The organism is Agreia sp. PsM10 (assembly GCF_030433855.1).
Classification (GTDB): Bacteria; Actinomycetota; Actinomycetes; order Actinomycetales; family Microbacteriaceae; genus Agreia.
In genome coordinates this window covers 53,094-109,274 of sequence record NZ_JARUXC010000009.1, presented here as the reverse complement: position 1 = coordinate 109,274, position 56,181 = coordinate 53,094, and the positions used below count along the sequence as shown (strand labels likewise).

57 protein-coding genes (1 of these 57 cut by a window edge) are annotated in these 56,181 nt (G+C 68.2%); 31 read left to right on the top strand and 26 right to left on the bottom strand.

Annotated features, from left to right (window positions below; all coding sequences use genetic code 11):
- Both QCD70_RS12735 and QCD70_RS12730 read right to left on the bottom strand, forming a co-directional pair.
- Window positions 1-374 carry the beginning of a hypothetical protein gene (locus QCD70_RS12735; RefSeq protein WP_301216784.1) on the bottom strand. Its footprint begins 2,035 nt before the window's first position, so 374 of the gene's 2,409 nt are visible here — the first part of the coding sequence; it begins with the start codon at window positions 372-374; its stop codon lies off the left edge, out of view.
- Window positions 375-489: 115 nt separating this feature from the next.
- Entirely contained in the window at window positions 490-1,194 is a 705-nt protein-coding gene (locus QCD70_RS12730; RefSeq protein WP_301216782.1) for a BRCT domain-containing protein, read from the bottom strand.
- Between the two features lie 316 nt (window positions 1,195-1,510).
- Between QCD70_RS12730 and QCD70_RS12725 the strand changes: the two genes are divergently transcribed.
- On the top strand, window positions 1,511-1,945 hold the full coding sequence (locus QCD70_RS12725; RefSeq protein ID WP_301216780.1) for a bleomycin resistance protein: 435 nt from the start codon (window positions 1,511-1,513) through the stop codon (window positions 1,943-1,945).
- Window positions 1,946-2,569: 624 nt separating this feature from the next.
- Window positions 2,570-3,793: an amidohydrolase gene (locus QCD70_RS12720; protein ID WP_301216778.1), complete on the top strand. Its 1,224-nt coding sequence runs from the start codon at window positions 2,570-2,572 to the stop codon at window positions 3,791-3,793.
- A gap of 5 nt (window positions 3,794-3,798) precedes the next feature.
- Here the strand turns inward: QCD70_RS12720 and QCD70_RS12715 are convergent, their stop codons facing one another.
- Window positions 3,799-4,608: a hypothetical protein gene (locus QCD70_RS12715; protein WP_301216776.1), complete on the bottom strand. Its 810-nt coding sequence runs from the start codon at window positions 4,606-4,608 to the stop codon at window positions 3,799-3,801.
- Between the two features lie 293 nt (window positions 4,609-4,901).
- Between QCD70_RS12715 and QCD70_RS12710 the strand changes: the two genes are divergently transcribed.
- Complete coding sequence (locus tag QCD70_RS12710; protein ID WP_301216775.1) at window positions 4,902-6,740, top strand: S53 family peptidase; 1,839 nt, start codon at window positions 4,902-4,904, stop codon at window positions 6,738-6,740.
- On the top strand, window positions 6,737-8,857 hold the full coding sequence (locus tag QCD70_RS12705) for a hypothetical protein (protein WP_301216773.1): 2,121 nt from the start codon (window positions 6,737-6,739) through the stop codon (window positions 8,855-8,857). The genes QCD70_RS12710 and QCD70_RS12705 overlap by 4 nt, the downstream gene beginning before the upstream one ends.
- 191 nt (window positions 8,858-9,048) lie before the next feature.
- Here the strand turns inward: QCD70_RS12705 and QCD70_RS12700 are convergent, their stop codons facing one another.
- The 12 genes from QCD70_RS12700 to QCD70_RS12645 form a co-directional block, all read right to left on the bottom strand.
- Entirely contained in the window at window positions 9,049-9,939 is an 891-nt protein-coding gene (locus tag QCD70_RS12700; RefSeq protein ID WP_301216771.1) for a siderophore-interacting protein, read from the bottom strand.
- Window positions 9,936-11,720 carry an ABC transporter ATP-binding protein gene (locus tag QCD70_RS12695; protein ID WP_301216769.1) on the bottom strand — a complete coding sequence of 595 codons (1,785 nt, stop codon included), beginning with the start codon at window positions 11,718-11,720 and terminating at the stop codon, window positions 9,936-9,938. The genes QCD70_RS12700 and QCD70_RS12695 overlap by 4 nt, the downstream gene beginning before the upstream one ends.
- A complete protein-coding gene (locus tag QCD70_RS12690; protein WP_301216767.1) occupies window positions 11,713-13,419 on the bottom strand; it encodes an ABC transporter transmembrane domain-containing protein in 1,707 nt (568 codons plus the stop codon). The genes QCD70_RS12695 and QCD70_RS12690 overlap by 8 nt, the downstream gene beginning before the upstream one ends.
- The gene (locus tag QCD70_RS12685; protein ID WP_301216765.1) at window positions 13,416-14,204 is read right to left on the bottom strand and encodes an ABC transporter ATP-binding protein; all 789 of its coding nucleotides are present in this window, start codon (window positions 14,202-14,204) and stop codon (window positions 13,416-13,418) included. Before QCD70_RS12685 ends, QCD70_RS12690 begins: the two co-directional genes overlap by 4 nt.
- A 24-nt stretch (window positions 14,205-14,228) precedes the next feature.
- Window positions 14,229-15,311: a FecCD family ABC transporter permease gene (locus tag QCD70_RS12680; RefSeq protein WP_301216763.1), complete on the bottom strand. Its 1,083-nt coding sequence runs from the start codon at window positions 15,309-15,311 to the stop codon at window positions 14,229-14,231.
- The gene (locus tag QCD70_RS12675) at window positions 15,308-16,378 is read right to left on the bottom strand and encodes a FecCD family ABC transporter permease (RefSeq protein ID WP_301216761.1); all 1,071 of its coding nucleotides are present in this window, start codon (window positions 16,376-16,378) and stop codon (window positions 15,308-15,310) included. Before QCD70_RS12675 ends, QCD70_RS12680 begins: the two co-directional genes overlap by 4 nt.
- On the bottom strand, window positions 16,375-17,448 hold the full coding sequence (locus QCD70_RS12670; RefSeq protein ID WP_301216759.1) for an ABC transporter substrate-binding protein: 1,074 nt from the start codon (window positions 17,446-17,448) through the stop codon (window positions 16,375-16,377). Before QCD70_RS12670 ends, QCD70_RS12675 begins: the two co-directional genes overlap by 4 nt.
- Before the next feature lie 237 nt (window positions 17,449-17,685).
- Window positions 17,686-18,525, bottom strand: a complete 840-nt coding sequence (locus tag QCD70_RS12665) for a helix-turn-helix transcriptional regulator (RefSeq protein WP_301216757.1) — start codon at window positions 18,523-18,525, stop codon at window positions 17,686-17,688.
- 128 nt (window positions 18,526-18,653) lie between these two features.
- The gene (locus QCD70_RS12660; protein WP_301216755.1) at window positions 18,654-19,808 is read right to left on the bottom strand and encodes a CU044_5270 family protein; all 1,155 of its coding nucleotides are present in this window, start codon (window positions 19,806-19,808) and stop codon (window positions 18,654-18,656) included.
- Window positions 19,771-20,367 (bottom strand): RNA polymerase sigma factor, encoded by a 597-nt coding sequence (locus tag QCD70_RS12655; protein ID WP_301216753.1) that lies wholly within the window; start codon window positions 20,365-20,367, stop codon window positions 19,771-19,773. Before QCD70_RS12655 ends, QCD70_RS12660 begins: the two co-directional genes overlap by 38 nt.
- Window positions 20,368-20,617: 250 nt before the next feature.
- Window positions 20,618-20,863 carry a hypothetical protein gene (locus QCD70_RS12650; RefSeq protein ID WP_301216751.1) on the bottom strand — a complete coding sequence of 82 codons (246 nt, stop codon included), beginning with the start codon at window positions 20,861-20,863 and terminating at the stop codon, window positions 20,618-20,620.
- Window positions 20,860-21,201, bottom strand: a complete 342-nt coding sequence (locus QCD70_RS12645) for a hypothetical protein (RefSeq protein ID WP_301216749.1) — start codon at window positions 21,199-21,201, stop codon at window positions 20,860-20,862. Before QCD70_RS12645 ends, QCD70_RS12650 begins: the two co-directional genes overlap by 4 nt.
- Before the next feature lie 110 nt (window positions 21,202-21,311).
- On the opposite strand from QCD70_RS12645, the gene QCD70_RS12640 reads away from it, so the two are divergent.
- Together QCD70_RS12640 and QCD70_RS12635 are read left to right on the top strand one after the other, a co-directional pair.
- A complete protein-coding gene (locus QCD70_RS12640) occupies window positions 21,312-21,794 on the top strand; it encodes a hypothetical protein (RefSeq protein WP_301216747.1) in 483 nt (160 codons plus the stop codon).
- 104 nt (window positions 21,795-21,898) lie between these two features.
- Complete coding sequence (locus QCD70_RS12635; RefSeq protein WP_301216745.1) at window positions 21,899-22,402, top strand: hypothetical protein; 504 nt, start codon at window positions 21,899-21,901, stop codon at window positions 22,400-22,402.
- Window positions 22,403-22,450: 48 nt separating this feature from the next.
- Here the strand turns inward: QCD70_RS12635 and QCD70_RS12630 are convergent, their stop codons facing one another.
- Window positions 22,451-23,119: a TetR/AcrR family transcriptional regulator gene (locus tag QCD70_RS12630; protein ID WP_301216743.1), complete on the bottom strand. Its 669-nt coding sequence runs from the start codon at window positions 23,117-23,119 to the stop codon at window positions 22,451-22,453.
- A gap of 97 nt (window positions 23,120-23,216) precedes the next feature.
- Between QCD70_RS12630 and QCD70_RS12625 the strand changes: the two genes are divergently transcribed.
- Entirely contained in the window at window positions 23,217-24,140 is a 924-nt protein-coding gene (locus tag QCD70_RS12625; protein WP_301216741.1) for an SDR family NAD(P)-dependent oxidoreductase, read from the top strand.
- A gap of 91 nt (window positions 24,141-24,231) precedes the next feature.
- Here the strand turns inward: QCD70_RS12625 and QCD70_RS12620 are convergent, their stop codons facing one another.
- The 3 genes from QCD70_RS12620 to QCD70_RS12610 form a co-directional block, all read right to left on the bottom strand.
- A complete protein-coding gene (locus tag QCD70_RS12620) occupies window positions 24,232-25,590 on the bottom strand; it encodes an amidase (RefSeq protein ID WP_301216740.1) in 1,359 nt (452 codons plus the stop codon).
- Window positions 25,587-26,588, bottom strand: coding sequence for an NAD-dependent epimerase/dehydratase family protein (locus QCD70_RS12615; protein ID WP_301216738.1), 1,002 nt, complete (start codon window positions 26,586-26,588; stop codon window positions 25,587-25,589). The genes QCD70_RS12620 and QCD70_RS12615 overlap by 4 nt, the downstream gene beginning before the upstream one ends.
- 130 nt (window positions 26,589-26,718) lie before the next feature.
- Window positions 26,719-26,880 carry a hypothetical protein gene (locus QCD70_RS12610; RefSeq protein ID WP_301216736.1) on the bottom strand — a complete coding sequence of 54 codons (162 nt, stop codon included), beginning with the start codon at window positions 26,878-26,880 and terminating at the stop codon, window positions 26,719-26,721.
- A 141-nt stretch (window positions 26,881-27,021) separates the two neighbouring features.
- Here QCD70_RS12610 and QCD70_RS12605 point away from each other — a divergent pair, with 141 nt between their 5' ends.
- The 3 genes from QCD70_RS12605 to QCD70_RS12595 all read left to right on the top strand — a co-directional run bounded on the left by QCD70_RS12605 (window position 27,022) and on the right by QCD70_RS12595 (window position 28,682).
- A complete protein-coding gene (locus tag QCD70_RS12605; RefSeq protein ID WP_301216734.1) occupies window positions 27,022-27,144 on the top strand; it encodes a hypothetical protein in 123 nt (40 codons plus the stop codon).
- Window positions 27,145-27,317: 173 nt separating this feature from the next.
- On the top strand, window positions 27,318-27,893 hold the full coding sequence (locus QCD70_RS12600; RefSeq protein WP_301216732.1) for a hypothetical protein: 576 nt from the start codon (window positions 27,318-27,320) through the stop codon (window positions 27,891-27,893).
- A gap of 150 nt (window positions 27,894-28,043) precedes the next feature.
- On the top strand, window positions 28,044-28,682 hold the full coding sequence (locus QCD70_RS12595) for a hypothetical protein (protein WP_301216730.1): 639 nt from the start codon (window positions 28,044-28,046) through the stop codon (window positions 28,680-28,682).
- 4 nt (window positions 28,683-28,686) lie between these two features.
- Here QCD70_RS12595 and QCD70_RS12590 read toward each other — a convergent pair whose 3' ends face one another.
- A complete protein-coding gene (locus QCD70_RS12590; protein WP_301216728.1) occupies window positions 28,687-30,918 on the bottom strand; it encodes an LLM class flavin-dependent oxidoreductase in 2,232 nt (743 codons plus the stop codon).
- 4 nt (window positions 30,919-30,922) lie between these two features.
- Complete coding sequence (locus tag QCD70_RS12585; RefSeq protein WP_301216726.1) at window positions 30,923-31,306, bottom strand: winged helix-turn-helix transcriptional regulator; 384 nt, start codon at window positions 31,304-31,306, stop codon at window positions 30,923-30,925.
- Between the two features lie 248 nt (window positions 31,307-31,554).
- Between QCD70_RS12585 and QCD70_RS12580 the strand changes: the two genes are divergently transcribed.
- The 8 genes from QCD70_RS12580 (at window position 31,555) to QCD70_RS12545 (ending at window position 43,110) form a co-directional block, all read left to right on the top strand.
- The gene (locus tag QCD70_RS12580) at window positions 31,555-32,145 is read left to right on the top strand and encodes a class I SAM-dependent methyltransferase (protein ID WP_301216724.1); all 591 of its coding nucleotides are present in this window, start codon (window positions 31,555-31,557) and stop codon (window positions 32,143-32,145) included.
- Between the two features lie 128 nt (window positions 32,146-32,273).
- A complete protein-coding gene (locus QCD70_RS12575; RefSeq protein ID WP_301216722.1) occupies window positions 32,274-33,503 on the top strand; it encodes an aminotransferase-like domain-containing protein in 1,230 nt (409 codons plus the stop codon).
- Between the two features lie 222 nt (window positions 33,504-33,725).
- Window positions 33,726-35,315: an APC family permease gene (locus QCD70_RS12570; RefSeq protein ID WP_301216720.1), complete on the top strand. Its 1,590-nt coding sequence runs from the start codon at window positions 33,726-33,728 to the stop codon at window positions 35,313-35,315.
- A 54-nt stretch (window positions 35,316-35,369) separates the two neighbouring features.
- Complete coding sequence (locus QCD70_RS12565; protein WP_301216718.1) at window positions 35,370-36,218, top strand: urea amidolyase associated protein UAAP1; 849 nt, start codon at window positions 35,370-35,372, stop codon at window positions 36,216-36,218.
- 65 nt (window positions 36,219-36,283) lie between these two features.
- The gene (locus QCD70_RS12560; protein WP_441004942.1) at window positions 36,284-36,979 is read left to right on the top strand and encodes an urea amidolyase associated protein UAAP2; all 696 of its coding nucleotides are present in this window, start codon (window positions 36,284-36,286) and stop codon (window positions 36,977-36,979) included.
- Complete coding sequence (uca, locus tag QCD70_RS12555) at window positions 36,976-40,629, top strand: urea carboxylase (protein ID WP_301216716.1); 3,654 nt, start codon at window positions 36,976-36,978, stop codon at window positions 40,627-40,629. The genes QCD70_RS12560 and uca overlap by 4 nt, the downstream gene beginning before the upstream one ends.
- Window positions 40,626-42,335: an allophanate hydrolase gene (locus tag QCD70_RS12550; RefSeq protein WP_301216714.1), complete on the top strand. Its 1,710-nt coding sequence runs from the start codon at window positions 40,626-40,628 to the stop codon at window positions 42,333-42,335. Before uca ends, QCD70_RS12550 begins: the two co-directional genes overlap by 4 nt.
- A 13-nt stretch (window positions 42,336-42,348) precedes the next feature.
- Window positions 42,349-43,110, top strand: coding sequence for a TetR/AcrR family transcriptional regulator (locus QCD70_RS12545; protein WP_301216712.1), 762 nt, complete (start codon window positions 42,349-42,351; stop codon window positions 43,108-43,110).
- A gap of 232 nt (window positions 43,111-43,342) precedes the next feature.
- On the opposite strand, the gene QCD70_RS12540 is transcribed toward QCD70_RS12545, so the two are convergent.
- On the bottom strand, window positions 43,343-44,500 hold the full coding sequence (locus QCD70_RS12540) for a sensor histidine kinase (protein ID WP_301216710.1): 1,158 nt from the start codon (window positions 44,498-44,500) through the stop codon (window positions 43,343-43,345).
- 171 nt (window positions 44,501-44,671) lie between these two features.
- Here QCD70_RS12540 and QCD70_RS12535 point away from each other — a divergent pair, with 171 nt between their 5' ends.
- The 7 genes from QCD70_RS12535 (at window position 44,672) to QCD70_RS12505 (ending at window position 48,860) form a co-directional block, all read left to right on the top strand.
- Window positions 44,672-45,103, top strand: a complete 432-nt coding sequence (locus QCD70_RS12535; protein ID WP_301216708.1) for a chemotaxis protein CheY — start codon at window positions 44,672-44,674, stop codon at window positions 45,101-45,103.
- Window positions 45,100-45,408 carry a winged helix-turn-helix domain-containing protein gene (locus QCD70_RS12530; protein WP_301216706.1) on the top strand — a complete coding sequence of 103 codons (309 nt, stop codon included), beginning with the start codon at window positions 45,100-45,102 and terminating at the stop codon, window positions 45,406-45,408. The genes QCD70_RS12535 and QCD70_RS12530 overlap by 4 nt, the downstream gene beginning before the upstream one ends.
- A 75-nt stretch (window positions 45,409-45,483) precedes the next feature.
- The gene (locus tag QCD70_RS12525; protein ID WP_301216705.1) at window positions 45,484-45,732 is read left to right on the top strand and encodes a type II toxin-antitoxin system Phd/YefM family antitoxin; all 249 of its coding nucleotides are present in this window, start codon (window positions 45,484-45,486) and stop codon (window positions 45,730-45,732) included.
- Complete coding sequence (locus QCD70_RS12520) at window positions 45,729-45,986, top strand: type II toxin-antitoxin system RelE family toxin (protein WP_301216703.1); 258 nt, start codon at window positions 45,729-45,731, stop codon at window positions 45,984-45,986. The genes QCD70_RS12525 and QCD70_RS12520 overlap by 4 nt, the downstream gene beginning before the upstream one ends.
- A 54-nt stretch (window positions 45,987-46,040) precedes the next feature.
- The gene (locus QCD70_RS12515; RefSeq protein WP_301216701.1) at window positions 46,041-46,865 is read left to right on the top strand and encodes an SDR family oxidoreductase; all 825 of its coding nucleotides are present in this window, start codon (window positions 46,041-46,043) and stop codon (window positions 46,863-46,865) included.
- A 109-nt stretch (window positions 46,866-46,974) separates the two neighbouring features.
- Complete coding sequence (locus QCD70_RS12510; protein ID WP_301216699.1) at window positions 46,975-47,562, top strand: winged helix-turn-helix domain-containing protein; 588 nt, start codon at window positions 46,975-46,977, stop codon at window positions 47,560-47,562.
- Window positions 47,559-48,860: an MFS transporter gene (locus QCD70_RS12505; protein WP_301216697.1), complete on the top strand. Its 1,302-nt coding sequence runs from the start codon at window positions 47,559-47,561 to the stop codon at window positions 48,858-48,860. Before QCD70_RS12510 ends, QCD70_RS12505 begins: the two co-directional genes overlap by 4 nt.
- On the opposite strand, the gene QCD70_RS12500 is transcribed toward QCD70_RS12505, so the two are convergent.
- Window positions 48,823-49,806: a nuclear transport factor 2 family protein gene (locus QCD70_RS12500; RefSeq protein ID WP_301216695.1), complete on the bottom strand. Its 984-nt coding sequence runs from the start codon at window positions 49,804-49,806 to the stop codon at window positions 48,823-48,825. The two genes, QCD70_RS12505 and QCD70_RS12500, sit on opposite strands and share 38 nt — an antisense overlap.
- 145 nt (window positions 49,807-49,951) lie before the next feature.
- On the opposite strand from QCD70_RS12500, the gene QCD70_RS12495 reads away from it, so the two are divergent.
- The 5 genes from QCD70_RS12495 (at window position 49,952) to QCD70_RS12475 (ending at window position 53,454) form a co-directional block, all read left to right on the top strand.
- Window positions 49,952-50,491, top strand: coding sequence for a cysteine hydrolase family protein (locus tag QCD70_RS12495; RefSeq protein WP_301216693.1), 540 nt, complete (start codon window positions 49,952-49,954; stop codon window positions 50,489-50,491).
- A gap of 103 nt (window positions 50,492-50,594) precedes the next feature.
- Window positions 50,595-51,581 (top strand): dioxygenase family protein, encoded by a 987-nt coding sequence (locus QCD70_RS12490; RefSeq protein ID WP_301216691.1) that lies wholly within the window; start codon window positions 50,595-50,597, stop codon window positions 51,579-51,581.
- 115 nt (window positions 51,582-51,696) lie between these two features.
- Window positions 51,697-51,909, top strand: a complete 213-nt coding sequence (locus tag QCD70_RS12485) for a twin-arginine translocase TatA/TatE family subunit (RefSeq protein ID WP_301216841.1) — start codon at window positions 51,697-51,699, stop codon at window positions 51,907-51,909.
- Window positions 51,910-51,977: 68 nt separating this feature from the next.
- On the top strand, window positions 51,978-52,784 hold the full coding sequence (gene tatC / locus QCD70_RS12480; protein ID WP_301216689.1) for a twin-arginine translocase subunit TatC: 807 nt from the start codon (window positions 51,978-51,980) through the stop codon (window positions 52,782-52,784).
- A 94-nt stretch (window positions 52,785-52,878) separates the two neighbouring features.
- Complete coding sequence (locus QCD70_RS12475) at window positions 52,879-53,454, top strand: hypothetical protein (protein ID WP_301216687.1); 576 nt, start codon at window positions 52,879-52,881, stop codon at window positions 53,452-53,454.
- Here the strand turns inward: QCD70_RS12475 and QCD70_RS12470 are convergent.
- The gene (locus QCD70_RS12470; RefSeq protein WP_301216685.1) at window positions 53,403-54,296 is read right to left on the bottom strand and encodes an SDR family oxidoreductase; all 894 of its coding nucleotides are present in this window, start codon (window positions 54,294-54,296) and stop codon (window positions 53,403-53,405) included. The two genes, QCD70_RS12475 and QCD70_RS12470, sit on opposite strands and share 52 nt — an antisense overlap.
- 172 nt (window positions 54,297-54,468) lie before the next feature.
- On the opposite strand from QCD70_RS12470, the gene QCD70_RS12465 reads away from it, so the two are divergent.
- Window positions 54,469-54,780 carry a hypothetical protein gene (locus QCD70_RS12465; protein ID WP_301216683.1) on the top strand — a complete coding sequence of 104 codons (312 nt, stop codon included), beginning with the start codon at window positions 54,469-54,471 and terminating at the stop codon, window positions 54,778-54,780.
- A gap of 41 nt (window positions 54,781-54,821) precedes the next feature.
- Here QCD70_RS12465 and QCD70_RS12460 read toward each other — a convergent pair whose 3' ends face one another.
- Together QCD70_RS12460 and QCD70_RS12455 are read right to left on the bottom strand one after the other, a co-directional pair.
- Window positions 54,822-55,625 carry an anti-sigma factor gene (locus QCD70_RS12460; RefSeq protein ID WP_301216681.1) on the bottom strand — a complete coding sequence of 268 codons (804 nt, stop codon included), beginning with the start codon at window positions 55,623-55,625 and terminating at the stop codon, window positions 54,822-54,824.
- Window positions 55,612-56,166 carry an RNA polymerase sigma factor gene (locus tag QCD70_RS12455; protein WP_301216680.1) on the bottom strand — a complete coding sequence of 185 codons (555 nt, stop codon included), beginning with the start codon at window positions 56,164-56,166 and terminating at the stop codon, window positions 55,612-55,614. Before QCD70_RS12455 ends, QCD70_RS12460 begins: the two co-directional genes overlap by 14 nt.
- Window positions 56,167-56,181 lie beyond the last annotated feature (15 nt).

Genomic DNA, 56,181 nt, shown 5'->3' with positions numbered 1-56,181 from the left:
GCATCATAAAATTCTCGACCGTACCGAAGCGGGAATCTGATTCTGAGAGCGAGGAGCTCTCTACCGATGACCTCTTGAAGCTTCTGAACGTCCGTCCCTTCGACGTCTACGAACAGTTCGGTGTGACCAATAGTAAGCGCGCACATCAAATGAGCTTCTTTGCCCGGGACCGAGTCCTTCCTTATCAGCCGGCCTTTCAGGTTGGCTCCAGCTTCAGTAAGGCCTATGGCGCCGTTTAGCTCATCGGGAATTGAGTAATCATTGGCGATAATGCAGTCCGATAAAATTTCGAAGAGATCACATATGTCTAGAAATTTTCTTTGCCAGACCACGTCGGGGTGCAGCTCGATTAGCTCGTTACTCGACAGTCCCACTGAGGCGCCTCCTGTTGGTGTCTAACGAAGCTACTACGCGCAGTAGCGTCCGCGTCAGCCCTCCAACAGGTCACAATTGGCCCTGCGCGAATAAGATTCTCTGGCCAACAACGGCCTACATTTGAAGCAGTTCCAGGAACGTCTGCTCGGTGACGATCTCGATGCGTTGGCCATTCGTGGCGAGGTCCATTGCTCGCTCCACCTTCGAACTCAGGGATGCGCCAGCCTTCAGCGTTCGAGGATCAAAGCCTCCCATCACAACAAGCGAGGTCTTCTTGGTGACGTTGGACGACACTGACGCCCCGAATCCAGCCACGACCTTCTGGGCCTCGCTGCGTGTGTGGGAACCGAGGTCTCCCGAGAAGCAGACAACTTCGCCGAATAACGGATGCCCGGGGTCTGCTTCAATGTTGGCGCCGGGCAGGTCAGCCTTCTTCTGGTACGGGCGAATACGAGTGGCCCGCTTACGTCCGGCAGCCTTGCGCCACAGGTCGTCGGTTGTTGCCGCACCGGTCTCTGTCGCGATGGCTAGTGCGATCTGAGCGCAGGCCAGTGAGTCAGCTCCCGCCTCGTGGTGGTTGAAATCGGAAAGGCCGAAATGCTTCACGACTCGCGGAAGGCGGTAGCCATCCAATTCGACGTGCTGACGCACCACGCTCAGAGCATCGAGAAAGACGAAACCACGGTCCGGCAAGCCGACAATCTTGTTTGCGGCGTTGTAGACACCCTTGTCGAAAGGGCTGTATGCAACAAGTGGTGCGTCTTCGACGAGAGCTTCGAGACGATCAAGGGTCCAGTTCCATGACGGGGCGTCGGCCACATGCTGAGGACCGATGCCGTGAATGTAGGTATTGGTGAAGTCGAGACCGGTAGGGGCATGACGAACCAGGATTCGTTCACGACGATTTGACCTCCGACCACCTTCGTGACGCCGACGGCGCACACAGACCCCCGGTCAAAGTTGGCAGTCTCGAAATCGATCGCGGTGAAGTCAAGGCTCATGTTTTGGACTCTATGGGGACTCTCGACACCTCGCCATTCCCCGAGTGGGGCACAGCTGAACGTGAACGTGGTCATGCAGACGACACTGGCGACCTTGTACTCCAAACAAATCCCACCCATGCAACCATGGGCCAATGCCCACCCCTCCCAACCCCACCCTCGTCCCCGAACTCCTCATCACCGACCTCGACCGCAGCCTCGCCTTCTGGCGCGACCTGTGCGGGTTCGAGGTCGCTTACGATCGGCCCGAGGAGCGGTTCGCCTACCTCACCCTCGGCTCGGCGCACCTCATGCTCGAGGAGATCGGCGACGGACGGCACTGGATGACCGGACCGCTCGAGGCCCCGTTCGGTCGCGGCATCAACTTTCAGATCAGCGTTCCGGATGCCGAATCGCTCAGCCAATCAATGCAGGATGCCGGGGTCGAGTTTTATCTGCCGCTCGAGACGACCTGGTACCGCATCGGCGACGAAGAGGCCGGAGTCCAGCAGTTCCTCGTCACCGATCCCGACGGCTACCTCGTGCGCTTCCAGACCTCGCTGGGCCACCGACCCGTTGCTCAGGCATAACGACAGGACCGGGTTGGGCGCCGCATGAGCTCATTGGGGGAGCTTCGACACGCAGTCGGCGATCTCAAACCACCCTCTGTTCGATTGATGTCCAAGTTAAACGGAATATGAGAAAGAGGCGAAATACTCTGAACCGTAGTGATTGTCGGTGGTCTGCCTTAGCGTTCTCTCGTGAGCCATTCGGCTTGCGCAACATCTAGCAAGGAGCTCCAATGAAGGTCGGCTCGTACTACTCCACGAATGACTCGGATCCCGACGTCTATCACAACCATGATGATTGCCCCACAGGGCAGCAGATTCCTCTCGCTAATCGAGCCTCAGGAACGAATGGCTACCGCCTCTGCGAGCAGTGCGCTAAGAAGTAGCGATTCGGCTGCGGGGCGTCTCATGATTCCCCGCAGCCGTCGCACGAACGGTAGCCCCCTCGGCTGCCGGCCCGTTGCTCAGGACTGGCGAAACACTCAGCCCGCCGCGGTCACATCCCGCTCGCGGTGACCGACACGGTCGAGGTCTCCGCGACATCCACACTCGTCGGCACGAGAGCACTGCGCACCGACCGTCGTCGCATAGCCGCACGCGTGACGCCGGAGTAGGGTGTGGCTCATGGTCCCAAACGCCGATGGTTTGACCTCGCTGACACGTCTCTACAAAGACCTGCACGCGCATCCGGAACTCGCCTTCGAGGAGCACCGCACAGCCGCGATCGTCGCCGAGCGCATGTCGGCGCTCGGCCTGCAGGTCGTCGAGGGCATCGGCGGCACGGCCGTCGCCGCGGTGCTCGCGAACGGCCCCGGGCCCACCGTGTGGTTGCGCGCCGATATGGATGGCCTGCCGGTCGCCGAACTCACCGGGTTGGATTACGCCAGCACCGTCATCGCGATGACCGCCGACGGGGTCGAGACTCCGGTGATGCACGCCTGCGGGCACGACATGCACGTCACCTGGCTGATCGGCGCGATGGAGCAGCTCGCGGCGCAGCGCGACGGGTTCTCAGGCACGATCGTCGCCGTGTTCCAGCCGGCCGAGGAGGCCATCGCCGGAGCACAGGCCATGGTCGACGATGGACTCCTCACGAAGGTGCCGCGGCCCGATGTCGTTCTCGGGCAGCACGTCGGGCCTCTGCCAGCCGGCGTCATCTCGCTCACCTCCGGAGCAGTGATGGCCGCGGCCGACGACATCTCCGTCGTGATGCACGGCCAGGGTGGCCACGGCTCGACCCCGCAGCGGACCATCGATCCTGTGCTCGCTGCGGCATCCACCGTGGTGCGCCTGCAGGGCATCGTCTCGCGCGAGATCACCCCGGGCGAACTCGCCGTCGTCACCGTCGGGCGCCTTCAGGCCGGAACGAAGAGCAACATCATTCCAGCCGACGCGACACTCGGGGTCAACATTCGCACTATCGACCCCGCCAGCCGCGAACGAGTGCTGGCCGCCGTCGAACGAATCGTGCGAGCGGAGGCCACGGCATCCGGAATGACGACTGAACCCGACATCACCCTGCTGGCCAGCGCGCCGGCGACCATGAACTACCCCGACGAAGTCGAGCGGCTGCGAACGGCGTTCGTCGACGCCTTCGGCGAGAGGGCGGTCATCGACTACGGAACGATCTCGGGCAGCGAAGACGTGAGTGTGCTGTCGTCGAGCGCGAGCGTGCCGCTGGTGTTCTGGTTCACTGGCGGGGCCGATCCGGTCGCGTTCGCTGCAGCAACTGCCGCCGGCCGGGTCGAGATCGATATTCCGAGCAACCACTCGCCGTACTTCGCTCCGGTGATCGAGCCGACGCTGCAGCGTGGTGTCGAGGCGCTGGTTGTTGCGGCGCGGACGTTCTTGGCCTTCACCGCCGGATGACGGTCTCAGTTCTGGTCGGCGCGCGCGTTCTGCCGGGAAGGGTCTACGACGATGGGCGGCTTGTCGCCGAAGTACAGGGGCACCGTCGTGTCATAGGCGGGGCTGGACAGAACGTACCGGTACGCGGCTTCCTCATACGTCCACTCGTAGTACGTGATCCCGATCTGCCCTTTTTCTCCGCCCCATCCGTTGTTTCGATACCCCTCTACAGAAAGGGACCTATAGGGAAGGCTCGTGGTCGACGTCGCATCGTAGTTGCCATCGCTGTAGCGCGTGATCTGGGCCGGATCGATATAAACGAGATGGTTACCCTCAATCGACGACTGATGAAGTCCGACTATTTCGCTGAGAAGGTTTTTGTGCCCGGTGGATTCCTCCTGCGACACGTTGTCGATCTTGGCGAGGCAGTCGACGATGTTCTTGGCCGATTCGAAATTGAGGTCATTGGACTTGTCCAGCACCAGCGCCTGAACCACGTCGAGTCGTTTCGTGAACCAGCTCTGAACCTCCGGCCCCGTGCTGTTCTGGGTCATTGCCGCTTCACCGGGGATGTTCGCAGCGAAGAACTCATTGCATGCCGCGTAGCGGTCGAGTGCACTCAACGTTGTCCAGGCGCCGCCAGTCAGCCGGTCGTAGTCGATTGTGCCGGTGAACTTTGGAGTCGGTGCCTGAGTTGCTGCCGGTGGTGTCGTGGGTTCGCTCGTACGGCTCGGCGACGGTGGGGCCGACGCCTCCCGCTCGCTCGAGCAGCCAGCCACTGTCAGGGCCAGGACCACGGCAGCCATGGCGATAGTTCCGGTCTTATTCAGGCGCATGGCCGTCCCCCTCAGCCGAGTGTGTGAAATCGGCGCGTATCCCCACCACGTTTATAGCAGTCGAGATGACAGACCCTCAATACCGACCGTATGCGGCAACGTCGAAACACCGGGCAGGCTTGACCCGGACGATCGGCGCGGGCGCGGGCGGGCGCCTCGTTCCCTGAGCTTGTCGAAGGGCGGCCTCCTCCTTCGGTGTCGGACTTCTCGGATTGCTTAATGATAACCGTTCTCATATAGAGTTCGAGGCGGCTCCTCTGCCACCTCCGAAATCTCAATGAGAAAGATCTTCTATGCGCTCTCTGCGTTCCCCCGGGTCGGTGATGTCTGCATCCGCCACCCTTATCGTCGGGGTCGTGTGCGCGGGCATCCTGACCGCGTGCGCCTCCACTCCATCCGCGTCGGGCGATCGACACTTCCTGCCCGATACCGCACCCGACTGGGCCGGCTCCGCCTCCGCAGACAACGACAGCTCGGCGCCCGAGGGCAGCACCTCGGCTGTCGTGCTCTTTACCGAAAACGCCGACCCCGCATCGATCTCGGACGCCCGCACCTGGCTTGTCACGGCCGGGCTCGACCTCGGCGACGAGCACGACAGCGTGCACAGCCAGTCGATCAGCGGCTCCTATGACGACTTCGCCCGCGCCTTTTCGACGACCTTCGCGACCACCGACATCCATGGCCGCACGGCAGTCGCGCCCTCGACCGATCTGTCTGTGCCCGCCGACCTGACGGCCATCGAGACCGTCGCCGGTCTCGTGAGCACCGATGCGATGCGGCCCACCCTCGTCGACGCGACTCCCACGCAGGCGAACGCGACCGGCGCACCAGCAGCCGTCGCGCCCATCACCAGCGACGACTGCGCCGCCTACTGGGGCCAGACCGTCAGCTCACAGTGGCCGGAGTCGGTCACGGTCGAGCACCGCTCGAACGCGCTGTGCGGCTACGGTCCGCAGCAGTTGCGAGCCATCCACCAGCTGCCCGACGACGCCACCGGCGCCGGCGCGACCATCGCGATCGTCGGCGCGTTCGACGATCCGACCGTCGAGGCCAATACCAACACCTACTTCACCGCGGCGGGCGCGCAGCCTCTGCGCGACGGGCAGTACACGCACCACGCCCCGACGAACCCCGACAACAGCCGCTGCGGCGGGCCGAACTCGTGGACGGTCGAGCAGCACCTCGACGTGCAGGCCGTTCACGCCATGGCTCCGGATGCGGACATCGTCTACTGGGGAAGCGACACCTGCGAGGCGCAGTCGCTCTATCTGCGGCTGCTCGACGCCGTCGAGAACGACACAGCAGACAGCGGCACACCCGACGTGATCTCGCTCTCGTTCGGCGCCCCCGAGGAGCTCGACACCGACGGCGACCGCACTCTGCTCAGCCGCGTGCTCGTCGAGGCCGCGTCGCGCGGCATCTCGGTCTTCGCCTCCACCGGAAACGACGGCGACTACAGCCAGGCGGGCGATCACCAGGACGGCACCGATGTGGCCTCGCCCGCGTCGAGCCCCTACGTGACAGCGGTCGGCGGGGCCAGCATCGGCCTCGGTGCAGACAACACGGTGGCCGTCGAAGCGGGCTGGGAGGTGCAGACCCGGTTCGCCCGCAACGGCGCCATCATTCCGCCCGGCTTCATCTACGGCGCCGGCGGCGGAGAATCGGCCTACTACGACCGCCCCTCGTGGCAGCGCGACACCCTCGCGCAGCCCGGGAGCAAGCGGCTGCTACCCGACGTCTCCTCTCTCGCCGATCCGAACACCGGCTTCATCGTGAACGCGCCCTCCAACGGCGTCGTGAGCGAAGATGCGCACGGAGGCACGAGCCTCGCCACCCCGATGGTCGCCTCGATGGTCGCCATCGCCAAGGTGAGCAACGGCAGCCACGTCGGCCTCGCCACACCCTCGCTCTACGCGCTCACCGGTTCATCGGCCATCACCGATGTGCAGCCGGCGTCGGCGGCAACGTGGTTCCGCCGCTCTCCGTCGACCGGAGCCCTCTGGCTCGAGACGCTCTACATGTGGGACACCAAGCCGCAATCCCTGCAGTCCGGCCCCGGCTGGGACAGGGTCACCGGCCTCGGCATCCCCCGCGGCACCGACTTCCTCGACCAGTTCGGAGTAAAGAAATGATTCGACGCACATCGCCGGCGCGATCAGGCGCCACCCGCTCCTTACGGCTCGTCGCCACCGCCGCCCTCGCGTCCGTGTTGGCGATCGGGTTCACGGCGACCCCGGCGATCGCCGCACCCGGCGCATCTGCCGTACCCGTCGCATCCGCCGCGCCGGCCTCACCCGCCAACACCGCGTTCGGCGTGCAGATGCTCGACTCAGACGGCGGCACGCTGCAAGCCTCGACCCCGCTCGCCGCATGGGCATCGGGCGACACCGTCACGCAGAACGCCGCATCCACCGGCGACCTTTACAAGCTCAACACCACCCGAACCGAAGGCCTCGTCTCGCGGGCCGCGTCTGACGGAGCACTGTCGACCATCGCCTCGGGAACGTTCCAGCTGCGAGACCGCGTGCCCGTGGCCTTCACCGGCCTCAGCTCCGAGTGCACCGCCGACGGATCGAGCACCGTGTCGTTCGACACCCTCACCGTGAACGGCGTCGACGCGCTCGACCCGGCGCGCATCGCCGCCGGCTACACCGTCGACCTGCCCGAGTCGTCGATCTGGGGGCCCACCAGGCTCTACATCGGCGAACGAACAACGGATGCGTCGGGTCGCGCTCAGACCACGGCGTTGCGCATCGAGGCGGCGGCCGGATGGTCGGAGATCTGGCGCGTGAAGCTCGGCCAGGTCGCCTGCACCCCCGCTGCGCCGACCACCGCGCCCGCACTCGTGTCGGGAATCACGGTGACCGCTCCGAACGGAACGCCGATCGTGGCGGGCGAGCCCAGCCTCACGACCTCGGGAACGAAGAGCGACGCCACTTTCTCGGTGAAGACCCCGCCGATCGCGGCGACCGGCGTCACCGTCAGCCGCACCGACGACAGCGCGGCGAACGTCTCGATCGACAGCTTCACGCAGGTGCCCGACACCTCGTCGATCGGCGAGTACCTGTGGTCGGCGTTCCGCGTCTACGGACTCTCCCTCGATGTGGCCGCGGACGGCAGCTCGGTCGTGTCGTTCCCGGGCTCGAACTCGGGGCTCTTCGTGAACGGGGTCTGGATCAACACCGGAACCGACCTCTACACCGGCCTCGACGCTCAGGGCACCCCGCGCGTGACCGTTCGCTTCAACGAGCGGACCACCCAGCCCGACGGCAGCGTCCTCATCACGGCCGTGCACTACACCGACCTCACCGGAACCTACCCGTCGGTCGCGCTCGGCACCGTTCGATGGACGGCTCCCAGCACAGTTCCTGACCCAGAACCCGAGCCCACTCGCCAGCCCGAGCCGCCCCTGCCGAGCCGCTATGCATACGCGCTCAGCGCATCCGGCCCGTCTGTCGTGTCTCCCGTGGCTCTCGTGACACCGGATGCCGCTGCCGCGGCTGCCGCGAGCGAGAAGTCCCCGAACGAGGCGGCGGACTCTGGCGCCGACCAGACCGAGGCGGCCCAGCTCGAGGTCTCGACCGCGACCGACGGCGCAGCCGGGCAGATCTCGGCGAGCGGTGCCCGCGCATCCAATGCCGATGGCACGGCGACGGCCGAGGTCGACTCGCTGTCGCTCTACCCGGGATCGGGTGTCGAGGTGTCGCTCAGCGACATCCGCGTGGCGCTCACGAAGTCCGGCGCGACCATGACAACCGGAGGCGGAACCGTAGCGGGCCAGACCATCGCCGCAGGCGAGATCGCGCCGAACACGGTCGTGCAGCTCGCCGGGCGCTCCGCGCTGATCACGCTGAACCTGCAGACGGGCTCGGCCGACGACTTCTCGGTCACCGGCGTCGAGGTGAACGACACACTCGGCCTGGGCGCGCAGGTGCGGGTGGCCGCGATCACGGCAGACGCTCCGGATGTCCCCACTCCGGTCGATCCCGGAACCGGGCCCGGCGACGGGTCGGGTTCGCCGGTCGGCGGCTCGCCCGGCGGCGGAGCGGGAGCAGGCTCCGGCTCCGGGGAGCTGGGCAACGGGGCGATCGGGCAGAACGTCGTCGAACCTCAGTCGATCTCCACCCGGCCTCTGGCCGACACGGGATTCACCGCTGGTCCGCTCATCGTCGCAGCAGCGCTCTCCTTGCTTGCCCTTGCAGCGGGAGGTGGCCTGCTTCTGCGGCGTCGTCGAACCGCCGCATCCTGATGCTCGTGCCGGCCGTGGTCATGCCGACCGCGGCCGGTGCGTGGCGCCCGGGCGATCCGACGCAACCAACGAAGGGTCATCGCCCGAGTGAGGACAGAAACGTCACAGACGGTCGAATGTTGTCGGTAACGACGCCTGCCGCGTGGTTTGTCCTCAGTAAGCGAACCGCGAGGGTGCGGCTGTTCGACGACTCACAGCCCCAACTGGTCGAGGCGGGACTCGTAGCGCAGTTGCGTCTCCTCCGGGTCGGCGTCCGGAGTCGCAGTCCAGATGGCGTCGAGCTCGCTCTGCACGTCGGCAGGCAGCGCCGCGTACTTCGACTCCCAGTTGTCGATCGGAGTCCAGTAGCCCACCACCTTGAAGCGGGTCGCCGGCAGTCCCAGCTCACGGCGCAGGTACTTGCGCACGTCGCGCAACGCGACCGTCTCTCCGGCCACCCAGATGTAGCCCTCATCGAGGGGCAGCCGGTCGTCGACGATGCTCCGCACGATCTGGCCCAGGGTGCTCGGGCCATGTCCGTTTCCACCGACCACCCACGTGACTTCGACGTGCGGGCCGACATCCAGCGACAGGCGATCCGTGTCATCGGCGACCTCGAGCACGACGCGGGTTCGAATACCCGACGGCACGGAGTCAGCGATGCGCGCCACCGCCGGAAGGCCGGTGAGGTCGGAGACCAGCACCTGCCACGAGACATCCGCCGGCGGCGAGTACAGGCCCGTGGGCGAGTTCACCCCGAGCACGTGGCCCGGCGCGGCAGCCGCCGCCCACGGACCCGCGACCCCGGCCGGGTGCAGAACGAAGTCGATGTCGAGCTCCTCCGCATCCGGTCGCACGCCACTGACCGTGTAGGTGCGCATCGGCGCCTGCGGCGCACCCTCGGGCGTCGACCACCAGTCGCCGTCGGGCACCGGCAGCGACACATCCGTCGGGTCGTCTCCGTGCGGGAAGAACACGCGCACGTACTCGTCGCCCACGCCCGTGCTCAGAAAGTCGGCGATGCCCTCGCCGCCGAGCGTGATGCGCACCAGGCGCGGGGTGAGCTGGGCCGTCCTGCTGACGGTTGCGCGATGGATCTTCATAAGGTCTCTGTTTCATCGAGGGTGGCTGCGGATCTGTGAGCGCTCGTCTGAGCGAGCCAGAAGGTTCTGTAGGGGCCGTCGCCGGCCACGAGGTCGGCGTGCGTTCCCCGCTGCACGATGCGTCCATCTGCGAACACCGCCACCTGGTCTGCGGCCTGCGCCTGCTGCAGCCGGTGCGCGATCAGCACGGCCGTGCGCCCGGCGCACAGGCGCGCGATGGCGGCCTCCACGGCGTCCCGATGGAGCAGTCCCACATCGGCCGTCGCCTCGTCGAGGATCACCACGGCCGGGTCGGCGAGCAGGGCGCGCGCCACGGCAAGCTGCTGGATGCGGCCCTCGTCGACAAGCGCCTCGAATGCAGCCGGCTCGGCGTCGATCGCCCAGTCGGCACCCACCTCGCGAAGCGCCGCGTCGATCTGCTCGTCGCTCGCCGCAGGTGCGACCAGGCGCATACTGTCGGCGACGGATCCGCGAAACCGATGCAGCTCCTGCGAGATGTAGTAGGGAGCGACCTCGGGGTCGTCGAGGCTCAGGAGGCCCGAATCCGGCGGATGGTGGCCGGCGATCACCCGCGCGAGGGTGCTCTTGCCCGAGCCGGAGGTTCCGACGAAGGCGACGGTCGTTCCGGGCTCCACCCGCAGGGTCACATCATGGATGCCGCGGCCGGTCGTCGGGTAGCGGAACGTCACGGCGTCCACCGAGATGCCGACCTGCGTTCGTCGAGCTTGTCGAGACGGCTGCCCTTCGACAGGCTCAGGGAGCGAGACCCGTAGAGGCCCTTCGACAGGCTCAGGGTGCGGCGCCAGATCGATGATGCCCACCAGGCGGGCGACACCGATCGCTGCCCGCTGAATGTCGTCGAGTCCGAAGATCAGCTGGCCGATCGGGCCGAACAACCGGTGAAATACGAGGGCGGCCGTGGTCACCATTCCGACAGAGATCGCGTCGTTCGCGTGCAGCACGAACCCCGCCGCGAGCAGAGCGCCGAGGCCCGCGGCCTCACCTCCGTTGATCCACCGGAAGAGCCGGTTGCGCAGCCGCACACCCTCGATCTGCATCTCGATCGAGTCCTCGGCCCGGGCCTGGACCCGCGCCAGCGCGTGATCCTGCTCGTTGAGCGCGGTGAGCGTCTCCCTGCCCTCGACCGCGTCGATCACAGCCTGGCTGCGCGCCGCCTCGCGCACACGCACCTCGCGGAAGACCACCCGTGAGCGCCGCAGAAAGGCTCGTGTGCCGAACACGTAGAAAGGAACGCAGGCGACGCCTGCGAGCGCCAGCCACGGATCGATCGCAGTGAGAGCCGCGAGCGAGACGGCGATGGCGAACCCGGCCGACAACAGCGTGGGAGCGACATTCGCGCCGGCCTCGGCCACGGCATCCACGTCGCCCGTCACACGCGAGAGCAGGTCGGCACTCTCGCCGTCGTCGATCGTGCTCACGGGCAGGCGCATGGCCGAGGCGAACACGTCTTCGCGCAGGCTCGCGAGCGTGCCCTGCACGAGCGCGGTGAGCGCACGCATGCCCCACAGCGTCACTCCGGCGGCGCCGATCGCGCCCGCTCCCGCGCCCGCGACCCAGCCGGCGATGGTCGCGAATCCCGCGCCCGATGAGACGGCGTCGACGATGCCGCCGAGGCACGCGGGCATGACGAGTCCGAGACCGGATGCGACGAGAAACAGCACGGCCACGGCCGCCGATCGGCCCCGGTGCTGCGTGAGCAGCGCGAGCGTGACGGTGCGCACCTGGGCGCCGGTGGCGATGGGGAGCGTGGCGTCAGTCATGAGCGTGTCCTCCACTCGGCGCGCACAGTTCGACCACTCTGTCGCACGCGGCGAGCAGCACGGGCGAGGTCGTGATCACGATGGTTGTTCCCTCGTGCCGGGTGAGCGCCTCGGCGATGTGCGCCTCGGTGACGGCGTCGACGGCCGAGGTCGGCTCGTCGAGTACCAGGACCTGTGCATCAGGCCCGGCATCGGCATGCAGTGCGCGGGCAAGACCGATGCGCTGCCGCTGGCCGCCCGACAGGCGTCGACCCGCCTCACCGACCTGCGCATCCCAGCCCCCGACCTGGCCGACCGTGTCGTCGAGCGCTGCGATGGTCACGAGCTCGGGCCGCTGCTGTTCGTCAGACGCGAATCCGCGCACCGCGTCGCGCAAGGTTCCGCTGACGATGCTCGGCCGATGCGGCATCGACACCACCCGTCGGCGGTAATCCACAGCGTCGAGGTCGCGCTGGTCACGATGCTGCCCTTCGACGAGCACCGACACGGCGCCCCGGTCTGCAGGCGTGCGCATTCCGAGCAGGCGCGACAGCTCTCGCGCGGCCTCGCTGTCGCACGCGCGCACGCCGAGCAGCTCTCCCGCGCGCACGTCGACCCGGTCGCATCCAGAACCGGCACTCGCACCCGTACCGATGCCCACGCAGAACGACAGCACGACATCGGATGCCCGGCGCACCGGTCCGCCGCTGCCGGGCTCGTCCAGCAGATCCGGCGCGTCGACCACCTCGGCGATGCGCCTGGCAGAGGCGAACTTGTGGATCCAGTTAGACGGGAACGAGCCCGCATACGCGAGGTAGCCGCTCACGAATTGCGCCAGGCCCAGCACGGTCACGAGCTCGCCGATGCTGATCCGACCCTCGGCCGCGAACCATGCCGACAGCCCCGCGAGCGCCGTCGTGACGACGGCGGCGAGCGTTGCGCTCACGGCCTCGTAGTCGGCGAGCGAGCGTCCGGCAGTGGTCGCGGCGATGCGTGAGGTGTTGCTCGCGGCTACATAGCGGCGCACGGCCTCGCCGCGAGCACCGATCCCGACGAGCACACGGAACCCGGCCATGAAGTCGCCCGCCACGGCGCCCGCCTCGGTGGCCGCCCGCTGCTCCGCGAGGCCACGGCGCTCGATCGGCTTGGACACCACTCGCATCAGGAGCATCATCGCCACGGTCGACGTGAACACCACCAGCGTCGCGACGGGCGAGATCACGAGCATCGCCAGGGCGGCCGCAGCGATCGCCGCGATCGTGGAGCACTGCTGCGCCACCGACCACGCCACGCCCGCCACCCGATAGGTGTCGGAGTTCACGAACGTCAGCGCCTCGCCCGGCGTGAGCGTGCTCTGCGACAGCCGCGGACGAAGCATGCGCCCGAGCACGAGCCGGCGCAGGGCCTGCTCGCCGTATCCGTAGATCGTCACCATCAGGCGCGACGCCGCCTGATAACTCGTGGTCAGCACCACGAAGACGCCGAGCAGCAGGCCGAGCCACAGCGCGAGCGCGGTCACGTCGGCGGGCACCACGGCGCGGTCGATCGTCGCGCCGATGAGCACCGGGATCGCCGCCTCGCAGACGGCGTGCAGCATGAGCAGCAGCGTCGCGGCGGCGAGACGGGGCCCGCGCCCCTCGGCCGACAGCGCGAGAGCGAACAGCCGGCGGGGCGTCGTCTGCTGCTGCGCCCGGGCAGCCTGGTGTCGTACCCCGATCATTTCGCGCGCCGCCCGAGCGGCAGCACGAGCGGGGTGCCGGATACGGGGTCGGTGATCACCCGGCACGGCAGGTCGTACACGGCTTCCACAAGCTGCTCGGTGATGACGTCGCGCGGATCACCCTGCGCCACGATCGCGCCATCGCGCATCGCGACGAGATGAGTGGCGTAGCGGGCCGCATGGTTGAGGTCGTGCAGCACGGCGACGAGCGTGGTGCCCTCCCTGTGCAGATCGGCGAACAGCTCCATCAGGTCGATCTGGTGTGCGATGTCGAGAAAGGTGGTGGGCTCGTCGAGCAGCAGATGGCCGGTGCGCTGCGCGAGCGCCATCGCGACCCACACCCGCTGCCGCTGACCGCCCGACAGCTCGTCGACCAACCGACTCGACAGCTCGGTCGTGCCGGTCGCATCCATCGCCTCGACGACGGCGCGTTCGTCGTCGCGGCTCCAGGTGCGCAGCGCGTTCTGGTGCGGAAAGCGGCCGCGGCCGACGAGATCGGCGACCGTGATGCCATCCGGTGCGATCGACGACTGCGGAAGCAGGCCCAGCCTGCGCGCGGCCTCCTTCGGCTTGAGGCTGTGCAGATCTGCGCCATCCAGCAGCACGGCGCCCGTCGAGGGCCGCAACAGGCGCGCGAAGCCGCGCAGCAGCGTTGACTTTCCGCAGGCGTTCGGGCCGATGATGATCGTGAACGACTTGTCGGGCACCTCGAGCGAGAGGTTCGAGATGATGCGCGTATCGCCGTAGGCGAGCGTGATGTCGCGGGCGTCGAGGGATGCAGTCATGGTGGTCTTTCCGGGGAGGGCAGGTCAGGCGCGGCGCGCGTACTGGGCGGCGAGCAGCCAGGCGAGGTAGAGGCCGCCGACAGAGACGGTCACCACGCCCACGGGAACGCCGACGAGCTGTGCGACCGCGTCGGAGACCACCACGAGGGCGGCGCCTGTGAGCATGACGGGCACGGTGCCCATGGGGGTGTTCGACCGGGTGAGGCGCTGCGAGATCTGAGGGGCGGCCAGGGCGATGAACGAGATCGGGCCGGCCGCCGCGGTCACGAGGGCGACGAGCGCCACGCCGAACACCATCGCCGCGAGCCGCGTGCGCCCGGGACTGATGCCCAGCGCGGTGGCCGCGTCATCGCCCATCTCGAGAACGGGAAGCGTGCGGTTCAGTGGCAGCGAGCCCAGCACCACGATCGCGAACACGATCGCCGCGGGCAGCAGCTGATCGAAGCCGAGGGATGCGATCGAGCCGGCACCCCAGGTCGCCGCCATCATGGCCTTCTCCAGGCTCACGGAGATGAGGATCCACGAGGTGAGCGAGCCGAGCCCGGCCGAGACGCCGATGCCCACGATGATGAGGCGGAACGACGACATGGTCTTGGAGTTCGCCAGTGCGTAGACGAGCAGCGCCGTGAACAGCCCGCCGACAAGCGCGCCGACCGCCTTGAACATATAGGTGTTCAACTCGAACACGATCATCATGAGGGTCACGCCGAACTGCGCGCCCACGCCGAACCCGATGATGTCGGGCGAGCCGAGCGGATTGCGCGTGAGCGACTGGAAGATGCCTCCGGCGAGTGCGAGGGCCGCGCCGCACAGCACGGCGAAGAGCACGCGCGGCAGCCTCCACTCCAGAACGACCTGGCGCACGTCGGGGTCAGACGAGGGGTCGAAGACGGCACCCAGCACGGCCGCGAAGTTCACGTCGTAGGCGCCGATGGTCATGGATGCGAGGCCCGCCGTGATGATGACCACCACGAGCGCCGCACAGACGAGCACAGAACGCACCGGAATGAGCGTGGAAACGCGCGCAGTGTCGATGCGCCAGTGCCGGCGGCCGAAGTCGACGGTGGACTCGACAGTGGATTCGACGGAACGCTCGTCGATGCTCACAGCCCGCTCACCTTCTTGCGCCGCACCAGGGCCACGAGAACCGGAGCGCCCAGAAGACCCGTGATGATGCCGACCCGCAGCTCGCCGTTCGGCAGGGCGATCCGACCGAGAATGTCGGCGAGCAGCAGAAACGTCGGCCCGACGAGAATCGAGTACGCAAGCACCCAACGTTGGTCGGGCCCCGTGAACCAGCGCACCACGTGCGGAATCATGATGCCGACGAAGGCGATCGGCCCGGCCGCAGCGACGCTCGTGCCCGCGAGCAGAGTCACAGAGACGATCACCAGGATGCGCACAACACCGACGCGTACCCCCAGCGAGTGCGCGAGGTCGTCACCGAGAGCCAGCGCGTTCAGCGAGCGCGCACACAGGAGCCCGATCAGCAGGCCCACGACGATCAAGGGAGCGGCCCACGTGAGCTGATCGAGCGAGCGCCCGCCGATGGAGCCGACGCCCCAGAACCGCATCACGTCGAAGGTGCTGCGGTTCTGCAGCACGATGGCGGTGGTGAATCCGGTGAACGCGGCTCCCAGCGCGACACCGGCGAGGGTGAGCTTCATCGGGGTCGCACCGGACGTTCCCAAGGAGCCGAGCGCGTACACGAGCAGGGTCAGAACGAAGGCTCCGAGCAGGGCGAACGGAACATAGGCGCCCGGCGTGTTCAGCCCCAGCACCGCGACGGCGAAGGTCACGGTGAAGGATGCCCCGGCATTCACACCCAGGATGCCCGGGTCGGCGAGAGGGTTGCGTGTGAACGCCTGGATGAGGGCCCCGCAGACCGCGAGCGCCGCGCCCACAACGATGCCGAGAACGGTGCGCGGAAGGCGCAGCTGCTGCACCATCAAGTGCAGCGGGTTGCTGTCGTCGTAGTCGGCAAGCGCGGTCAGCACGGTGACCGGGTCGATCGCCCTGTTGCCGATCGCCAGCGATGCGATGGCGGCGAACACGAGCAGCACCGCTGCGATGACCAAGCCGGCCACTCGCATCCGGATTCGGCGCGGGGCGTCACCGTCTGCGTGACGCCCCGCATCCATCTGCGAGGTGTCGACCGACACCTCGGTCGTCACTCGCCGGTGATCGTCGGCTTGCCCTGCAGCGCGGCTGCGAGGTCGTCGACGTACGTCGGCAGAACGTACTTGAGCGACAGTACGGTGGGCGCACTGATGGCGGCGGCCTGTGCCTGGTCGGAGTAGATCACGTAAGACTTCGCGGCGATCGGATCCCAGCGCGAGACCACGGCGTTGTCGACCGTGTACTCGGCGTCGGCGGCGCTTCCGCCCCAGGCAGCGAACAGATCGGCCTTCACGTCGTAGAGCTTCTCGAGGCTCACACCCGTGTACCAGTTGTCGCCCTCGGCGCTGCTCACGAAGCTGTCCATGGCCGAGGTCGAGGTGAAGCCCAGGGCCTCGGTGATGCGCACGCGGGGGTCGTACTTCAGGTAGACGCCGAGGTCTGTTCCGCCCTCGTCGAGGGTGAGACCCCACACGAACGTCTTGCCGTCGAACTCGGGATGCTCGTCGGCCAGTGTCGAGATCTGCGTCTCGGTCTCGGCGATCAGCTCTTCGGCCTTCACATCTTCCCCCATCGCCTTTCCGACGGTGCGGGTCAGGTCTTCCCAGGTGCCCGGATTCCACGGCCCATCGATGTAGGGAACGGTCGGGGCGATCTCGGTGAGGCGGTCGTATTCGACGTCGGAGACGCCCGAGTACAGGCTGAGGATGAGGTCGGGCTTGAGCGCCTTGATGGCCTCGTAGTTCGGGCCCTCCTCGGTGAACGGAATGATCTCGGGGAGCTCGCCGTACTGTTCGGTCACGTAGTCCTCGAACCAGGGCGTATAGCCGCTGTCGCCCGCTCCCCAGACCTCTTCCACCCCGACGGGGTTCTCGCCGAGCGCGGCGACGATGTCGGGGGTCATCCAGCCGAGGGCGATGATGCGCTTCGGCTTCTCGGTGATGGTGGTCGAGCCGTGGCCGTGCTCGATGACGACGCCATCGGCGGCCGCTTTTGTGTCGTTGGCGCCAGCGGCTGCATCGGTGGTGCCGGATGCGCATCCGGTCATCACGAGGACGGCGGCGACGGCGACGGCCACGAAGGCGGGCACTCGGCGGGTTTTGGGGCGCGCAGAAGCGGGCAGCATGGTTCTCCTTACGAGAATGTGGGGGAAGGATGTCGCATCGAGGCGACCGCTCGGGTTAGCTAAGGCTCACCTAACAAAGCAATCGTAGACGGGGTTGAGCACCAAAAATATCGCCAGATAGACGACTTGTGTTTCTTTGACGACAAAGACGGCGGGGAATTGCGCCTCGTTCGGGGGTCAGCTTGGCGACCGGCACCGAAGTAAGCGCGAAAGTCGGCACGCGAGTCAGCGCGAGCGTCAGCGCCAGTAGAGGTGGTGGGCCGAGTCTGCGTTCACTCGGGCGACGTGCTGCCTGGGGGTCATGCCGAAGCGCTCCTTGAAGGCGGCAGAGAACGCGCTCGTCGTCGAGTATCCGCAGCGGTGCGCGGCGGCTCCCACGGGGGTTCCGTCGACGATCAGCCTGGCCGCCTGCGTGAGGCGCACTCCTGTGCGCCACTGCCCGAAGCTCATACCGACCTCGCGAGTGAAGACGCGCAGAACGGTTCGCTCGTGCAGGCCGTGGTCGGCGAAGAGCTGCCTCGCGGTGCGCGCGTCTCCAGGATCTCTGAGCACCGACTGCACCAGTGCGCGCACCCGTTCATCGGCAGGCAGAGGCACCTCGCCCCAGCCATTCACGGGATCGGGGGTCGGCTGCTGCATCATCTCGATGAGCACCGCCTGCACCCTCACGCGCAGACCGGTGTCCATGTCTGTTGTTCCGAGGTGCAGCAGCATCTCCTGCACCGCTCGAGGCACGAGAACCCGGGTGACGTCTACTAGTGGAGCGAGCAATCCGGAGTCTGGAATGTAGGTGTAACACCCGACCGAGCCGCGCTCGTGCCCGGCGGTGTGCGGAGTGTGGGCGGGAATCCAGACCCCCTGGCCCGGCGCCAGCCGCCACATCGCATCTCGCAACCGCACCCAGACCGTGCCGCGATAGCACCACGCGAGCATCGCATCCGGATGCGAGTGCGGCGGCGACAGAACCCGGGACGACTCGTCGCCCGTGACCACGCCGGTGCCCATGAGATAGGGCTCGACGACCATTGACGGGTGCGGAGCGGCCGAGTCCCAGTCGGCCTGCGAGTACGAATTCATGTGCCGCTCAGCGTATCGCGGAGCCCTGCGCTACTGGATCGGTGCACCAGACTCCGTCGGCAGGGGCACCTCCACCGCGTATGTGGTCGGCAGCCACAGCGCCTCCGGCCTCACCGCGTCCGCCGCGCTCAGCACTGGAAGTTCCCGTTCCCCTTGTCGACGCACCCTTCGCGGTCGAACTGCCCGTTCTGAGTCCCGCCCTCGGGAGCCGAGTCGACCACCGAGGTGCGCACAGCCGTGAAGCCCGTCGTCGTTCCGGCCGGGAAGCCCCAGCCCTCATCAGTCAGCTCCACCCGACGTTCTCCGATCAGAGCTCCGGTCTGTGTGTCGATGATCAGGTCCTGCCTCGAATTGTCGGCCGACTCCACCCGGCCGATCGAGATGCCCGTGCTCCCCTCGAGGTTGGCCACCTGCTCGGTGATCTCCACCCCGGGAATTCCGGCGGCCGCCTCGTAGAGCGCGGCACGGACATCCGCCGGCGCCACCCCCGTGCGCAGGGTGTCGGCGATCCAGCCGAGCGCCGCTCCATCCGCCGAATTACCGCCGCCCGCCGTGACCTTGTAGATGTAATTCAGCAGCTGCTGCGGATCCCGCGGCAGCGCATCGAAGTCGGGCACCGTCGAGTTGCCGTAGAACTGCGCGTCGGGGGCCCGAAGCAGCTCGGGCACACCGTCGGCCTCGGCCACCTCCTCGTCGTAGCTCTTCTGCGCCAGCGCCTCGCCCTCGGCGTTGAACGACGCATAGGGCTCGCGGAACGACCGCACCCACACCCAGTCATCCGAGCGATCCGCCGGAACATAGAGCTTGTCGCGGTTGATCGTGAGATAGCTCACGTAGTCGCCCGCCTCGGTGTTCGTGGTGTTGCCGTAGACCGCGTCGGTCTCGACCAGCAGGTACTGCCCGGGCGCCACCACCGGGTCGGAGTTCTCGACCGCCGCGAGCGCCGCCGCCTGCAGAGCGTCGGCCGCAGCCGGCTCCGCACCACCGCGCCACCCGGCGAATCCGAGCACGTTCGTGGCCACCAGCGCCACCGTCAGCACCCCGGCACCGAGGGCGCCCAGGCCGACCCAGCGGACCGGATGACGTCGCTTCGCGACGGCTGCCGCGGCATCCGGCCCCATGCCCCGAACCCGCGTGCCCCGAACCCCCTGACCGGCCCGCGCATCGATACCCGCCTCGGCACCGGCGCGCTCGAGCAGTGCCGCGCGCCCCCGGTCGAGAGCGGCCCGCTCGGGCCCGTCTACTTCAGAGCGAATCCGGCGAAGCAGAGACAATTCGTCCATGATCGACCTCCTCATCACGGGCAGCGCCCGGATCGATTGCGATGCGCAGCGTGCGGCGTGCGCGATTGAGTCGTGAGCGAACGGTTCCGACAGGCACGCCCAGAGCGGATGCGACGCCCTCGTAATCGAGGTCGCCCCAGGCATAAAGAAGAAGGGCATCGCGATCGCCGGCCGGAAGCCGACGAAGCGCGCCGCCGATGCGTCGCGCCGTGGCGCTCGCATCGAGGCGTGCCGCAGCCTGCTCGATCGCGTCGATGTCGACACGACCGAGATCGGATGCGACGAGCCCCTTCCATGCGCGCGCTTCGAGCCGCGCGTGCTTCTTGATGAGGTTCGTCGCGATGCCCAGCAGCCAGGGCAGGGCATCGGCCGATCCGTCGAAGGCGGCCCGGCGCTCGAACGCGACGAGGAACGTCTCGCTCATCACGTCGTCGGCAGCCCCCGCATCCAGCCGCCGCGCGGCGTACCGGTGAACGGTGCGCGCGTGGCGATCGAATACCTCGGCGAACGCCCCTGCGCTGTGCAGGGAGCGCTCGATGATCTCGTTGTCGGTGCTCACAATGGGTATTGCACGATCCCGGCGATTAAGTTCACGAGAAGTAGTCTCCCCGGTCGAAGCGGCAGCGCGCCGTTGCGCCGGTCGAGCAGGTTGCGCCGGTCGAGTAGCCAGAGGCCGCCTGCGGCCGAAGCGTATCGAGACCACTCGCGCCCGCCGAGTTGCCCGAATCTGCCGCCTCCCCACCCGCTGAAGCGGCAGATTCGGGCAACTGGGCGGCGGGCGGGGCACACGATCTACGCAGCGTCAGCTCTCACGAGGTCTGCTCTCCGTCAGCAGGGTCGACGGTCGACTGCGTTGCACGATCACGCGTCGCCTTCTGCCACTTGTATCCCAGGTCGAGAGTCATACCTAGGCAGAGCACACAAATCAGGATCGCGACAGAATCCCTGTCCACGAACCCCTCCGTGATGAGACGCACGATCGTGAAGGCGGCGAGCGCAACGGTGAACGCACCGAAGAGCAGCGTCCTCAATCCGAGTCCACGCGGACTGTTCATAGCTGGGCGCTCGTTTCGTCCTCATCGAAGGACACCCAGGGCTGCCGCACGACATATGCGTAGAAGCCGACGATGAAGAGCTTGCCGGCAGCCAGAGGAAAGAAGCCCCATGCGAACATGTATCCGGCACCGAGGAAGACTATGCCCAGGCCAATCGCAATGGCGGCTCCGAGCACCAGACACGCACCGCCGACCAGGTTCCACCCCGGTGAAGCATTCATCGACAGCTGCATGTCACGCAGACGATCCGGGCCTGCTATCTGCCTCGGCACCAGCACGACGACGGCAAGAAAGACGGCGCAACAAAACCACGGAAAAACATTTCCGGCGACAACCATTGGTCCCCCTCGTCTGTCTACTTCACCACCGCCGCAACTCCTTGTGCAACCGAAATCGGCGACTCCAAGATGGTGACTGACAGAAGCAGTGCCATCGAACGGGGAAAACCATGAGCGGTCGGTACGGCAAGAAGGGCACGACCGATAAGGTCCTCGTTGCGATCATCGTCGGTGTCGCGATAGCTGCCGTCGGAGCCGTCATCGCCTTCACGATAGACACCTTCTGGGGCACCATGATCGGTCTCGCCGGAGTCGCGCTTGCGGGGGCGGCAGGGCGCATCCGGATCGACCGTCGCGACAGAGCGGCCGAAACCGCTCACGGCCCCGGTTCGCTCATTCAACAGCGCATGAGGCTCGACCGATCACGAAACTCAGGGCTGCTGTATCTGGCGGCGGGCGTGCTCTTCCCAGCACTCGAGGTGATCTTGTTCATCGTCAACCCGAGCCGCCCCCTCCGGTTGTACGCAATATTTCCCGCCGTGATGTTTGTGAGCATCGGAATCACGCACCTGGTTGTAGCCGCGAATGAGCGACGGAGGTTCGAGAAGGAGTTCGGCAGGGAAGCCGGCAAACAGCAGGCCGTGGAACACTGAAGCCCGCCACCGACGGGCAACGGCGCCACGATGGCGGTGGTCGAGTTGAGCCTGCTGGCCGGACTCGACTAGGACCGCTGCCCCCATTTCCCTAGGCTGGACGCGTGACAGACTTCGACGCCGCCCCCATCCAGCCCCAGCCCGTCGCGCCCGCCCAGCCTGTCGCTCCCCAGCCGGCGCCTCCCACCGGATCACTGCCCTACGCCCTCGGCTTTCTCGCCATCGTCGGCATCCCGTTCCTGTCGGTGCTGACCGCGGGAATCGTGATGGTGTCTGTGTACCCGGCCATGAAGAAGAAAGGCGCGCTCGCGGCCGAGAACGCGAGACAGGCGGCCAACTGGGGCTGGACCCTGATCATCGGCACCGTCCTCACCCTGGGCGGCCACTTCGTGCTGCTCTACTTCGTCTCCGGCACGCCGGTGGCGAAAGGCTTCTATCCCGTGGGCATCCTCATCACGATCTTCGGTGCGCTCTGCGTGGCGCACCTGGTGATCATCATCATGGGGCTGGTCAAAGCCCACGGGCGCGGAGTGCTGAACAACCGGCTCGCGATCCCGTTCATCAAGCGACCCGCGGGCGCACCGGCGCAAAACGCGCCGACCATCTGACTCAGCTGAAGGCCGACATGCCGCAGCTCCGAGAGACGGAGACGAGCGTCAGGCTCGCGGCAGGACTCCCAGCAGCGACGACGTATACGCGACTCGGAGGGCCTCGCCCAGATCGAGGTTGAGCACCCCGAGCTCGGGCTCTTCCGCATAAGCGGCCAGGAGGCTGGGCGGCGGCGGCACGTACGACGCCAGCGCGCCGGCCGAGACGAGGCTGATCAGGCAGAACAGCTGCGCTCCCTCGCCGAGTTCAGGTACATGGCGGCGCAGCAGCTCTGACATCGCGGTGAGCTTGGTGAGCGACGAACGTTTGTGTCGCTTCACCACCTCGACCGACACGTTGTGTTCGAGCACTCCGCCCTGCGCGCCGAAGAGGTCGCACAGCACCACGCGGTGCGCCAGCGATCGGCTCAGGATGTCGGCCAGTTGGGTTGCGCGAACGTCTTGAGAAGCTTTTGGTTCGATGCCCGCAGACAACTCCTCCTCAAGAGAAGCTAGCCAGCTGCCCATGAAGTCGTCGAGCAGCTCGAGCAGTACCGCCTCGCGCGATTCGAAGTACCTGAGCACGTTCGATTTGGCCAGGCCGACCCGGCGGCTGAGCTCGTTGAGGCTCACGTCGGCCACGGGCATCTCGCCGAGCATCGCCGCGGCGGTGTCGAGGATCGCGCGGCGGCGAATCTCGCGCTGCTCGTCGTTTCGCGCTCGCTGAAATGTGGTCACGGCCCCAGCCTAACAAAAGACCGCCGGTTCCTTGACAGTAGACCGTCGGTCCTTTATCGTCCTAGATAACAGACCGCAAGTATTTTAGGAGAGATTCATGAGCCAGAACTTCACCGAGCAGAGCATCCCCGACCAGCGCGGGAGGGTGGCGATCGTCACCGGCGCCAACACGGGGCTGGGGTTCGAGACCGCCCGCATGCTTGCCGAACGCGGCGCCACAGTAGTGATGGCCGTGCGCAACGTCGAGAAAGGAAAGCAGGCCGCTGCCCGCATCCGTGGTGACGTCGCCGTGCAGGCGCTCGACCTGAGCTCTCTCGAATCGGTGCGATCGGCGGCGGCCGAGCTGCGGGCATCCCACCCGCGTATCGACCTGCTGATCAACAACGCCGGCGTCATGTACACGCCGAAGCAGACGACCGCCGACGGCTTCGAGCTGCAGTTCGGCACCAACCACCTCGGCCACTTCGCGCTCACCGGCCTGCTCCTCGACCGACTCCTGCCCGTGCCCGGATCACGCGTCGTGACGGTGAGCAGCAACGGCCACCGCATCCGGGCCGCCATTCATTTCGACGACCTGCAGTGGGAGAACTCCTACGGCCGCGCCGCCGCCTACGGCCAATCCAAGCTGGCCAATCTGATGTTCACCTACGAGCTGCAGCGTCGGCTCGCATCGCACGGCACGACCATCGCTGTGGCCGGGCATCCCGGCGTCGCCAACACCGAACTTCCGCGCAGCACTCCCGCGATCGTGCGCGTGCCCCTCACCCTGGTCGCACCGCTGATCACGCAGAGGCCCGAGATGGGCGCCCTGCCCGCCGTGCGCGCCGCCACCGACCCGAGCGTTGTCGGCGGACAGTACTACGGCCCCGGCGGGCTCGGGCAGAACCGGGGATATCCGAAGCTCGTCGCCTCCAGCCCCGACTCCCACAACGAAGCGGTGCAGCAGCGCCTGTGGACAGTCTCTGAGGAGCTCACCGGAGTGAGCTTCCCCATCGGTGCGGTCACGAACCCTGTCGCCTGAGCGCCGGCGGCGGCGATCGAGTTGCCCGAATCCGCCGCCTCGTCACTCACTGAAGCGGCGGATGAGGGCAACTGGGCGCCCAGCGAACGAGCTACTCAATCGGCGCAGTGCGAGCAGGCGGGCCAAGAGGCCCGGCTACTCCCTCGGCTGCGCACAGGCGCGCGAAGCCGATCGTCCTCAGGTCGTCTCCGTGGCGACCGATCGCCTGCACCGCGATGGGCATCCCCGACTCGGCGCCGAGCCCGATCGGCATGACCGTGCTTGGGCCCATCACCAGGTTCGCCAGGCGGCTGAAGCGGCCGATCTCGTCGCGGCGATCGTCGACCGACACCGCTCCCGGCCCGTGCACGATCGGGGCGGCGAAGCCCACCACCGGAGAGATCACCACGTCGACCGTGTCAAACAGGCGCTCCCACCGCGCTCGCACCGCGCGCTGCTCGTCCCAAAGCGACCACACCTCGGCCATCGACACCGCGAGCGGCTCCGCGTGCTCGCTGTACGACAGCTCCACGTCGACCAGCCGCGCGAACAGCTCCTCCACACGATCCGACTCGAGAACCGACGCGTCGACGCGTTCGACCCGGCACCCCGCCCGGGCGAGCCGGTCGGCGAAGGCGGCCACGGCATCCGAGGTCTCGCCGTCGATCGGCACACCGGATGCCTGCGGCCAGAGTCCCACGCGCAGGCCCGCCAGCCGCTCGGGTGAGGCCGGCAGACCGAGCCGCCACGGCGCATCCGGGGTCGCGAGCACCGAGAAGAGCTCGAGCAGGTCGTCGGCCGAGCGGGCGAGCGGCCCCGCCGCCGAGACCGTGGGCTCGAGTGCCGTGTCGAGCGGCCACGGCAGGTGGCCGCGCTTCGACACGAATCCCGTCGACGGGCGGTGACCGTAGACCCCGCACCAGGCCGCCGGCACCCGGATCGATCCCGAGAGGTCGCTGCCGAGATCGCCGCAGCTGAGGAGCCCGGCCACGGCAGCCGCCGATCCGCCCGACGAGCCTCCAGCGGTACGCGCGGCGTTCCACGGGTTCGCGGTGCGGCCATACAGCGGGTTGTCGGTGTGCGACGAGGCGAGGCCTTCCGACACGTTCGACTTGCCGAGCATCACGCCGCCGGCCGCGCGCAGCAGGGCGACCGCCGGAGCATCCCGCGTCACCGGGCGCCGGGAATCGGCGGTGCCCAGCGAGCTGCGCAGCCCGGCCACAGCGAACGAGTCCTTGATCGTGAGCGGGATTCCGGCGAGCGGCCCGAGGTCCTCCCCCGCCGCCCGCCGATCGTCGATCCGCCGCGCCTGGCCGAGCGCATCCTGATCGTCGCGCTCGACGACGGCGTTCGTGTCATCGCGCAGGACTGCGGCGATGAACTCCTGCGCGATCTCCACCGCGCTCAGCTCGCGCGCCTCCTGCGCCTCGCGCAGCCGAGCGATCGACAGGCCGCGAAGGTCAGAACTCATCGGCAGTCCGAGACGCGGTCCGAGACGCGCGCCACGAACGCGTCGATTCGAGCGTCGAGTTCGCGGTCGACCACCTGTCGGCTCGGGTCCTCGTCGTACCAGCCGACGATCTCCCGAGCTCCGAGGGAGAACGGCACGCTGGCGACGAAGTCGGGAACCAGCGCCTTGATCTTGCTGTTGTCGAAGATCAGGGAGTGCGCCTTGTCGCCGAGGATTCCGTCCGCCCATTCCGGAAAGGACTGCGCCACCTCCGTCGACGCCGCGTGCACGAGGTGCGCCGTGGTGCCGGCGGCGGCCGCGAGCTCGTTCGCGATCATGTCCCAGGTGAGGATCTCGTCGCCGGTGATGTGGATGGCGTCGCCGATGCTGCGCGTGAGGCCGAGCAGGCCCACCAGGCCGCGAGCCACGTCGCGGTGATTGGTCAGCGTCCACAGCGAGGTACCGTCGCCGTGCACCAGCGTCGGCTTGCCCTGCCGCATGCGTTCGATCACCGTCCAGCCGCCGTCGAGGGGCACCAGCGTGCGGTCGTAAGTGTGAGACGGGCGCACGATGGTGACCGGAAAATCGTGCTCGTCGAACGCATCCATCAACACCCGCTCGCACGCGATCTTGTCTCTCGAGTACTGCCAGAACGGGTTCTTGAGCGGGGTCGACTCGACGATCGGAAAGCGGGTTACCGGCTTCTGGTACGCCGACGCCGAACTGATGAAGATGTACTGGCCGGTGCGATCGCGGAAGAGGTCGACGTCGGCCTTCACCTGCTCAGGGCTGAAGGCACGGAAGTTGACGACCACGTCGAACGTCCTCTCGCCGAGCGCATCCCGCATGCTCTGCGCATCCGTCGAGTCGCCGACGATGGTCTCGACACCATCGATCGGCGGCCGCGTTGTGTCGCGACCCCGGTTCAGCAGAGTCAGGTCGAAACCCCGCGCGACCGCCAGTCGGCTGCACGCCGAACTGATGATGCCGTTGCCGCCGATGAACAGAACCGTGAGCATGGTGTTTCCTTTCCGTGGGCCGCGCGCTTCAGCTTCGCACCCCGAGCCGACTGGCCGCAGCCGCTTGAACCAGATGCGCTTCCGTGTGAGAGTTCGGTCATGACTCGAGCTCGGATGACGCGTCGACTGATCACGAGTGCGCAGGAGTCGCCGCCAGCCCCGTCGCGAGTGCACCGAGAAGGAGCTTCAGCCGCGGCGTGAAGTCGAGAGCGACGTGGCCCCACTCGGGCACCTTCTCGTAAAGAGCCGCCAGCGTCGGAGTCGGGTGGGAGAGCGAGCTGCACCTCGACATCGGTCGGGTCTCGGCGGTCTCGCTGCCGGCCGAAGAGACGTCGCGCCGGTGGCAGGCCACCAACATCTAGTGGCCCATCGTGCACGTGGTGCTGCACGGCGTCAGCCGCGATCATTCCATACCCGACACAGGGCGAATCACATGCAGGTCGCGTATGCACCGGATGCGGCGACCGCCGATGCAGCCCTGCTTGCCAAGGCGGTGGCCTTCGCCGAACTCGGGGCGCACGTGCACCTCGCGGGCGAGGTGCGCCTCGATCCCTGAGCCTGTCGAAGGGCGCCGGTCCCACGTCACCAGGCTTCCACTGCCTCTTTGCGGAGCACACCAAGTAGGAGGCAGTCGGCCGCCGTCATCCATCCGTGAGGCACTGCCCCTATTCGCGCGGATAAGAGCATCTACGCCCCAATGGATGTGCCAAGCAGCAATAACCTCGAGCCATGACTTGCGATCCTCAGACGATTATTTGCAGCATTGATCAGTTAACCCAGTCCCTCGACGAATTCAACCTAAATTCGTTCCTCGCCACTGCGCTCGCAACATTGCTTGGCGTCGTGGCCGGTGCGGGTCTTTCTTTCTTGCTCACAACTATCCTGCGAAGACAGGACAGAGTAATTACAGAGCGAAAGCAGATGAACGAAGCTCTGACCCGAATGAACTCCGACATCGCAGCCTTTTCTCATCACCTTCGAACGTCCAGACCCACGTTCTTCCGGCGAAAAGCTCATCTCGTTGAAGATTGGCCGGTGTTGGCGAGCATCGCGAGTGCGCGGATACTCGCCACCGATTCGACCGACATTGCAATTCTGGACAAGGTTCGCGACCTAGTGCGGGCTGGGCGCGGAACTGACCACGTGTCGCGTACGAATAACCTTTCCTACGTCTGGCGCACTTTTATCGTGTGGCGCGATGGCCGCGATAGCGAACTCATTCTTAGTGAGCTTGACGCTCTGATTGACGCAACAAAACGTTCCCAGACGTGGACGCTCGAGATGTCGGCGGCTGCCGCCCAATAGACGATGTCGCGGTACTACGACATGATCTCGTCGAGACGAATTTGGAAACGGCGCCGAGGGTCTTTTCACCATCGCTGTAACGTCGGGGGCCCCAGCTACCGTCGGACGTGAGCACTATGCCGCTCGCAAAAAGCCTCCGGAGGAACCCGCATGGACTGGACCAATTTCGTTGGAATCATTGCCTCACTAGGAGCTCTGTCCGTCAGCGCTGTCGGGCTGATAGTCAGCATTCGGAGTAATCGGTCGAAGGTGTATGCCGAGCGCGCCGAGGTCGCATTCCGCCTCTCCACGCAGCTCAGGCAGTTGGCCCATGAGAGTGAAGCCAATTCACTAGCAAGTGACAAGGATCTAGCGGTTTACAGAGATCTGGCGGCTCAAGCGGAGAGCACCTTTCGCGTGAATGTCGCCGAGTTCAATCAGCGCGCGATCCGCTCGGGAATCCCGACCATTATTGTCGGGCAACTCGGCGCAATTACCGTATTTATCGGTGTCTTCTTGTGCGCAGCAGGTGCCGACCTCTCCTCGCGACCGTCTGAGTACACTACTTCCGATCGCATGACCCTTGTTTTCATCATCGCCATCGGAGGCCTGTTCGGTTTGAGTTGGGTATGGGCGATGTTCGGCAACTGGAAAGTGAACACGGTCCAGCGCGCCGCAGGACTCGATCCCGTGACGGCTTGGTCGGAAATCAGGGGCATCGCTCGCTACGTCCGATCCAGAGGTCGTCAGAAACTCACTCGCCGTGCACCGGCTTCGACCAAACGTCCGCCACATCAGCGGCCCACCTAGACACTCAGCCCAGCGGGGCCGGTTCCGCCGCGACTCCGAAGTTGTCTTTGAACACGAAGTCCGGGTCGACCTCAGCCTTGATCGCGCGAAGCCGCTGCAGCGTCGCCGGCGGAAAAGCCTGCGCCACGATCTGCTCGCCCGTGCGACTCTCGAAGCTCAGATACAGGCCGTCGAAGTGCTCGGCCAGGTCGTCCCAGAGCTGCTCGAACCGGGCACTCCGCCCGACCGAGGTGATCGAGAAGTTGGCCGACCTGTGGGCGTACGCCGTCGCATCCGGGGCCACGTCGTTGATCGCGCCGCCCACCGGGCGGATCTGGAACCACGGCGCCGAACCCGACGTCGCCAGGGCGGCCGCGGCGCGGGCGGTCGGCGCATCCAGATGCTCGACCAGCCCCGAGCGGAACGACGGCTCGCCCTGACCGTTGTGCGCGACATCCGACGCGTTCGCCATGACCGCCGCGTAGGGCAGCAGCTGCACCTGCTGGCCGACAAGCGGCGCCAGCTCGGCGAACGGCTGCAGCCTCGCGATGATCGTGTCGGGGTCCGAGGAGTTCACCACTCCGTACATCTGCGCCGACGCGGGCTCCGCCGGGCGACCGCCGCTCAGGATCAGGAAGAGCGTCGTGTCGCGTGGAGATGACTCCTGCAGGGCCCCGAAGTCCTCGAGAAACTGCGCCGCGTCGTCGACCTGGAACGACAGCTGCGCCCACCCCACGTCGCCCACCGGGTCGGCCACGAAGTCGAACGACACGACGATGCCGACATTCGCGCCCGCGCCGCGGACGGCCCAGAACAGCTCCGAATTCTCCACAGCCGAGGCGTGCGCCACCGTTCCATCGGCGAGCACCACGTCGGCGGCCACGATGTGGTCGATCGTGAGCCCGTGCTCGCGGCCCAGAAAGCCGACGCCGCCCGCGGTCGCGAGTCCGCCTACGCCGACGCCGCCGTAGTCGCCGCTCGAGAGAGCCAGTCCGAAGGGCTGCAGGGCGGCGGCCACGTCCATCCACCGGGCGCCGGGGCCGATGCGCACGAGCCCGTTCTCCTCGTCGATCACCTCGATCTCGTTCAGGTTCTTGAGGTCGATCACGATGCCGCCGTCGTTGGTGCTGCGCCCGCTGATTCCATGGCCTCCGCTGCGGATTCCGAGCGGCAGCGACGGGTGCCTGCGCGCGAACAGCAGCGCGTCGCGCACTCCGTCGACATCTCGCGGACGCAGCACCAGGCCGGGCGCGCCGCCGCGCATATAGGTGGAGCGCACCGACGCGTACGCCGTGTCTCCGGGCTCGATCGCGGTCTCGCGCAGCGACTCGGGCAGCTCGTCGTAGGAGATGCCCTCGCGCCTCAGCGCGATCGCCCTGGCGGGCCGGATGCTGTCGGTCGCCACGGTTCCGCGGCTTGCGCGCTCCGTCGCCACCGCTTCACGCACCGGCTCCATCACCTGCTCGGCGAAACGCTGCAGCGCCGCCGGCTCGTCGCCCATCACGATGAAGGTTCCCACGCCGTCGTCGAGCGCCATGCTCGTGAGCTGGTCGACGCTCTCGGTGCCCGTGATGTTGAGCAAACGGCGGATCTCTGCGGGATTGCGCCCCGCCTCGGCCGCCGCGTCGTCGATGCGCGCGTTGCCCGATTGCAGGTCGCCGGGCTTGAGGTAGGGCAGGCTCGGCAGCCATCCGTCGCCCTTCTCGCCTGTGAGCCGCAGCATGCGCGGCTTGTACGCGCCCACCCAGATCGGAATGTCGTGCGCCGGCGCCGGCCCGCGCTTCGCCCCGTTGACCGAGTAGTACTCGCCGCCCCTCAGCACAGAGCGCTCGCCGGCCGCCCAGATGCCGCGCATGATGTCGATGGCCTCGCTGAGGGCATCCACCGCCTGCCCCGGGGTCAAGCGGCGTCCGCCCATCGCCTCGATCGCATCCCAGAACCCGCCCGCGCCGAGGCCGAGGTCGAAGCGGCCGCCGCTCAGCAGGTCGAGCGACGCGGCCGCGCGGGCCGTGACCGGCGCCGGTCGCAGGGGCAGGTTCAGCACGTTCGGGGCGATATGGATGCGCGTGGTCGCCGACGCGACGAACGACATCAGCGTCCAGGTGTCGAGAAACGACGACTGGTAGGGGTGATCTTGAAAGGTCACGAGGTCGTAGCCGAGCGTCTCCGAGAGCTGCGCGAGCTGCACCGGAGCCTGCGGCTGGGCGGCCGACGGGGTGACGAAGGTGCCGAAGCGGAGGGTGTGTCCGTAGTCCATGGTGCTACTTCTTCTCTGCGGGAGTCGTGTCGGGCTCGTTCTCGGCGGGGCGCTCGAGGTTGGCCGCGGCCCACTGTCCGAGCTGCTCGAGCAGGGGCAGCAGCTGCTCGCCCTGCGGGGTGAGCGCGTAGGTGACGGCGACCGGCGGGCCGGCGTCGACGCTGCGGGTGAGCAGCCTCACCTCGGCCAGGCCGGTGAGTCGGTCGGAGAGCATGGCGTCACTGATGCCCGGAACGCCGCGCTTGAGCGCCGCGAACGAGAGCGCGCCGGAGCCGAGGGTCGAGAGGATCATGCCGTTCCACCGCTTGCCCAGGATACTGAAGGCCAGGCTCACTGCGGCGTCGCAGGTGTGCAGGTCGATGGACGCGGCGTCAGGCTTCGGGGTCATGCCTCCACGCTACGCCGCTAGTTTTCTCAAAGTAACTCTGAAAAGCATAGCTCTCACGCCGTGGACGCCATCCATCCGTCAGTCGATGCTCTTCTGCGCGTGGAGAGGAGCATTTTCTGACGGATGGATTCCCTTCGACAAGCTCAGGGAACGGCAGGGGTGGGCTCAGAGAACGGAAGGGGTGGGCTCAGGGAACGGGCGCGTCGGGTGGTCTCGGTACGCTCGTAGCTCGCGGAGAGGGAGGCGACATGAACGAGGTTGCCGAGGCCTATGAGGCGAGGGCGGCCGAGTACGTCGAGCTGCTCGGCTCCGTCGACGCCATGCACCCCTCCGATCGCGAGCTCATCGGCACGTGGGGCGACCAGGTCGTCGGCCCCGCGATCGATGCCGGATGCGGCCCCGGCCACTGGACGGACTTCCTCGCCCGGCGCGGCGTCGACATCCGCGGCGTCGACCTCACGCCCGCGTTCGTCGAGCACGCACGCCGCCGCTACCCCGAGCTGCGGTTCGCGACGGGCAGCCTCGACGCGCTCGACGCATCCGACGCCTCTCTCGGCGGCGTGCTCGCCTGGTACTCGCTGATCCACCACGCACCGGATGCGATGGGCTCGGCCCTCGACGAGATCGCGCGCGTGCTGCGCCCCGGCGGGCTGCTGCTGGTCGGATTCTTCGTCGGCTCCGCCGCCGAAGAATTCGAACACGCGGTCACGACGGCCTACCGCTGGCCCGTGGCCGATCTGGCCGAGCGGCTGCGCGCATCCGGATTCGAGATCGTCGAGAGTCACACGCGCACGGGCGTCGGCTACCGCCCGCACGGCGCCATCGTAGCCACGCGCTAGCGACTCCGCCGCGGTCGTGACGTTGTGTTTCATCCGGCGGCGAAGGGTTACGCGGGGTGTCATACGCAGGGCCTCAGCTCCACGACCATGGGCTGCACCCGCACGAGCCACTTTCCGAGGAGACCCCCATGACCATTCAGACCGAGGCGCCCAGGCCGGCCGACGCGTCGACAGCACGCCGAACGGCGCTGATCTCCGCGTTCGCCGCCCCCAAGGGTTTCGGTGACGCGACGCTTCGCGACCCGCGTGCGGATGCGATCGAGCTGCTCGGAGGCGTTCCCGACCCCAGTGCGCTGCCCTCTTCCGAGCTCGCCGAGGCCACGGCGCGCGTGCTCTCGCGGCCGGGCGTTCCGGCACTGCAGTACTCGCGCACCGAGGGCATCTCGCCGCTGCGCGAGTGGATAGCGGAACGCGAAGGCGTGGCAGTGGAGCGCATCATCGTGACCAACGGAGGGTTTCACGGGCTCTCGCTCGCCATCCAGACAGTGGTCGAACGTGGCGACCTGGTCGCGGTCGACAACCCGATCTTCCCGCTCTTCCTGCGGGGCCTCGAGTTGTCGGCCGCCGACATCCTGCCCATCCGGGTGGGGCCGAACGGACTCGATCTCGAGCAGCTCGCCGACCGCCTGCGCGACGGCGCTCGACCGAGCGCGCTGTACACCGTTCCCGACTTTCACAACCCGTCGCAGGGGTCTCTGACGGCAGAGGGACGCGCCGAGCTCGTGCGGCTCGCCGAGCGCTACGGCTTCGTGGTGTTCGCCGACAACCCCTACCGCGAGCTCTGGTACTCGGGCGGGCCGGAGAGCTCGCGGGAGTTCAATGACTCGCCGCAGGTCATCCACATCAACACCTTCACGAAGACGCTCGGCCCGGGCCTTCGTCTCGGATGGGTTGTGGCACCTGAAGGCCGTTCGGCAGACATCCTCGCCCTGCGCAGCCGTCAGGATTCGCACAGCTCGACGCTCGTGCAGGCGATCGTCGGCGAACTGCTGACAAGTGACCCGACCCTGTTCGACCGCACTCTCGATCGCGCCCGCGCGCTGTACGCGGAGCGGGCCCGGGCTCTCGTCGCGGCCCTCGATCGCGAGGCCCCGGAGGCGTTCGAGGCGACCGTTCCGGGCGGAGGCCTGTTCCTGTGGCCGCGACTCGTCGACGATGCGATCGACGCAGACAGGCTCGCGGCCGATGCCAGCGCCGAGGGCGTCGACTACCAGCGCGGCTCGTTCTTCGCCTCCGGCCCCGGAACCGACTCCGCGCGCCACCTGCGCCTCGCCTACGGAAACGTCGAGACCGCCCTGCTCGAGGAGGCGGCCGCGCGCATAGGCCGCGCGCTCCGCAGGCAGTCCTCCGCTAGGTAGGCGGCGAATGTCGCCCGGCACGACGGATGTTGCCCGGCGGCCGGGCACATCCGTCGCGACCAGGAACATGCACCCCTGGCACGAGTAATAGGCGCAGAGCCGCCCGCCGAAACCCAGAGTTAACACGGGTGAAACGGGCTCGCAATTGCGATCGCCCAGCATGAGAACATCACCTGTCAATCGACAGGTATTCGAGTTGTTCTTCTGCGGAAGGTCGTGCCCATGAGCACCCTGGAACCAACCCCGATCCACCCCGCTCCATCTCAGAACCACAAGGTCTACCGTCAGGAACTCCACCGCGGTGTCGGCTCCTTCGCGTCGTTCGCGGCCGGTTTCTCGTTCGTGTCCATCCTCACCACCGTGTTCCAGCTCTTCGGACTCGGCTTCGGCATCGGCGGGGCCGCGTTCTTCTGGACCTGGCCGCTCGTGTTCGCCGGCCAGCTGCTCGTGGCCCTCAACTTCGCGCAGCTCGCCGCGCGCTGGCCGATCGCCGGCTCCATCTTCCAGTGGGCGTCGAGACTCGCCGGCACCACCTTCGGCTGGTTCACCGGCTGGGTCATGATCGTCGCTCAGACCCTCACCGTGGCCGTCGCCGCGATCGCCGTGCAGGCCGTGCTCCCCGCGATCTGGGAGGGCTTCCAGATCGTCGGCGGGCCGACCGCCGACCCCTCGCTCGCCTCGGCCACCGGCGCGCAGAACGCTGTGCTGCTCGGCGTGATCCTCCTGGTGATCACCACCGTCGTCAACATTCTCAGCGTGCGCATCATGGCCCTCGCCACGAGCGTGGGTGTGCTCATCGAGATCGTCGGAGTGGTTGTGCTGGTCGTGGCCCTGCTGCTCCTGCCCGCGCGCAGCCCATCCGCCGTCTTCACCACCGACGGAGCGGGCGCCACCGACTCCCCCTACATCTGGGCCTTCCTCGCGTCGTCGCTCATGGCGGCCTACGTGCTCGTCGGCTTCGACTCGGCGGGCGAGCTGGCGGAGGAGACGCACGCTCCGCGCAGAACGATCCCCAAGACCATCATCCGAGCGGTCGTCGTGTCGGGACTCGGCGGAGCGCTGCTGATCATCGCCGCCCTCGTCGCCGCTCCCAGCCTGACCGACGGAAACCTCGCCGGCGGCGGTATCGCCTACGTCGTCACCGAGCGCCTCGGCCCGGTCTTCGGTCGACTGCTGCTCGTGGCCGTCGCGGTGGCCGTGTTCGCCTGCACACTCGCGGTGCAGACATCCGGCTCGCGCATGATGTTCTCGATGGCCCGCGAGCGCGCGCTGCCGTTCTGGCGCACCCTCGCAGCGGTATCGCCGCGCACCGGCACCCCGATCGCCACAAGCGTGGTCGTCGGCGTGGGCGCTGCCCTGGCCCTCGCGGTGAACTTCGGACAGTCGGCCATCTTCACCGCCCTCTCGAGCCTCTGCATCGCCATGCTCTACCTGGCCTACCTCGGAGTAACCGTGCCGCTGCTCGTGCGTCGATTCAGAACGTCCGACCAGGGATTCCCGCCCGGCGTCGACGAGGATGGCAAGCCGCTCTTCACCCTCGGCCGGTGGGGAATCCCCGTGAACGTGATCGCCGTCGCCTACCAGATCGGCATGGTCGTGAACCTGGTCTGGCCGCGCGCCGAGATCTACGACCTCACCGGCGAGACCTGGTGGCTGCAGTGGAGCGCCCTGCTCTTCATCGGGGCCACGCTCGTCGCGGGCTTCCTCGTGCACCGCCACGGCCGCAGCCGGCACGGCGCGATCCTGCTCGGACACCTGCCGACCTCGGCCGTGCCCGGGGCGCAGGCGGGCGCCGTCGCCACGATCGCCTAGGCCGATCACCCAGCCCGAAACCACCCGCACCACCCGAAAGAGAGCACCGGCACCATGACCTCGATAGCCGACGACCACCAGACCGACAGCGTGCTGGCGGCGAGAGCCGACGCACGCGCGCAGGCCGAACGCACCTCGGAGTACATGCCCTACCGGCCCGCCTCGTCGTCGCCCGTGGTGCCCGAGGGGGTCGATCGCGACGCCCTGGTCTGGGCCGAGACGGTCGCCCCCGGCGGGTACACGCATAAGGTCATCGCACGCGGCACGCGGCTGCGACTCGACGACCCCACGGGCAGCGCGTGCGCCCACGTCGTCGTATTCAACGCTCTCGAGACGAACGAGCGGCTCAACGTCGCCGACACCATCAAGATCCCGTGGCAGGCCTACCTCGGGGCAGGTCACCCGCTGCTCTCGGGCGACGGCCGCGCACTGGCCACCATCACCGCCGACACCTCTGGCCACCACGACACCTTCTGCGGCACGAGCAGCGACGAGTCCACCACCGCGAAATACGGATCGGCGGCTCCCGAGGGGCCGTCGCCATCCGGCCGCTCGCGGTTTCTGCTGGCCGCGGCCAAGCATGGCCTCACCGGCCGCGACCTGCCGCCGAGCGTCTCGTTCTTCCAGGGCGTTCGGGTCGAACCGGATGGCGCACTGACCTTTCTCGGCAGCGCCGGTGCGGGCACGCACGTCGAGCTGGTGGCCGAGCTTCCGCTGATCGTGCTGATCGTCAATGTGCCGCACCCGCTCGATCCGGCCGACGACTACCTGGTCGGGCCGCTCACGGTGCACGCTTGGCCGGGCGAGCCCACCCTGCCCGGCGACCCGCAGTTCACCGCCACGCCCGAGGTGAACCGCGCCTATCTGAACTCGATCGACTACGCGGAGGCCCGAGCACTGTGAGCACCACGACAAGCACGACCAGCACCACCACCCACACCGTCGCAGGCCACGCCCTCCGCACGACCGTGCCCGTCGGCGCCCACTACGTCGAGGGCTCGCCGCTCGAGAATGCCGGACCCCTCGCATCCGGAACCGTCGTGCTCGATGAGACCGTCGCGCCGCTCGCGCCCTGGTCGGCGCGGCTCCTCGCCGGGCAGACCCTCACGATCGTCGACGTCGGGGGCAACCAGTCGGCCGACTTCCTCGTCTACAACGCGCACGACACCGACGAGCGCTACTCGGTGCCCGACACCCTCGCCTGGCAGGGCAACGCCTACCTCAGGGAGGGATCGGTCCTCCGCTCCAACCTCGGCCGCCCGTTGATGACGGTGACCGGCAACGAGATCGACAGGCAGGACACGATCGGGGGTGCCTGTTCGAAGGAGTCGAACACGCTGCGCTACGGGTTCCACACCGAGCACCAGCACGGCTGCCGCGAGAACTTCCTCGCCGAGGCGGCCCGCCACGGCCTGGGCGCCCGCGACCTCGTCTCGAACATCAACTGGTTCATGAACGTGCCCGTCGAGCCCGACGGCGCGCTCGGCATCGTCGACGGCATGTCCGCTCCGGGCAAGCGCGTGGCGATCCGGGCCGAGATGGACGTGCTCGTGATCGTCTCGAACTGCCCCCAGATGAACAACCCCTGCAACGACTTCAACTGCACCCCCCTGCGCATGCTGGTCACCGACCCGCTGCGCGAGACAGGACCGGACAACGCATGACCCCCGCCTTCGACACCCTGCTCATCGCGAACAGGGGCGAGATCGCGCGCCGCATCATCCGGTCGGCGCGCACCCTCGGCCTCCGAACGGTGGCGGTCTACTCCGACGCCGACCGCGCGGCCCCGCACGTGCGCGAGGCCGACGAGGCCGTGCGCCTCGGGCCCGCTCCGGCCCGCGAGTCGTACCTCGACATCGACGCGATCCTCGCCGCCTCCGAGCGGCTGGGCGTCGGCGCCATCCACCCCGGCTACGGCTTCCTGTCGGAGAACCTCGAGTTCGCCCGCCGCGTCGAGGCCGCGGGCATGAGCTTCATCGGCCCCACGGCCGCGCAGATCGCGTCGTTCGGCGAGAAGCACACGGCGCGCGAGCTCGCCGCCCTCGCCGGCGTACCGATGCTCGCCGGAACCGGCCTGCTCTCGTCGACCGACGAGGCGGTCGCGGCCGCCGAGAGCATCGGGCTGCCGGTCATGCTGAAGGCCACCGGTGGCGGCGGCGGAATCGGCATGCAGGCCTGCACCACCCTCGACGAGGTGCGCGAGGCCTACGACCGGGTCGCCCGGCTCGGCGAGAAGAACTTCGGCTCCGCGGGCGTCTTCCTCGAGCGCCTCGTGCGGCCGGCCCGCCACGTGGAGGTGCAGCTGTTCGGCGCCGGCGACGGCCGCGTCGCCGTGATCGGCGACCGCGACTGCTCGCTGCAGCGACGCAACCAGAAGGTCATCGAAGAGGCGCCCGCTCCGGCGCTTCCGGATGCCGTTCGCCGCCAACTGCACGATTCCGCCCGGTCGCTCGCGGCGTCGGTGCAGTACCGCTCCGCCGGCACCGTCGAGTTCGTCTACGACCCGATCCGCGAGGAGGCCTCGTTCCTCGAGGTGAACACCCGGCTGCAGGTCGAGCATCCGGTCACCGAGGAGGTCTACGGCGTCGACCTCGTCGCCCTGATGCTGCGCCTCGCCCGCGACGGCGCCGAGGGTATCGACCCCGACATCTTCACCACCCCGTTCGAACCGACTGGCCACGCCTTCGAGGCCCGCGTCTACGCCGAGGATCCCGACAAGAACGGCCTCCCCAGCTCGGGACTCGTGACCCAGGCCGCCTTCCCCGGCTTCGGCGGCCCCGCCCTCAGCGGCGTGCGCATCGACGGCTGGATCGAGACCGGCCTCGAGGTGTCGCCCTACTACGACCCGATGCTGGCGAAGGTCATCGCCGCGGCTCCCACCCGCGACGCAGCGCTCGACCTCTTGAAAGAAGGGCTCGACGCCAGCCGGGTCGACGGCGTCGTCACCAACCTGGGCCTGCTGCGCTCGCTCACCGACGAGACCGGCCTGCGCGCCGCCGCACACTCCACCTCCACCCTCGACAACACGGCAGACCCCGATCCCCGCATCGACGTACTGGATGCCGGCGCGATGACGACGGTGCAGGACATGCCGGGCCGCATCGGCTACTGGCAGGTCGGCGTTCCGCCGAGCGGGCCGATGGACTCCGTCTCGTTCTCCGAGGCCAACCTCGCCGTCGGCAACCCCGCGGGCGCGCCGGGCCTCGAGATCACGGCCACCGGGCCCACCCTGCGATTCAGCGCGCCGGGCCTGATCGCCCTGACCGGCGCACCGGCATCCGCGACCCTCGACGGCGGGGAGCTGCCGATGTGGCAGCCGGTCGAGGTGGCCGCCGGCAGCGTGTTGAGCATCGGCACCCTGCACGGCCCCGGCCAGCGCTCCTACCTCGCAATCCGGGGCGGCATCGACGTGCCCCTGTATCTCGGCAGCGCATCGACCTTCACCCTGGGCGGATTCGGCGGGCACGCCGGCCGCGCCCTGCTGCCGGGTGACGTGCTGCGACCGGGCTCGCCCGACTCGGACGCCGCGCATCCGGCCTTCCCCGCGGGCACCCGTCTCGTGCGGGTCGGCGGCGCCACCCCCGCCGATCGACGACCCGCTCTGTCGACGACCTGGCAGATCGGAGTGACGGAGGGGCCACACGGAGCGCCCGACTTCTTCACCCGCGGCGACCTCGACGTCTTCTACTCCACCGACTACACAGTGCACTACAACTCCGCCCGCACCGGCGTGCGCCTCGACGGGCCACGCCCGGAGTGGGCTCGCGAAGACGGCGGCGAGGCGGGCCTGCACCCGTCGAACATCCACGACAACCCCTACGCGGTGGGCGCGATCGACTTCACCGGCGACACCCCGATCATCCTCGGCCCCGACGGCCCGAGCCTCGGCGGCTTCGTCTGCCCGGCGGTGGTCGCGAGCGGCGAACTGTGGAAGCTCGGGCAGCTGCGCCCCGGTGACACCATCCGCTTCGTTCGCGTGCGCGAGGCCGACGCGGCCGCGCTCGACGCCGACCGCGCCTCGTTCACCGTCGCGACCTCCGGCGGCGACGGCGACGACGGCGTGATCGACCGGCTCGAGGCCACCGATGCACGGCCCTCGGTGACGTATCGGCGCGACGGCGACGACAATCTGCTCGTCGAGTACGGCGACCTCACGCTCGACCTGGGGTTGCGGATGCGCGTGCACGCGCTGATGGAGAGACTGCAGAGCGAGTCGCCCCAGGGCGTGCTCGAGCTGACGCCGGGCATCCGGTCGCTGCAGATCCACACCGACTCCTCCGAGCTGAAGGCCACGGCGTTGGCGGGGCTGCTGCGCGAACTCGAGCAGGACATCCCGGCCACCCACGAGCTGGTCGTGCCGTCTCGAACGGTGCGGCTGCCGCTGTCGTGGGACGACCCGGCGACCCACCTCGCGATCGAGCGCTACATGAACGGAGTGCGCTCCGACGCGCCGTGGACGCCGTCGAACATCGACTTCATCCGTCGCATCAACGGGCTCGACTCGGTCGACGACGTGCTGAAGACCGTGTTCGACGCCACCTACCTCGTGCTCGGACTCGGCGACGTCTACCTCGGGGCGCCCGTTGCCACGCCGCTCGACCCGCGGCACCGGCTCGTGACCACCAAGTACAACCCCGCCCGCACCTGGACCGCCGAGAACTCGGTCGGCATCGGCGGCGCCTACCTCTGCATCTACGGCATGGAGGGACCCGGCGGCTACCAGTTCGTGGGGCGCACGGTTCAGGTCTGGAACCGCTTCCGCCGCGGCGGCCTGTTCCAGGAGAACCCGTGGGCGCTGCGCTTCTTCGACCGCATCGAGTGGTACCCGGTGGGTGCCGACGAGCTGCTCGAGCTGCGCGCCGAGACTGACGCCGGTCGCGGCGAGTTCGAGACGCGGGAGGGCACGTTCGCGATCGCCGACTACCAGCGCTTCCTCGCCGACAACGCCGACTCCATCGCCGATTTCCGCGAGACGCAGGCGCGCGCGTTCGGCGAGGAGAAGGAGCGCTGGCGCGCATCCGGCGAATTCGATGTGCGCCCCGACGAGAAGGCGAGCGCGCCGGCCGACGCCGTCGTCGTCGCGGAGGGATCGTTCGGCGTGGCCGCACCGTTCATCTCCACCGTGTGGCAGATCGCCGTCGAGCCCGGTCAGGCGGTGAGCGCCGGCGAGAAGCTGATGGCGCTCGAAGCCATGAAGATGGAGTCATCCGTCTTGTCCACTCACGACGGCATCGTGGGCGAGATCCACGTGCGACCCGGGGACCAGGTGTCGCCCGGCCAGATTCTCATCTCGATCATTGGAGCAGCAGCATGACCCTCACCCCGACAGCAGTAGACCGGGTCGACGCCGCCTACCGACGCATCGACGCCGTCGACCGCCCCGAGATCTGGATCAGCCTGCGCGACCGGCAGGACGCGCTCGACGAGGCGGCGGCGATCGACGCCCGCGTCGCGGCGGGCGAGAGCCTGCCCCTCGCCGGAACCGTGGCCGCCGTCAAGGACAACATCGACGCGGCCGGTTTCGACACCACCGCGGCCGCGCCCAGCTTCGCCTATCGGCCGGATGCGGATTCGACCGCGGTCGGTCGGCTTCGGGCGGCCGGCGCCGTGGTCATCGGCAAGACGAACCTCGACCAGTTCGCGACCGGACTCGTGGGCACCCGGAGCCCCTACGGCGCGGTGCGCAACGCCTGGAGCCCCGACCGCATCTCCGGCGGATCCAGCTCGGGATCGGCCGTGGCCGTAGCGCTCGGCGTCGTCGACGTGGCGCTCGGCACCGACACCGCCGGATCGGGCCGCGTGCCCGCGGCACTCAACGGCATCGTCGGCGTCAAGCTCACCCGCGGCCGCATCCCCACGACCGGAGTCGTGCCGGCCTGCCGCACCCTCGACTGCGTCACCGTCTTCGCCCGCGAGCTCGGCCTCGCGCGCCGGACGGCGGAGCTGCTCGCCGGTCCCGACGGCCTCGACCCGCTGGCGCGCACGCTCGAGGAGCAGGCCCAGCACGCGACGGCCGCCGCGCTTCCTGCGCGACCCCGCGTCGGCATCCCCCTCGCTTCGCAGCTGGAAGGCCTGGCGCCCGGCTGGGCCGAGGCGTTCCACGCGGCGGCCGACCGCCTCACCGCCACCGGCGTCGACATCGTCGAGGTCGACATCTCCGCCCTTCTCGAGGCCGCGCAGATGCTCTACAACAGCGCCTTCGTCGCCGAGCGCTACGCGGCCGTGGGCGCGCACATCGACGAGCACCGAGACCTGATCGGCACCGACCTCGATGAGTCGGTGGCCACCATCGTGCTGGGCGGCGCCGAGCGCACCGCCGTCGAGCTGTTCCACGCCCGCGAGGAGCTCGACAGGCTCGGCGCCGTCGCGACAGCCGCCCTCGACGGATGCGACGCCCTGCTCACCCCGACGACCACGTGGCATCCGACCCTCGACGAGATCGCCGCCGACCCGATCGGCGGAAACAGCCGCATGGGGCGCTACACGAACTACGCCAATCTGCTCGACATGGCCTCGTCCTCCGTTCCCGCCGGCACCGTCGACGGGCTCCCGTTCGGCGTCATGATCACCGCGCCCGCCTTCCACGACCTCGCCGTGCACCAGCTGGCGGAGCGCCTGCTCTCGCCGGCCATCGACATCCTGGTCGTCGGGGCCCACCTCGCCGACCAGCCGCTGAACCACCAGCTCGTCGCGGCCGGGGGCTCGTTCGTGCGGAGCACGACGACCAGCGCCGACTACGCCCTCTTCGCGCTCGACACCACGCCGCCCAAGCCCGGGCTTCTGCGGGTCGACCACGACGGCGCCTCGATCGCCGGAGAGGTCTGGTCGCTGCCGGCGGCCGGCTTCGGCACGTTCGTCGCATCCCTGCCCTCGCCCATGACCATCGGGCGGGTCACCCTGGCCGACGGGGGCGCGGTGTCGGGGTTCCTCTGCGAGCCGATCGCCACGATCGGTGCCGAGAACATCAGCGGGCACGGGGGATGGCTGGCCTGGCGGCGCGCGCAGGCCTCGATCAAGTGAGAGCATGGCACCCATGAGTTCCGTCTCCACGTCCGGCTCCGGTTCCGGCTCCGGTTCCGGTTCCGGCTCCGGCTCCGGCAAGGCGGGCCGGCCCCGGGCGAGCGCCCAGGCACAAAATCCGACCCTGAGCTCGCGAGAGCAGATCCTCGACGCCGCCGCGGCGCTGTTCTCCGAGACGGGGTTCTCGGGCACGTCGACGCGCGCGATCGCCGATCGGGTGGGCATCCGGCAGCAGTCGCTCTATTACCATTTCGCTGGTAAGGACGAGATCCTCGCCGAGCTGCTCAGCGGGTCCGTGCGCCCCAGTATCGACTTCGTGCAGCAGGTCGAGGCGCGCATCCCGCACGACATCACGCCGGCCGGGGCCCTGTTCGCGCTCGCCAGCGTCGACGCCCGCACCCTGCGGCAGACCCCGCACAACATCGGCACGCTCTACCTCCTGCCCGAGATCCAGGAGCCGCGCTACGACGCGTTCCGGGCCGAGCGGGAGCAGCTGCGCGCGAGCTACGGCCGCCTCGGCGCGGCGGCTGCGCATCCCGATGTGGCGGCAACGATGAGCGAGGAGCGGATCGGCGACGTGCTGATTCAGCTCGCCGAGCTGGTCATCCGGCTGCGCCGCGACGGGAGTGCCTCGTCGACCGGCGGTGACGATGACTCCACGATCGCCGCCTCCTGCCTGCGCGTGCTCGGCCTGTCGACGGCGCAGATCGCCGCCGCCCGCGAGGAGGCCGACGCGGTCACCGCGCTCGAACCGCTCAGCGCTGCCACGTGCTGAACGCGGGGTCGTGGCCGGGCCAGACCTCCACACCCGGCTCGCCCGCCAGATCGGCGAGCCGCTCGATCGACCGTTGTGCGGCATCCTCATCGCCCGCGACCGCGGTCCAGCCGCACGGGATGCGCTCGGTCAGGTTGCGCTGCAGATCGGCGGCATCGAGTTGCCCGAAATTGCCGCCTCCGCGGCGCCGGAGTGGGCCGAATCATGCAACTCGGCAACTCCCGGCTCGCCGCTACGCCGAGCGCGGCAGCAACACCCACACGGTCGCGCCACCCAGCGGCGACCGGTCGATGCCGATCGTGCCGCCGTGCGCATCCACGATGCGACGGCACGTCGAGAGGCCGATGCCGAGACCCGGGGTGTCGCTCGAGGTGTTGCGTTCCATCAGGCCGAACACGCGCTCGCGCTGGTCCTCCGGAACGCCGGGGCCGTTGTCGTCGACCGTGATGCGCCAGGTGCCATCCAGTGCGTGAGCCCGCACCTCGACACGAGGGTCGACCCCCGCCGCGTGACTGAACTTCACGGCGTTGGCGACGAGGTTCTGGAACAGGGCGCCGAGCAGGGTCGGATCGCCCGAGATCTGCGCGTCGGCATCGACGGAGACGACGGACTCGGTGATGCGAATCGCCTGGTCGAGGTCGTCGAGCACGGCGCCGATGAGTGCGCTCAGCTCGAGCTGCTGGCGGCGCGGACGGGCGCCCCCGAGCCGGGCGAAGTCGAGCAGGTCGGCGATCATGCTGTCCATGCGGGTGGCGGCCGCATCCGCTCGAAAGAGTGCCGCCGCAACCTCGGGCGCGGCGACCACGGCGGGGCTGTCCGCGGCGAGTTCGATGAACCCGGCCACCGCCGTGAGCGGATTGCGCAGGTCGTGGCTGACCTGGCCTGCGAAGCGCTCGAGCTGTTCGTTCGACGACTCGAGGTCGCGGGTGATGCGGCGCAGCTCGAGCACGTCGACGATCTGGTGCGCGATCAGGTCGAGGCTGTGCGCGATCTCGTCGGTGAGGTCGCGGGTGATGTCGTCGAAGATGCAGATGGTTCCGATGGGCACGCCCGCCGGAGTGATGAGCGGGCTCGACGCGTAGAAGCGCACGTTGGCCAGGTCTCCCGTGACGAACGGGTTGGATGCGAAGCGCACGTCGAGGGTTGCGTCGGGCACCACGGTGAGGCCGGGCGTGCGCAGGGCCACCGCACACATCGACTCCTCGATCGTGCACACCGACGGCTCGAATCCCGTGGCCGCCACCTGGTACTGGTTCGCGTCGTCGATGAGGTTGATGACGGCGGTGGGAACGCCGCAGAGGGTCGCCGCCAGCTCGGCGAGTCCCTGCAGGTCGGTCTGCGGGGATGCGCCCACGATGTCGTACTGCGCGATGGCATCGCGGCGGGTCACGCTCTGGACTGATGACACTGAACTCCCCCATGCACGATGTGCGATCGTCGCTCCATTGTTCCAAGAATCGGAGAATTCTGCTCAGTTCTTCGTTATCGGCATGATCACTGGAAAGTACTTGCTTAAGTGGAAAGTACTTGCGACACTGGAGGAAACGACGAGGAGATCACCATGAACGACACCACCCCCGTAGCCCCGGCCGAGGCCCAGGCGCTTCTCGATCGCGCGGAACGCCTCAGCCGCTCCGCCCACAACGCCACGCGCTGGCCGTACATCACGTTCATCCTCGCGCTCGGCGTCGCGACCTCGATGGGCACGCTCGCCATGGGCCTCACGACCGGAAACGCGTTCGGCCTGGCCTACTTCGGCACACTGACCGTGACGTTCGCTCTCATCATGTTCTTCATGATCACCATCCGTGGTCGGTCAGCATTCGCGCGCGGACGCCGCTGGACCGCCTACATCGCGAGCTGGTTCGTGACCTACGCCGCAGCGCTCGCCGTGGTGATCTGGGCCCACGGCTCGGTGCTCGCGTCAGGCATCACCTCGGCGCTCATCCTGATCGTCACCATGGTGTGCGCCGCACGAGAAGCACGCTCGTGACCGCGATCGAACAGCATCCGCGGCACCGACTCGACGATCTGCTGCAGAACCCCGTGCGGTTCTCGATTGTCGCCGCACTCGATCGCGCATCGACCCTGTCCTTCAAAGAGGTTCGCGACGCCGTCGAGATCACCGACTCCGCCCTGAGCAAGCAGGTCTCTCTGCTCGAGGGGGCCGGATATCTGTCGGTGGGCAAGTCGTTCGCCGGAAAGATGCCACGCACCTCGCTCACCCTCACCAGGCAGGGCCGCACCGCGTGGAAGGCCCACCTCGCGACCCTGCGCGAGATCGCTGGGCTCTCGTAGGGTCCAGGCCGCTGGGCGGTCGGACCGATCGGGTATCATCTGTACATAATTTATCGAGAAATGTACACTTGACCCATGTCGACCATCAACGTCACCGAGGCTCGCGCCAACTTCTCCGAACTCGTCGCGCGCTCGCATAACGAAGCCGTGTTCATCGAGCGACACGGACGCACCGAGGCCGTCGTCATCAGCCCGGAACAGTATGAGCGCCTGATGGACGCGCTCGAAGAAGCCGAAGATCTGCGCGCCTTCGACTCGGCCGTAGCCGAAGAGGGCGACAACATTCCCTGGGCGCAGGCGAAGGCCGACCTCGGCTGGCAATGAGCCGGTACCGCATCGAACTGCGCCCGGCAGCCCTGAAGGCGCTGCGCAGAATCGACCCGCAGGATCGCCCACGAATCCAGGGAGTGATCGCGCTACTCGGTGAGGATCCGAGGCCTCCCCAGGCGAAGGCCCTTCAAGGTCGGCCTGGCTATCGAGTGCGAGTCGGAAACTATCGGATCCTCTACACGATCGACGACGGAGTCCTCCTCGTGGTCGTCGTCACCCTCGGCCACCGTCGCGATGTCTACGAGTAGCCCCGGCGGCCACAGGAACGGAATAGCATCGGCCGCTGATGCGTTTGCGAATGCATGACTCAGAAGACGTGGTTCATCACAGGTACATCGCGAGGATTCGGACGAGAGTGGACGGCAGCCGCGCTCGAGCGGGGCGACCGCGTCGCAGCGACAGCACGCGACACGTCATCGCTTGACGATCTGGTCGAGAAGTACGGCGACGCACTCCTCCCGATCGCCCTCGACGTCACGGACAGAGAAGCCGATTTCGCCGCAGTGCAGCAGGCCTTCGACCAGTTCGGTCGCCTCGACGTCGTCGTCAACAACGCCGGCTACGGCCAGTTCGGCATGGCGGAGGAGCTGAGCGAGCAAGAGCTCCGCGACCAGATCGAGACGAATGTCTTCGGCGCGATCTGGGTCACTCAAGCCGCACTGCCGTTCCTGCGGCAGCAGGGGTCTGGACACATCATCCAGGTCTCATCGATCGGAGGCGTGTCGGCCTTCCCGAACCTGAGCGCCTATCACGCGTCGAAGTGGGCTCTCGAGGGCTTCTCTCAAGCCCTCGCACAGGAAGTCGCCGAGTTCGGTATCCACGTGACGCTGGTCGAGCCAGGAGGCTTCGCCACCGACTGGTCCGGCCCGAGCGCTCGCACGGCCGAGCCGAACCCCGCCTACGACGGGGCTCGCGAGCGCCGAGCGCAGCAGCGAGCGCGCCTGGCGGCTGGAGCGGGCGACCCCTCCGCCTCCGCGGCGGCCCTGCTGCGCGTGGTCGACGCCGACGAGCCGCCTCTGCGCGTGTTCTTCGGTGCGTCGGCGTTCGACATCGTGCGCCCCGACTACGAGTCGAGGCTCGCGGGCTGGGAGAAGTGGGACGACGTCGCGAAGCTCGCCCAGGGCTGAGCCCGCCCGGCTCGGCCTGAGGTCACGACGGTCTGCCGCCGACTCGAACTCGGTGTTCCAAAGCACAAGAACTGTTGCGCAATGGTTCTTGTGTTTATAGTCTGAGGCCGTGACCCCGACCGATCCCAGCCGCAGCACGCTCACCTCCGCCGCCTCGATGCGGGTGCTGGCGCATCCGACCCGCCTGAGGCTGCTCGGCCTTCTGCGCGAGCGCGGCCCGCAGACCGCGGCGCAACTCGGAGACGTCGTCGACGAGGCGCCGGGCACCGTGAGCTACCACCTCGCCAAACTGGCATCCATCGACCTCATCGAGCCTGCCGAGCCGCAGACGCACGACCGGCGCGAACGGTGGTGGAAGGCCACGACACCCCTGACCAGCTGGAACGCGGCCGAGCTGCTCGACGACCCCGACAAGGCGGCGGCCTCGTCGGCGCTGCAGAAGTCGGTCGGGCAGGCCTACGCCGCACGCTTCTCCGACTACGTCGACTCGCTGCCGTCGCTGCCGCGCGCGTGGGTCGAGGCAGGCACGAGCAGCGACCGCATGCTGCACCTCACCGTCGACGAACTCGCCGCGCTGACTGCCGAGCTCGAGGCGGTCGTCGCCCGCTATGCCGAGGTGAGCGAGGGGCACGGCGCATCCGCAGGCACGGGCGCCGAGCCCGTGTCGGTCGTCTATCAGACCTACCGTCGGCCGTGACGACCCCCACGACCGAGAGGCGCCGCGCAATCGGCTCCCTCTCCGCGCTGCTCGCCGCCCACGCCATCTCGCAGACGGGCAACGTGATCACGGCGTTCGCCATCCCGTTCTACGTGCTCGGTCTCGGCGGCACGGGCGTCGAGGTCGGAATCGCGGCGTTCTTCTCCACCGTTCCGGTCGTCGTGGGCGGCGCACTGGGAGGCGTGGTCGTCGACCGGGTCGGCCCCCGGCGCGCGGCGATCGTCGCCGACCTCATCAGCGGGGCGACGGTCCTCTCGATCCCGGTGCTCGCGCTCACCGTCGGCCTGCCGTTCTGGGCGCTGCTTCTGCTCGTCTTCGCCGGAGGCCTGCTCGACACCCCCGGCCAGACCGCGCGCCGGGTGATGCTGCCTCGACTCACCGAGCGGGCCGGCATCCGGCTCGAGCGCAGCGTCGGCCTGCTCGACGGCTCCGAACGCCTCGCCCGCATGATCGGCGCCACGGTCGCCGGGCTGCTCGTCGCACTCATGGGCCCGATCGCGGCCCTGTTCGTGAACGCCGCCACCTTCGCCGTCTCCGCCCTGCTCACCTGGCTCTTCGTCGCAGCGGCACCCGCTGCTGCGCCGCCGACCGACGCGCAGTCGCCGGCCGAGCCGAGCGGCTACTGGCGCGACCTGGCCGCGGGGCTGCGGTTCGTCATCCACGACCCGTTGATGCGTCTGATCGTCGGCCTCGTGCTGATCACGAATCTGATGGATGCCGCGCGCGGCTCGACCCTGCTACCCCTGTATGCGAACGACCGGCTCGGGGGCGCCGCCGCGCTGGGCGTGCTCGTCGCGGTGATGGGCGGATGCGCGCTGCTCGGCAACATCGCCTTCGGATTCGTGGCGCATCGCGTCGGGCGTCGGGTCACCCTGGCGGTGTGCTTCACGATCGCGGGCGGGCCGGCGAACGCCGCCTTCGCCCTCGGCGCTCCCCTGCCCGTGCTGATCGGGGTCACCGCCCTGGCCGGACTCGCCGCGGGTTCGCTCAATCCGATCCTCGGAACGGTCGAGCTCGAGCGCGTCCCCGAGCACATGCGCGGCCGGGTGTTCGGCCTGGTGAACGCCGGAGCGTGGGCCGGCGTGCCCTTCGGGGCGCTACTCGGAGGAATCGCGGCCGACACCGTCGGGCTCTCCTGGGCGTTCGGAATCATCGCCGTCGCGTACACGGTCGTCACCCTGAGCCCTCTGCTCGGCGGCCCATGGCGGCTGATGGAGAGGCGATCCCCCTCCTCGGAGGTCAGCTCGTCGGCACCACATCCCAGTGCTCGCGAATGAGCTTGTCGTCTACCCGGAAGATGTCTGCGGCCAGGAAGGGATCGCTCGCTGTCGCACCGGCGCCCTGCGAGAAGGTCCATACGAGGTCGCCATCCGATAGCGAGATCGAGGACTCCTGCGGCGGGAAGGTGGCGGAGCCCGAGAAGAAACCCTTGAGCGCAGCCGTGCCATTGGGAGCCACGGAGTTGTGCTGCAGGTAGTTCGGATCGAACGAGGTGTCGAGCACGGATACATCCTGATCGCGGAAGAGGATGTTGTAGGCGCCGACGGCGAACGTTCTGTTGCTCTCCTCCTGCGCTTCGGTCACCGAGCCCGGCTCGGCTGCGTTCGCGTAGAGGTCGCTGAACATGGTGTTCGTATTGCCGCTCGCCGGGGTACCCGTCGGGATCGGCTGCGAGAACGACCACCGCTCGACGATCGTGCCGTCGGTCACGCGGAAGAGGTCGACGGCGGCCTCTCCGCTTCTCTCGTCGTTCGGGTCGGAGGCCACCTGCCAGTGCACGGCCACGAGGTCACCGTCTGCCGCCTCGTGCTTGACGACCGCTTGGGCATTGGCTACGCGCGTGTGCGTCGCCGCGAACTGGTCGAGCAGGCCATCCGGTCCGGCCGCGAGGCCCGCTCCGTGTGCGACCGCATCAGAAGCGACGACAGCGTCGGCCTCGGTCTTCGCCGACGCCGACGTCGGATCCGGGAAGACATCCTCGAGGAGGGTGAGCACCGTCTTCTTGTTGGCGGCTTCGACATCCGAATCCGCGCGGTCGGCGCTCGTCCCGCCATTCGAGGCCGTACCGGCCACTGCGGTCTCCGTCGGGCCGGCCGCCGTCTCGCCGGCCGATGAGGCCGACGAGACCGACGAGACCGACGAGCATCCGGCGAGAATCGCGACGCCCGCAACGGCCGCCGCCACCCGTGTGACCATACTGAGGGTTCCTCTATTAGTTGTCATGACAAGTATTTTGCGGATCGCAACTGAGAGGGGCCCCCGAGTCGGGTGCGGGTAGCCCGACAAAGCTCACGGACACGGAGAACAATCAGGTTCACGCCCGGTGCACCCGCGCACGCACGCACGAGAGGAGCGGCATACTGGGCGAATGACTCGCGCACTGCTCATCGTGGACATCCAGCTCGACTACTTCCCCGGGGGCGCGTTTCCGCTCGTCGAACCGGATGCCGCGGCCGCCGTCGCGCGCACTGTGCTCGAGTCCTTCCGCGCATCCGGTGAAACCGTCGTGCACATCTTCCACGTGTCGACCGACCCCGACGCCACCTTCTTCCGCCCGGGCACGCCGGGCATCGGCATCCACCCGCTCGTCGCGCCGAGCAACGACGAGATCGTGCTCGAGAAGCACGAGCCCAACAGCTTCATCGGAACCGGCCTTCAGGAGCTGCTCGTCGACGAGGGCGTCACCGAGCTCGTGATCGTGGGAATGATGAGCAGCATGTGCATCGACTCGACGACCCGCGCCGCCAGCGAACTGGGCTTCGAGGTCACGGTGGTGAGCGACGCATGCACCGCGCCCGATCTCACCTTCGGCGAGACCGTCGTTCCGGGCGCCACGGTGCACGCGTCGTTCATGGCGGCGCTCGACGGCAGCTTCGCGACCGTCGTGTCGAGCAGCGAACTGCACTGACCCAGCTCATAACCGCCCCGTAGGCGACTCATAGGAATCGCATAGCACCGCCCCGAAGACTGACGTTTCAGAACGAACCGAACGTCAACTCCGAGAGGCAGTCATGAGCAGGATCCCCGAACCAGAACTCACCCCGCAGGGGCCGGCCTACGAGGGCCGACTCCTCGACCGCGCCGACGAGGAGGTCGTCGATCAGGGCGTCGCCTTCGACATCCGCACGCTCGTCAGCCGCCGTGTCGTTCTGAGCATGCTCGGACTCGGCGCCGGAGCCGTCGCCCTCGCGGCCTGCTCCACGGGCGGCTCCGGCTCGACCGCGGCAGGCACCGCGACGGCCACTGCCATCGCCACTCCGACGGCCACGCCCACCACGAGCAGCACGGCCGCAGCATCCACCGTCGCGGTGCCCGCCGGCGAGACCCCCGACGAGACCGCCGGCCCGTATCCGGGCGACGGATCGAACGGGGCCGACGTGCTCGAGCAGTCGGGCATCGTGCGCAGCGACATCCGCTCGAGCCTCGGTAGCGGCACCACCGCCGCCGGCGTTCCGATCTCGCTGAGCCTGACCATCCTCGACATGGCGAACAACGATGCCCCGTTCGCGAACGTCGCCGTCTACGTCTGGCACTGCGACGCCGACGGCAACTACTCAATGTACTCGTCGGGCGTCGAGAACGAGACCTACCTGCGCGGCGTACAGGTCGCCGACGGCAACGGAACCGTGTCGTACTCCTCGATCTTCCCGGCCTGCTACAGCGGCCGCTGGCCCCACATCCACTTCGAGGTCTACCCCGCGATCGGCGACATCACCGACTCGGCCAACGCCATCGCGACCTCGCAGGTCGCCCTGCCGCAAGACGTGTGCGACACCGTCTACGCCCTCTCGGGGTACGACGGCTCGAGCTCGAACCTCTCGAAGCTCAGCCTCGATGACGACAACGTCTTCGGTGACGACGGCGGCGCCCTGCAGCTCGCGACCGTGACCGGGGATGCGACGAACGGCTACCAGGTCGCGCTCACCGTTCGCGTCGATACCTCCACCGCACCCACCGCGGGCGCCGCGCCCAGCGGCGGCGGCGGACCGGCGAACTAGCCGCATCCGCGCCCATTCGGCGCATCCGCGGCCCCTCGACCGGGCGCACATGACCCCAGCGGGCGCGGACGCTCACCTCCTCCACCTCACGCACGAAAGAAGGCCCCTCATGGGACTGCTCCATAACCTCACCGGATGGCACGCGCTCATCCTCCTCGCCGTCGTGCTGCTCTTCTTCGGGGCCAGCAAACTGCCGGCCCTCGCCAAGAGCGTCGGGCAGTCGGCCCGTATCCTCAAGTCCGAATCCCGCGACGGGTCCTCAGCCGCAGACGCTCCTGCGACCTCGGCGACGACCGTGGATGCGCCCGTTCCCGCAGACCGGCTCTGACCGTGCGCGGCTCACGCCGCTCACGCGGCAGCAAGGCGGGCCGGGCCGGCCGGGCCGACAGAGGCCGGATGACGCTCATCGAGCATCTGCGGGAGGCGCGCACGCGTCTGTTCCGCATCCTGCTCGCGCTGCTCGTCGGAGCCGCAGCGGGGTACCTGCTCAGCGACCAGATCCTCGAGATCCTGCGCACACCCATCGAGGAGTTGGCCGCATCGCGCAACGCCAGCCTGAACTACGACAGCATCAGCGCGGCCTTCGACCTGAAGCTGCGCATCGCCCTCTTCGCCGGGGCGGCCCTGTCGAGTCCGGTCTGGCTGCACCAGGTCTTCGCCTTCTTCCTGCCCGGGCTCACCCGCCGCGAGAAGAACTACACGCTGGGCTTCTTCGTCGCGGCCGTGCCGCTCTTCGTCATCGGATGCGTCACGGGCTTCCTCCTGTTCCCGCACGTCGTCGAGCTGCTGGCCGGCATCGCATCGACCGATGACAGCACGGTGCTCGTGGCCTCGTACTACGTGGACTTCGTGATGAAGCTCGTTCTCGCCGTGGGCGTGGCCTTCGTTCTGCCCGTGTTCGTGGTGCTGCTCAACGCGGTCGGCGTGCTTCCGGGCAGGACGGTCGTGTCGAGCTGGCGGGTCGTGATCCTCGGCATCCTGGTGTTCAGCGCCATCGCCACACCCTCCGCCGACATCGCCACGATGTTCCTGCTGGCCGTTCCCATGGCCGCTTTGTTCGCTGCCGCAGCGGTGATCGCGGTGCTGCACGACCGCGTCGCCGCCAAGCGACGCGCCCGACTGCTGACCGATGACGCAGCTCACGACCACAACGTGGACGTCGACCGCGAACTCGACATCGACCGCAATCTCGTCGACGCCTGACAGGCGCCGACCCCCTCGCGCCTTGGCCGCCCAACCGCCTGACCCCCCGACCACCCGCCCGACCGGCCGCCCGACCGCCCGAAAGGAGCACCCCGTGTTCGGACTCACCCTCGACAAACTGATCGTGATCGGCATCATCGCCGCGATCATCATCGGCCCTGAGCGGCTGCCCCACTACGCCGAGAAACTCGCCTCGCTCGTCACGACCGTTCGCGCGTTTCTCGACGGCGCAAAGGCTCGGGCCGCGGAAGAGCTCGGACCCGAGTTCGATCCGGCGGAGTGGAGAAGGCTCGACCCCCGGCAGTACGACCCTCGCCGCATCGTGCAGGAGGCGCTGGCCGTCGACCCGACCCCGCGCGACGACCCCGCCCCGCCTGTCGGCTCGGAGCCGGCATCCCATCCCGCCCCGGCCGAACCGGCGTCGGATGCCCAGCCCGAGGCATCCACCCCGCCGCCGCGACCGGCCGCACCCGCGATCGGTTGGCAGCAGGCGCTGCTCGCCCGCGTCAACGCGGTGGAGTCAACCAACCGAGCGAGCGAGTTGCATGATTCCGCCCCGTCGCATCCACACGAGGCGGCGGAATCGGGCAACTCGACGCCCGCCCGAGGGGAGTCAGGTTACGGAGTGGGCTTGCCTCCGTTGACCGTGAGCGTCTCGCCGACCACGTAGCTCGACTCCGGCGACGCGAGGAACACGTAGGCCGGAGCGAGCTCGGCGGGCTGCCCGATGCGGCCGATGGGAGTGTCCTGGCCGAGTTCGGGGAGCTCCTCGATGATCTGGCCTCCCGCCGTCTGAAGGGGCGTCCAGATGGGGCCCGGCGCGACGATGTTCACGCGGATGCCCTTCGGAGCGAGCTGCTGCGCCAGTGCCTTCGAGAAGGTGTTGACCGCGGCCTTCGTCGTCGCATAGTCGACGAGGTTCTCGCTCGGGGTGTACGCCTGGTTCGACGAGGTGGTGATGATCGTGGCGCCGGGCCGGAGATGCGGGAGCGCCGCCTTGGTGATCCAGAACGTGGCGTAGACATTGGTCTTCATCGTCTCGTCGAACTGCTCGTCGCTGATGTCGACCAGGGACTCCGCGTGCTGCTGCTTCGCCGCATTGTTCACCACGATGTCGAGCCCGCCGAGCTCCTCGACCGCCTGATCGACGAGAGCACGGCAGTGCGCGGGGTCGGTGATGTCGCCCGGGATGCCCACTCCCGTGCGCCCGGCCTCGCGCACGAGTTCGAGAATCCTGTCGGCATCCGGCTGCTCTTCGGCGAGGTACGAGATGACGACGTCGGCGCCCTCGCGGGCGAAGGCGATCGCGACGGCCGCGCCGATGCCCGAGTCGCCGCCGGTGATGAGGGCCTTGCGCCCGATGAGTCGACCGGATCCCCGGTAGCTCTGCTCTCCGTGGTCGGCCCTGTTGTTCAGCCTCACGTCGAGTCCGGCGCCCTGCTGGTACTGGGCCGTCGTGTCGATGTCGGAGTACATGGCAGACGGATCCTGGAAGGTGTACTGGTCGGTCATGGCGATCCTTTCGGGGGTGAGACACGTTTTAGTGACGGTACCCGCGGCATCCGATTCGCCCCGATGGGGTTGACGCCGCGTGCGCCGGCCTCCGCCACCTGGATTCGACCCAGATGTTCTGCGGCCGTGCAAGCCACCCGTGCACGGGGGCACCCGGACGTACGATTCGGATATGACCGACAACAAGAAGACCCAGGACGCGCCCATCATGGACGGCGCCACCGAAGCGACAGAAGAGGAGAAGGAGGCCGGACGCCGCGACCACGCCGAGGCCGACGCGGCTCGCGACGCGGGGCTCGACGACGACCTCCGCAGCATCCGCGCCGTCGACGAGGGCAAGACGCGCCCCCGCACCGAGGGCAACGGCAACGGATCCGACGGCGCCGTCGACATCTCGAACGCCAGCGACACCGACACCGCGAGCGACACCGACACCGCGAGCGACGTCGACACCGCGAGCGACGTCGACCGCACCGCAGAGTAAGGCGACAGGGCCCGGCTCCTCGTCAGGAGCCCGGGCCCCGCTCAGATGCTGCGCAGCTCGCCTCGCACGATCGAGTCGCCCGAGTGCGTGGCATCGCCATCGTCGGGCTCGGCCGAGACGTCGACGAGGGAGTATGTCGCGAGGTCGACCCCCGACGGTAGATCGAACCTGCCCTCGGCCCCGTCGAGGAAGCCGATGCTGACGAGTGCGGTTCCGTCTGCCGAGATCAGCCACACCTCGCGCAGCCTGTCGTCGGCCGGGCCACTCTGGCCTGCTGTGTCGATGTCGACCACGACCTGACGCGTGCCGTCGGCCAGAACCTCGACCACCGCGCTGCCGTGCGCATCCGCCCAGTCGGGGAACGGGTCGAGCTCTGCTCCCGCGACCACGACTCCGGTGTTCGCGCTCTGAGCCGACTGCCACCAGATGCCGACTCCAGTTCCGGCGACGAGCCCCACCACGAGCGCGGCGACGGCCAGCGGAACCACCATCCGCGTACGCCAGCGCCTGCGAGCACGCTCGGATGCCGGCTGAGATGGCGCAGATGGCGTCTTCTCGGCGGGCGAGGCCGCCATCTGTGACATCTCAGCGCCCGAGACGGGGCGAACGGCGGCCGCGACATCCGTATCGGCGCTGATCTGGGTCCGGATGCGCTCCCACACCGCGGGCGACGGCTCGGCGAGCGACTCGCCCTGCGCAGACCGGCCCCGGCGCACCACCGTCGACAGCTCGCGCAGTTCGGCGGCGCACGCGGCACACGAGGCCAGGTGCTCGGCCTCGATCTCGCTCGGCGTCACCTCGCCCAGGGCGATCAGCGCCAGTTCGTCGGCATCAATATGTGTCATCGTTCACCTCCAAACGTATTCGTAGCCGAGACAGACTTCGACGGATGTGACTTTTCACCGTTCCGAGCGGAAGCCCCAGTCTGTCGGCGATCTGGGCGTGGGTCAGGTCGGCGAAGAAGGCCAGCCGCATGATCGTTCGCGGCACGGGGTCGAGCCGCTCGAGCTCGTCGGCCATCATCAGCCTGTCGGCCACCTCCGCCGTGTCGTCGACCGTCGCGGCGACGCTCTCGAGGGCGTGGGCCTCGTCGGCCCGGCGCATCCGGCTGCGTGCCTCGTGGGCGTCGGCGATGCAGTGCCGGGTGATCCCCACGAGCCAGCCGCCCATGCTCGCCCGCTCGGGGTCGTAGCCGGAACGCCCGCGCCACGCGGCGACGAACACCTTCTGGGTCACGTCCTCCGCGTCGCGCGCGTCGCCCAGCGAGCGCAGCGCCAACGTGTAGACGAGCGACGACCAGCGCTCGTAGACGCCGGCCAGCGCTCGGTCGTCGCCCGATAGAAAGGCGTCGACCAGCGCGCTCTCGTCGATGGATGTGTCGGTCACGTCAGTGTGCGGCTT

Coding starts and splice junctions, on each gene's coding strand:
- QCD70_RS12620 (WP_301216740.1), bottom strand. CDS start 25,590: ATGAGTTCTGACCTTCGCGGCCTGTCGATCGCTCGGCTGCGCGAGGCG.
- QCD70_RS12660 (WP_301216755.1), bottom strand. CDS start 19,808: ATGGACGAATTGTCTCTGCTTCGCCGGATTCGCTCTGAAGTAGACGGG.
- QCD70_RS12595 (WP_301216730.1), top strand. CDS start 28,044: ATGGACTGGACCAATTTCGTTGGAATCATTGCCTCACTAGGAGCTCTG.
- QCD70_RS12490 (WP_301216691.1), top strand. CDS start 50,595: ATGAGCAGGATCCCCGAACCAGAACTCACCCCGCAGGGGCCGGCCTAC.
- QCD70_RS12460 (WP_301216681.1), bottom strand. CDS start 55,625: ATGACACATATTGATGCCGACGAACTGGCGCTGATCGCCCTGGGCGAG.
- QCD70_RS12640 (WP_301216747.1), top strand. CDS start 21,312: ATGAGCGGTCGGTACGGCAAGAAGGGCACGACCGATAAGGTCCTCGTT.
- uca (WP_301216716.1), top strand. CDS start 36,976: ATGACCCCCGCCTTCGACACCCTGCTCATCGCGAACAGGGGCGAGATC.
- QCD70_RS12665 (WP_301216757.1), bottom strand. CDS start 18,525: ATGAATTCGTACTCGCAGGCCGACTGGGACTCGGCCGCTCCGCACCCG.
- QCD70_RS12600 (WP_301216732.1), top strand. CDS start 27,318: ATGACTTGCGATCCTCAGACGATTATTTGCAGCATTGATCAGTTAACC.
- QCD70_RS12515 (WP_301216701.1), top strand. CDS start 46,041: ATGACTCAGAAGACGTGGTTCATCACAGGTACATCGCGAGGATTCGGA.
- tatC (WP_301216689.1), top strand. CDS start 51,978: ATGACGCTCATCGAGCATCTGCGGGAGGCGCGCACGCGTCTGTTCCGC.
- QCD70_RS12470 (WP_301216685.1), bottom strand. CDS start 54,296: ATGACCGACCAGTACACCTTCCAGGATCCGTCTGCCATGTACTCCGAC.
- QCD70_RS12590 (WP_301216728.1), bottom strand. CDS start 30,918: ATGGACTACGGACACACCCTCCGCTTCGGCACCTTCGTCACCCCGTCG.
- QCD70_RS12690 (WP_301216767.1), bottom strand. CDS start 13,419: ATGATCGGGGTACGACACCAGGCTGCCCGGGCGCAGCAGCAGACGACG.
- QCD70_RS12570 (WP_301216720.1), top strand. CDS start 33,726: ATGAGCACCCTGGAACCAACCCCGATCCACCCCGCTCCATCTCAGAAC.
- QCD70_RS12580 (WP_301216724.1), top strand. CDS start 31,555: ATGAACGAGGTTGCCGAGGCCTATGAGGCGAGGGCGGCCGAGTACGTC.
- QCD70_RS12705 (WP_301216773.1), top strand. CDS start 6,737: ATGATTCGACGCACATCGCCGGCGCGATCAGGCGCCACCCGCTCCTTA.
- QCD70_RS12550 (WP_301216714.1), top strand. CDS start 40,626: ATGACCCTCACCCCGACAGCAGTAGACCGGGTCGACGCCGCCTACCGA.
- QCD70_RS12500 (WP_301216695.1), bottom strand. CDS start 49,806: ATGACAACTAATAGAGGAACCCTCAGTATGGTCACACGGGTGGCGGCG.
- QCD70_RS12625 (WP_301216741.1), top strand. CDS start 23,217: ATGAGCCAGAACTTCACCGAGCAGAGCATCCCCGACCAGCGCGGGAGG.
- QCD70_RS12715 (WP_301216776.1), bottom strand. CDS start 4,608: ATGCGCCTGAATAAGACCGGAACTATCGCCATGGCTGCCGTGGTCCTG.
- QCD70_RS12605 (WP_301216734.1), top strand. CDS start 27,022: ATGCAGGTCGCGTATGCACCGGATGCGGCGACCGCCGATGCAGCCCTG.
- QCD70_RS12545 (WP_301216712.1), top strand. CDS start 42,349: ATGAGTTCCGTCTCCACGTCCGGCTCCGGTTCCGGCTCCGGTTCCGGT.
- QCD70_RS12525 (WP_301216705.1), top strand. CDS start 45,484: ATGTCGACCATCAACGTCACCGAGGCTCGCGCCAACTTCTCCGAACTC.
- QCD70_RS12575 (WP_301216722.1), top strand. CDS start 32,274: ATGACCATTCAGACCGAGGCGCCCAGGCCGGCCGACGCGTCGACAGCA.
- QCD70_RS12695 (WP_301216769.1), bottom strand. CDS start 11,720: ATGACTGACGCCACGCTCCCCATCGCCACCGGCGCCCAGGTGCGCACC.
- QCD70_RS12700 (WP_301216771.1), bottom strand. CDS start 9,939: ATGAAGATCCATCGCGCAACCGTCAGCAGGACGGCCCAGCTCACCCCG.
- QCD70_RS12610 (WP_301216736.1), bottom strand. CDS start 26,880: ATGTCGAGGTGCAGCTCGCTCTCCCACCCGACTCCGACGCTGGCGGCT.
- QCD70_RS12710 (WP_301216775.1), top strand. CDS start 4,902: ATGCGCTCTCTGCGTTCCCCCGGGTCGGTGATGTCTGCATCCGCCACC.
- QCD70_RS12495 (WP_301216693.1), top strand. CDS start 49,952: ATGACTCGCGCACTGCTCATCGTGGACATCCAGCTCGACTACTTCCCC.
- QCD70_RS12685 (WP_301216765.1), bottom strand. CDS start 14,204: ATGACTGCATCCCTCGACGCCCGCGACATCACGCTCGCCTACGGCGAT.
- QCD70_RS12725 (WP_301216780.1), top strand. CDS start 1,511: ATGCCCACCCCTCCCAACCCCACCCTCGTCCCCGAACTCCTCATCACC.
- QCD70_RS12650 (WP_301216751.1), bottom strand. CDS start 20,863: ATGAACAGTCCGCGTGGACTCGGATTGAGGACGCTGCTCTTCGGTGCG.
- QCD70_RS12645 (WP_301216749.1), bottom strand. CDS start 21,201: ATGGTTGTCGCCGGAAATGTTTTTCCGTGGTTTTGTTGCGCCGTCTTT.
- QCD70_RS12615 (WP_301216738.1), bottom strand. CDS start 26,588: ATGCTCACGGTTCTGTTCATCGGCGGCAACGGCATCATCAGTTCGGCG.
- QCD70_RS12565 (WP_301216718.1), top strand. CDS start 35,370: ATGACCTCGATAGCCGACGACCACCAGACCGACAGCGTGCTGGCGGCG.
- QCD70_RS12520 (WP_301216703.1), top strand. CDS start 45,729: ATGAGCCGGTACCGCATCGAACTGCGCCCGGCAGCCCTGAAGGCGCTG.
- QCD70_RS12465 (WP_301216683.1), top strand. CDS start 54,469: ATGACCGACAACAAGAAGACCCAGGACGCGCCCATCATGGACGGCGCC.
- QCD70_RS12585 (WP_301216726.1), bottom strand. CDS start 31,306: ATGACCCCGAAGCCTGACGCCGCGTCCATCGACCTGCACACCTGCGAC.
- QCD70_RS12670 (WP_301216759.1), bottom strand. CDS start 17,448: ATGCTGCCCGCTTCTGCGCGCCCCAAAACCCGCCGAGTGCCCGCCTTC.
- QCD70_RS12535 (WP_301216708.1), top strand. CDS start 44,672: ATGAACGACACCACCCCCGTAGCCCCGGCCGAGGCCCAGGCGCTTCTC.